We start from the raw sequence: 57,278 nt of genomic DNA on the forward strand, positions 1-57,278 counted from the left end.
GTGAGGTGTCGCCACCCTTGTAGGAGCCGGCTTGCCGGCGATGGGGCCTTCAGCCTGGTGTTGGCCTTGAGGACGCTATCGCTGGCAAGCCAGCTCCTACATAAGCCGGCTTGTGTAACGGGTTCAGGTCGCCGGGCGGGTGGCGCCTTGTTTTTCCTTGGCGTTGAGGATGGCGGTGTATTCGCCCGGGTCGATGCCGTTGAGGTAGTAGTTGCCCACGTGGTGCAGGCGCCAGCGGATCGGGTCGTGGGTGGTGTGCACCCGGGCGTTGCGCCAGAAGCGGTCGAGGTTCCATTTACTCAGGGACGAACTGGCTCCCAGTAGCGAGAAGATGTCGCTGGAAATCTTCAGCGAGGCCCCGTCGGAATGGGCCCGGGCGGTGGCCACCGAGAGGATCAGTTCGTCCTGCAGTTCCTTGTTGTCCGGGTCCAGTTCGTGCTGGTCGAACACCCGCGCGGCATCGCGCAGCAGGGATTCGGCGGCCCGCAGCGCCACCGCGTATTCGCCGATCTGCTTGATGATGTGCGGTTCTTCATTGGCATGGTCGACGCCGCTCTCCACCCAGGGCCGGGCGTTGTGCTTGAGGTAATCGACCGCCGCCGACAAGGCGCCGGCGGCAATCCCGGTGTCGATGGCCGCGTGCAGAATCTGTGGGAAGGTCAGGCCGGTGCGTTTCATCGGGCCCTTGCGCTGGGACACAAAACGCTCGTCGAGCTCAATGTTGTCGAAGATCACCGTGCCGCTCACCGAGTTCTTCTGGCCGAAGGCGTCCCAGTCGTCCACCAGGGTCAGGCCCGGGGTGTCGCGGTTGAGCAGGACCCCGGCGCCGCCGTCTTCGCTGGCGGCGGTCAGGGAAATCCATTCGGCGAGGTAAGAGCCGGTGGAGTAGAACTTGCTGCCGTTAAGGATCAGCTTGCCATCGGCCCGGCGCTCGACCCGGGTCTTGAGGGCGAACTTGTTCTTGCCGCCGATCTCCGCCAGGGCATTGCCGAAGCGCTTGCCGGCCAGCACGTCGCTGACCAGCCGATCGCGTACTTCATCGGGGTAACCGTTGAAGATCCCCCGCAGCATCACGTTGTGGATCTGCAGCAATTGGCCGACGCCGCCATCGGCCACGGAAATCAGGCGCACGGTTTCGACGATGGTTTCAACCGAGGCCCCCAGACCGCCGAATGACTTGGGCACGCCGATCGAGGTCAGGCCGCTCTCTGACAAGAGTTGCGCCTGGCGCCTGGGCAGCTGGCCGTTTTGCCGGCTGTCGGCGGCGATTTCGGCAATCTCCCGGGCAATCTCTTTGGCCACGGCAATGGCCTGGGCCTCGCTTTGCAACAGGCGGATCGGTGCTTGCTCGTGTAGCGGTGTCGCGGGGTTGCGTTCGACCGTAGTCATTGCTGTACCTCGGGTAATTAAAACGATGGCCGGGCGCCGTGTTGGCCTAAAGCCCTCGCAGGACTTAAGGCAGCCCGTGTTGAAACACCCTTGAGCAAGTTCTGCGCCAGAGCGTTTTTGTGCGTCTGAATATGCGCTGCAGGCCTTGAACGGCGTGGCTTGCACAGGTGCGGGCGAAACCCTGGAAACCTCCGGTTGTTGCTGGAGCAGCAGCGCCCTATGGCCTGCTGCTCCAACAGCAGCAGTCGCCGCGCAATGCTGCTGGCAGGCCAGCAATCGGCTGTTGCGATTTTTTGCGGGCAGGGCGCAAGGCCTTGTAAACCGGGGCTTTGCGCTTTTGGCACGGGCGCTGCAATAGCTCTCTCAACCGACGCTATTGCTCATCCATTCCAAGGAGCTTCCATGACGCTTGCCGCCACCCAGCCCAAGCCCGCTGTCCAGGCTGAACTGGACCAGATCTGGTTTACCCGCTGCCCGGTCCCGACCGCTTCGGGAATCGCCTACAAACTCGGCTGGCTCAGCGAGGAATTCGCGGCCGATGGCCTGCCGGTCTCGACCTTGCAAGAGGCCCGGCAGTTGGGTCATCACCATTACGATCACCAGTTGCCCGGGCTGTTTCGCGAAGGCGGCAACGTGCCGGCCCTGGCTGCCCGCGCCGCTGGTTCGCCAAGCCGCTTGATCGGCCTGACCTGGATCGAGGAGTGGCAGACTATTTTGGTTCGCCCGGATTCCGGTATCCGTCGCCCCCAAGACCTCAAGGGCAAGCGCCTGGCCCTGCCGGCCTGGGGCGACAGCCGTCCCGGCAGCATCGCCCGGGCCATGAGCTTGCACGGTTACAAGGGCGCGTTAAGCCTGGCGGGCCTGGGTTTTGACGACGTTGAGCTGGTGGAGGTGGCGCTGCAGAACCAGGAACTGGCGAGCAATCCCCAGGAAGGTTTGCAGCGCCTGTGGTCGGGCCTGGACTACCTGGTGCGCGGCGACGTGGACGCGGTGTATGTCAAGGGTGCGTCCGCTGCCGATGCCGCCCGCCGCCTGGGCCTGGTGGTGGGCATCGACCTGGACCTGATCGCCGAGCCGCGCCACCGCATCAACAACGGCACGCCGCGTCCGATCACCGTGCACCAGAGCCTGCTGGACAACCACTTTGACCTGGTGGTGCGTTTCCTCGCGCAAACCCTGCGCGCTGCGGATTGGGCGGCCAATAACCGCCAGGCCCTGAACGCCATTCTCGAAGAGGAAACCCGTGCCGGCAGCGCCGGTGTGGCCGAGGCCTACCGCGGCGAATTCCACACCACCCTGGCTCCGGACCTGTCGCCTCAGCGCCTGGAGTTCCTCGATATCCAAAAGAACTTTCTTTACCTGCACGGCTTCCTGGAAGGGGATTTCGCCATCGCCGACTGGGTCGATCCGCGTCCGTTGCAAGCTGCCCATGAACTGTTGGCCAAGCGCCGCGCCTGAATCCGGAGAACTGCCATGACCGTACTGATCAACGAACAACCCGTCAGCCAAGAGCTGCAGGGCTTTATCAACCAGGTGCTGGTGGAGGCCGAAGAGGCGTTTACCGTGTTCCGTGAAACCAACACCATCACCGCCAACGGCACCGTGGGCTTTATCGAGCGGGTGCCGGGCGAGGAGCTGCTGGTGTCGGTCAACTACGGCGGGCCCTGGAACTACCGCAAGCCGCTGACGGCCACCGTCACCGACTTCGCCGGCAAGGTGATTGTCGGCAAGGGCAAGGGCGGCTTTGGGCGTTACACCAAGCTGTTCCAGGAACACGCCGACATCACCACCGTGTCCCACGTGCACTCGCCGTACCTCGGCGCCTGGGCCCAAACCCAGCGCACGCTGCCGTTCCACTATGTGCCGGTGCAGCGTTACCAGTTGGCCCGTGAGCTGCCGGTGTACATCGACCGGCGTCAGCAGGAGGTGGATTTCATCCTCGACAAGATTGCCGAGAACCCCTTCAACCTGGCGATCCTTGAAGCCAACGGCGGCTCCACCGTGTGGGGCAAGCAAGGGTTGCGGGCCACGGCTGAATTCATCCTGTTGCTGGAGGAGGGCGCGCAATTGCAACTGCTGGCCGATGCCCTCGGCGGCTCCCGGCCCTACGGCCCCGGGGTGCTGACCCAGCAATGGAAGATGAGCGGCCTTTACGAGCGCGCCACCGAACTGGGCCTGGTCCCCGCCATCGACCGCCGGGACTGACCAGGCACCGAGGGGTATCCCCATCGCCGGCAAGCCGGCTCCTACAGGTGGGATGACGTCCGTGGGGCGAGTTGGGTTCGAGGGCACGTCTCTGCATAGGAGCTGGCTTGCCAGCGATAGCGGTCCTGAGCGCGACGCAAGGCTTGAGGCCTATCGCCGGCAAGCCGGCTCCTACAGGTGGGATGGCGGCCGTGGGGCGTGTTGGGTTCGAGGGCACGCTCCCTGTAGGAGCTGGCTTGCCAGCGATAGCGATCCTGAGCGCGACACAAGGCTTGAGCCCCATCGCCCGCAGGACCTGGCTTTTTCAGGGCATTTATTTATTCAAGGAACAGGCACATGGCAGTCAAGATTCTCTGGTACCTCACCACTCCGGACGGGCCCTATCCATGGGAGCCGGAGGGGCGTTGGAAGACCGATTTCGAACACCTCAAGCAGTTGGCCGTGGCCAGCGATCGCCTGGGGTATTACGGCTCGTTGCTGGGCTCGAGCCCCAATGAAAGCCTGGTGGTGGCCGCGTCGTTGATCGACGCTACCCAGCGCCTGCGTTTCCTGGTGGCGCAGCACCCTGGCGAACTGTCGCCGGCGGTCCTGGCCAAATGGGCGCTGACGTTCGACCAGTTCTCCAACGGCCGCCTGCTGTTCAACGTGGTCAACGGCAATGACGCCGGCCTGGCCACTTTGGGGGTGCATTACCCCCACGACGAACGTTATGACTTCAGCCTCGAATACTGGCGCGCCTTCCAGGGCTTCTACGCCGGCGATACCGCGGGTTATGACGGCCGCTACGTCAAGCTGGCCCCGCGTGCTGCGGGCGCCGCCAGCCATCCCCTGGGCGGTTGGCACCCGCCGAAGCAGAAGCCCGGCATCCCGCTGTGGGGCGCCGGCACCTCGGGCCCTGGCGTCGCTCACTCGGTGCAGTTGCTGGATGTGTACCTGAGCTTTGCCAACACCCCGCCGAAACTCGGCGAAAAATTCCGCAAGGTGGCCGCCGAAGCTGCCAAGGTCGGGCGCGAACTGACCTTCGGCACCCGCCTGCAAATCATCGTCCGCGAAACCGAGGAAGAAGCCTGGGCCCACGCCGAGAAGCTGCTGCAGCGCACTTCGTTGCAGACGGCACGCAACGCCATCGAGCGCCAGCTGCCGGCCGGTGAAACCCTGGACAGCTTCCACAGCGACGACCCGCAAACCCAGAGCAATGTCGAGGCCATCCGCGCCGGGCGCCTGCCCAAGGCCCGGGACCTGGAGATCTACCCCAATGTCTGGCTTGGCCCGAGCCTGTTCGGCTTCAACATTCTCGGTCCGGCCGCCGGCACCTACCTGGTGGGCAGCGCCGAGCAGGTCGCCGAGCGCATTCGCGAGTACGAAGCCCAGGGCACCTCGGCGTTCATCCTGTCCGGCTTCCCGCTGATCGATGAAGCCCACCGCGTGGCCGACTTGCTGTTCCCGTTGCTCGACCTGGACCACGGTTTCGACGTACCGCGCCTGGGCGTGACCACCAAGGTCGCGCACCGTGCAGACCGCCTTGAGCAGGCATGAGGAGAAGGGCATGAGCGAGGCATTTTCCCGTCGGATCTTCCTGGGCAACAGTCTGGCCGTCGGTGGCGGCCTGTTGCTTGGCAGCAGCCTGCTCAGCGGTTGCGACAGCGGTGCGGCGGTCAGTGGCGCGGCCGCCTTGTCCAGCACCCCGGTGCGTGGCGGGCGCTTGCGGGTGGGCATTATCGATGGCGACCAGTCCGGCAACCTCGACGCCCACAAACCCGTGGGCGGCGGGATCATTCGCGGCTGGGCGCTGTACAGCAAATTCTGGGAATGGAACCCGGACGTCAGCACCCGACTGGCCCTGGCCGAGTTCGCCGAGCCCAATGCCGATGCCAGCGCCTGGACCATCCGCATCAAACCGGGCCTGGAGTTTCACCACGGCAAGAGCATCGGTGCCGACGACATGCTGTTCTCGATCCTGCGCCTGACCGACCCGCAATTGGCCTCGCCCTTTGCTGGGCTGGTGGGGGCTATCGACCGCCAGGCCCTGCGCAAGCTGGACGAGCGCACCATCGAGATTCGCTTCAAGGAAGGCCAGAGCTTCTTCCCCCTGGATGAAACCCTGATCAGCTTCGGTGGCATCGTGCCCACCGATTACCACCCCGTCACCAACCCGGTGGGCGCCGGGCCCTACAAGCTCAAGAGCTTTATTCCCGGGCAGCGCTCGCTCTACACCCGTTTTGATAACTACTACAAGCCCGGCCAACCCTACGCCGATGAGCTGGAGATCATCGAGTTCAAGGACCAGGTGTCCCGTGCTGCGGCCCTGCGTGCCGGGCAGATCGATGTCGCCAGCGGGGTCCAGGCCGAGCACAGCGCGCTGCTCAAGGCCGACACTCGGCTGCGGGTCTATGCCTCGCCGAGCACCTCGTTTACCGGCTTCAACCTGAACCTGGCCAAGGCGCCGTTCCAGGACCTGCGGGTACGTCAGGCCTTTCGTTTGCTGGCTGACCGCCAGGAACTGGTGGACCGCGGCCTCAATGGTTTCGGGCGCATCGCCAACGACCTGTATTCGCCCAAAGACCCGACCTACAACCACAGCATTGCCCAGCGGCCCCATGACCTGGAGCAGGCGCGCTCGCTGTTGCGCCAGGCCGGGCAGAGCGATCTGCGGGTGGAGCTGACCACCCCCTCGGGGCCCGGGGTCAACGCGGCGCTGGTGTTTGCCCAGCAAGCGAAAAAGGCCGGGGTCGAGGTCAAGGTCACCCAGGTCGATGGCTCGGTGTTCAACGGACCCCAGCGGGAAAACTGGCTGCTGTCCCCCGGTTCGACGCCGGCCCGGGGCTTTCTCGCCTCGGCGCTGCACAACGACGCGCCCCAGGCGATCTACAACCGCAGCAATTTCCACGACCCGCGGTTCACCGAGCTCTACCAGCAAGCCCTGGCCCAGCCCGACCTGGAACGGCGCAAGCAACTGGTGCATGAAGCCCAGGGCATCCAGCATGAGCGCGGCGGCCTGCTGATCTGGGGCTTCAACGATGTGCTGGACGCGGCCTCGATCCGCGTAGGCGGTTTGCAGCCGGAACAGACCACCTTCGCCTCCTGGCGCTTTGACGAGTTGTGGTTGAACCATGTCTGAACCTTGTGCCAAACCGTCACGTACCCCAGCCTGGCTGTCGTGGTTTATCGGGCGCCTGGGCTACGGCCTGCTCACTGCCTGGGTCATCAGCCTGGTGGTGTTCGTCGCCACCCAGGCGCTGCCGTCGGACCCGGCCCGGGTGATCCTCGGCCCCGAAGCGCCCCTGGAGAGCATCCTCACCCTGCAACGCCAGTTGGGGCTGGACCGGCCGATTTTCGAGCAGTACCTGCGCTGGCTGGGCCATGCCCTGACCGGCGAGTTGGGGGTCTCCCTGGACTCCAATGCCCCCGTGAGTAGCATCCTCTTCGGGCGCTTCGGCTACACCCTGGCGCTGCTGGCCGGGGTCATCGCGCTGGTGGTGCCCCTGGCCTTGGTGCTGGGGGTGTTCCTGGCCCTGCGTCGCGACAGCCGCCTGGATCGCTGGAGCCTGTCGCTGCTGATCTTCCTCAAGGCGACGCCGGGGTTTCTCCTGGCCATCGGCCTGGTGCTGCTGTTTTCCATGCCGCACATGGACCTGCTGCCGGCGGTGTCGATCCTCGACCCGGACCAGTCGCTTTGGCGCCAGTTGAAGTTCCTGGTGTTGCCGGTGGTGGCCCTGAGCCTGTCGGCGTTGCCGTATCTGACGCGCATGGTGCGGGCGGCGATGATCGAGGCGCTGGAGTCCGACTACGTGATTGCCGCGCGCCTGCGGGGCATTCCCGAGTGGCGCATCGTTTGGCGCCACACCTTGCCCAATGCCCTGATCCCGGCGATCCAGGGTGTGGCCCTGACCCTGCGCACGCTGATCGGCGGCGCGCTGCTGGCCGAGGTGATTTTCAGCTACCCGGGTATCGGCACGTCGTTGAACTCGGCGATCCAGATGCGCGACCTGCCGATGATCCAGGGCATCGTGCTGGTGATTACCCTGGCGGTGGTGCTGATCAACCTGCTGGCGGACCTGCTGACCGTGCTGCTCACCCCGAAACTGCGTACTGCGCGCCGGGTGACCCTGATTCGCCGTAACCGCCGGGGCATCCAGCCCTGGTGGCGGCGCTCGCCATCCAAGGCGCCATGAGAGGCCATCCATGAGCATTTCCCGTTCTACTCGCTGGCGTCTGTGGCTGGCCGAACCGCAAACCCGCAAGGGCGCACTGATTACCCTGCTGGTGGTGGCGCTGGCGTTGTTCGGCCCGTGGCTGGCGCCCCATGCGCCCACCGACATGCTCGGCCCGGTGTACGGCGCGCCCTCGGCGGCGGCCTGGCTGGGCTACGACTTTCTCGGCCACGACGTGCTGTCGCGTTTGCTCAGTGGCGGCTTGTCGGTGCTGTGGATGTCGGTCGCTGCGGCGTCGATCGCCTTGCTGGTCGGCAGCAGCCTGGGCCTGTTGGCGGGGTTTTCCCGACGTCGCCTGGACCAGTTGATCACCTGGCTGGCGGACGTGTCCCTGGCCTTTCCCGACCTGATCCTGGTGCTGCTGATTGTCTCCATGCTCGGGCGTGCGCCCTGGCTGATCGTGCTCACCGTGGCCATTGCCTTTACCCCCGGGGTGATTCGCCTGGCCCGGGGCAGCGCGGTGGCGGTGGCGGGGCAGGAGTTTGTCGAGGCCGCGCAGATGATGGGCTACTCGCGGCGGCGGATTCTGTTTCGCGAGATCCTGCCGAACATCCTCACGCCGCTGCTGGTGCACTTCGGCAACATGCTGACCTGGGGCGTGGGCATGCTCTCGGGCTTGAGCTTCCTGGGCTACGGGGTGGCACCGCCCACCGCCGACTGGGGCTTGATGATCAATGAAAACCAGGCCGGCCTGCTGGTGCAGCCCTGGGCGGTGCTGGCGCCAGCGGTGCTGATCGGGATCTTTGCCTATGGCACCAATATTCTCGCTGAAGGCATTGGCCGCAGCAGTTCGCGGATCGGAGACAAACAACCATGAACGCCCTTGCCGGGATCGAGTCCCCAGCCCCAGTGAATGCCTGGGACTCCTATCAAGACCCTGATCAGGAGCACCAGCGGGTGCTGCAGGTCAGTGAATTGCGAGTGGAATTGCAGGGCCAGGTGGACGTGCTCTCGGGGGTGTCGTTCAGCCTCGACGCCGGGGAGATTCTTGGCCTGGTAGGGGAGTCCGGCTCGGGCAAGACCACCCTGGCCACGGCCTTGCTAGCCCATGCTCGACGCGGTGCGCGGATTGTTTCCGGGCGCATCGAAGTGGCCGGGCAGGCCTTGCTGGAATTGCAGGGTGAGGCCTTGCGCCGGGCCCGGGGCAGCCTGATCGGCTACGTCGCCCAGGACCCGGCCACCGCTTTGAACCCAGCGTTGCGCATTGGCGGGCTGCTGCGCGAAACCCTGGCGGTGCATCAGGTGCGCCTGGACCGCGCGGCGCAGCAGCAACGCATCCTCGACACCCTGCGCGATGTCGGCCTGCCGTCCGATCCGGACTTTCTGCGGCGCTTTCCCCACCAACTCTCCGGTGGCCAGCAACAGCGAGTGATGCTGGCCCTGGCATTTGTCCTGCGGCCACGGCTGATCGTTCTCGATGAGCCGACCACCGCCCTGGATGTGACCACCCAGGCGCATATCCTCGACACCCTGCGCAGGCTGTGCAAAAGCCTCGGGGTGGCGGCGGTGTATGTGTCCCACGACCTGGCGGTGATCAAGGACCTGGTGGACCGGGTGATGGTTATGTACGCCGGGCGCCTGGTGGAAACCGCGACCCGCGAGGTGCTGTTCCGGCAGCCGGGCCACCCTTACACCCGTGGCTTGCTGGCGGCGATTCCAGACGTGGCCCAGCGGCGCGACCTGCAGGCGATCCCCGGCCATGCACCGGCCCCGGGGCAGCGTCCGTCGGGCTGCGCCTTTGCGCCTCGTTGCCCGCGCAGCCGCGCTGAATGCTCCCAGGCCGAGCCGCCCTTGCGCGGGGTGCAAGCGGGGCAGCAGGTGGCCTGCATCGACCCCCATCACCAGGAACTGCAATGGGTGGCGCAGGCCCCCGTGGCCCTTGGCGAGGCACGGGATCAGGGCGCGCCGCTCCTGGAAATCAACGGCTTGAACGTGGCCTATGACCGACAGGTGCTGTTCGACATCTCGCTGCGCCTGGCCCCGGGAGAATGCCTGGCGCTGGTGGGCGAGTCCGGCTCCGGCAAGACCAGCCTGGCCCGGGCTGTGGCCGGGTTGGGGGAAAATACCGAGGGTGAGCTGCGCTACGCCGGGCAGGCCTTGCCACTGGCGGCGCGGCAACGGGAGGCCGGGTTGCGGCACCAGATCCAGTACATATTCCAGAACCCGTATCGCGCGTTGAACCCTCGGCAGACGGTGTTTCAAACCCTGAGCACGCCCTTGCAGCACTTCTTCGGAATCACGGGGGGCGCAGCCCGGGAGCGGGTCGTGGCGGTGCTCAAGCGCGTTTCGTTGCCAGCGTCGGTGGGCGATCTCTATCCCCATAGCCTGTCGGGCGGTGAGCGCCAGCGGGTAGCGATTGCCCGAGCCCTGGTGTGCGAGCCGAAGTTGTTGATCTGCGATGAAATCACCTCGGCCCTGGATGTGTCGGTCCAGGCTTCGATCCTGGGGTTGCTGCGGCAATTGCAGGGGGAGGGGCTGACCTTGCTGTTTGTCACCCATGACCTCGGGGTGGTGCGCGCCATTGCCGACCGGGTGCTGGTGCTCAAACACGGGCGGGTGGTGGAGCAGGGGGCCGTGGACAGGGTGCTCGACCAGCCCCAGGCGGCCTACACCCGCACCCTGCTGGAAAACTCACCGACCTTGGGTCGTTGATACGCCAGGCGTTACCAACGCTGATCGCCGGCAAGCCGGCTCCTAAAAAAGGCGACGTTGGTGCACGCCGTTTCACACCCAAATCGCATCCCATAACGGATAGTCCTGCACCCTGCTGACCAGGCCCGCACGAATCGGGTTGGCAATGATGTACCGGGCCACCGCCTGCACGTTTTCCTCCCGGCGGATGGCCCGGTCGTGAAAGCCTTTCTGCCACAGGCGACCGCTACGCCCCAAGCGGGCATTGATCTCCCGGGCGCTGCGGGATTTAGTGGCGAGCATCAACGCCGACAGGCTGCTGTGCCTGAGTTCGACCAACCAGTGAAAATGATCCGGCATCACCACCCAGGCGAGAGAATCCGCCAGACCCTGATCCTGAGCCTGCCGAAACTGCCCCACCAACAGCCGCCCGCAGCGCCAGTCCGCAAATAGAGGCTGGCGATCCAGGGTAACGGCGGTCAACAGGTAAAGCTGTCCCGATTGGGAATAGCGCCCGGCGCGCAAGCGCTTGGCGTGAGGCCAGGTGGTCATTCCATTGCCCTGTTGTGTCCATGACAAGAACAAGGCTAATGCGGGGAATGCACTGGCAGTGCTGAAGAGTTGTTCTGGAGGTGTCCAGGAGGACGTAATCGCTGGCAAGCCAGCTCCTACAACGACCACGCACGCCCTGTAGGAGCCGGCTTGCCGGCGATCAACGCCTGGACGAGCCCTCATTGCATCTGGATATGTACACCTGCGGCGGACGCCATCGCTGGCAAGCCAGCTCCTTGGGCCAGCCATCGGCATGAGCCCGCATTCACAAGGTTGAGGGTGCAGGACTACCCGTTATGGGACGCGATCTGGGTGTGAAACGGCGTGCACCAGCGTCGCCTTTTTGTAGGAGCCGGCTTGCCGGCGATTGGGGCCTTATGTCCTGCGCCCTGTTCGGCGGCGTTATCGCTGGCAAGCCAGCTCCTACAGGGGGTGGACGGTGGGTTCAGGCCACCCGGGCTTTGCGGCGACGGGCTTCTTCGCGGACGGCGGGGATGATCCAGCGGCCGTAGTCAACGGTGTCGTAGAACGGGTCGTAACCGCGGTTGAGGAAGGTGGTGACGCCCAAGTCAACGTAATCCAGTAGGGCTTGGGCCACGGTTTCCGGGGTGCCGACCAGGGCGGTGGTGTCGCCGTAGGCACCGACGGCGGTGGCGGTGGGCATCCATAGGGCGCGGTCGTGGCGGTCACCCTGGGCGGCAGCGGCCAACAGGCGTTCGGAGCCGGTGCCCTTGAGGCGTTTTTGCCAGGGGCTGCCGGCGGCGAACTGCGGGTTGGCCTTGATCTGCGCCAGGATCTGCTCCGCCCGTTGCCAGGCCAGCTCCTCGGTGGCGCCGAGGATCAGGCGCACCGACAGGCTGACCTTGGGCGCTGCCACGCCCGCCGCGCTGGCGGCTGCGCGCAGTTTGCCGATCTGCTCGGCGACGCCGCTCAGGGGCTCGCCCCATAAGGCGTAGAGGTCGGCGTGTTTCACCGCGATCTGGTAGGCGATGTCAGAAGAACCGCCGAAGGAAATCGGGATGTGCGGCTGCTGCAGGGGTTTGACCGGGGAGAAGGCGCCCTTGATGTTGAAGTACTGCCCCTCGAAGTCGAAGGGTTCTTCAGCGGTCCAGGTGCGGCGGACGATTTCCAGGTATTCGTCAGTGCGTTTGTAGCGTTCGGTCTTGTCCAGCAGGGTGTCGCCTTCCTGGGGTTCGGCGGTGATGCCGGTGATGGCGTGCAAGCGAATTCGCCCGCCGCCGGTGGTGTGGTCCAGGGTGGCGAAGGCCCGGGCCGCCACGGTGGGGGCGGTCAGCGCCGGGCGGTGGGCGATCATGAAACCCAGGCGCTCGGTGTGGGCAGCGGCGTAGGCGGCGATTTGCAGGCTGTCGGCGCTGCCGGGGCCGCTGGCGATCAGCACCCGGTCGAAGCCGGCGTGTTCGTGGCTACGGGCGTGGTGACGGATAAATTCCAGGTCGAAGTCCGGGCTACGGGCGCCACGGGTTTCCGACCATTGGCGGGGGAAGATCATGCCGACAAATTCAATGGACATGGGCGGTTCCTATAAAGGGCAGATAAGGGCAGGTCAACGCAGCGTGTGGCTCACGCACGGTCGTTGAGCCAGAGGTTTTCAAAGCGCCAGGTGCTGAACAGCGATTCTTCGGCCGCCGCGCCACCGACGCGGGTGGCCACGCTGTCCAGCAGGTCGGCGTACCCCCAGATCAACAGGCCGCCGCGCTGGTACTGGATCTGCTGGGCCTGGTGCACCAAGGCCTTGCGTTGCTCCAGGTCGGGCTGGGCCATGGCGGCCAGAAACAGCCGGCTGAACTCGGGGTCGTTGAAATGGGTTTTGTTCGACACGGCAAACGGTGCATCGGTGTGCATGGCGCTGGCCAGGAATGGCGCACCGATGCTGCCACCGGTGCTCAGGGTCCAGTCGTTGTGCTGCGGCCCGTCGAAGGTTGCCAGGTCCACCTGGCGAACCTTGAGGGTCACGCCAATGCGCTTGGCCTGTTCCGCCAGCACCAGGGCCGATGCCAGGCCCGGCCCCGGGGTGGTCACCAGTTCCACTTCGAGGTTTTCCTGGCCGGCCTCCTTGAGCAGTTGCGCCGCCCGCTGCGGGTCGTGGGCCCGGGGGCCAAGGCCGTGGTTGAAGGTGGGGTCGCTGGGGGCATACAGGTCGTTGGCCACCCGGCCCTGGCCATTGAGGGCGCGGCGCACCAGTTCCTCGCGGTCCGCCAGCAGGCGAAAGGCTTCCCGCACCCGGGGGTCGTTGAAGGGGGGCTTGTCCAGGTTCATGTCGAACGACAGCCAGTTGCCGGTCACCGATTTCAGCAGCCGTACCCGAGGGTCGCGACGCAGCACCTCCAGTTGTTCGGTGGGCATCACGTTGGCCATGTCGATCTGCCCAGAACGCAGGGCGGCCAGGCGCGATACCTGGTCCTTGAAGTCGATGATTTCCAGCTCGTCGGCGTAAGGCTTGCCATCCTTGTAGTAATTCTCGAAACGGGTGAACAGCGAGCGCTGGCCCGGGGTGAAACTCTTGAGCTTGTAGGGCCCGGCACCCACCGGGTTGGTCACGGGGTGGTAATCCACCGGGACGATGCCGCCGAAGTTGACCCAGGTTTCCGCCAGGGGCAGGTAGCTGCGACCCTCGCGAAAGCCCAGGCGCACGGTGCGATTGTCGAGCTTGACCAGGTTGTCGCGGTCCACCCAGTGCAGCAGCGCGGCATAGGGCGAGGCCAGTTGCGGGTCGGTCAGGCGGCGGATGGAGAAGATCAGGTCGTCGGCGTCGATGGTCTTGCCGTGGTGGAATTCCAGGCCCGGGCGCAGGCGCAAGGTCCAGCTGCTGGCGTCGGCATTGGGTTCGGCGAACTCGGCCAGGGCCAGGCGCGGCTGCATGTGCTCGTCCCATTCCCAGAGTTTGCTGTACAGGGCGAAACCGCGAATGATCCCGCTGCCGATGGGCTTGTGGGCATCCAGGTTGCCGCTCTGGTTGCCGTCGAGAATGCCCAGGCGCAGGCGCCCGCCGTACTGCGGCTGAGTGCTGGCGCCGAGGGTGGCGGCCGGTTGCTCGCCGTTCGGGCCACACCCGGCGAGCAGGCTGCTGCCCAACAGCAACCCGCCACCGAACAGGGCGCTGTGGCTGAGAAAGTCCCGGCGGCTGATCAAGGAACGAGGGTCCTGGCTCATGGCGTCAGGCTCCTGCCGGGCCGTTGGCGGAGCGCAGTTCCAGGGCAGGCTCCTCGGGGCGGCTCAGTTCGGCGCGCTCGGCGCGAAAGTGCGGGAGGATGTGTTCCCCGAGGCGGTAGGCCTCTTCCAGGTGAGGGTAGCCGGCGAGAAAGAACAGGTCGATGCCCAGGGCGTTGTATTCGCGAATCCGCTCGACCACGTTGGCGTAGCTGCCCACCAGGGCGCAGCCCGGCGGAATGCCGATGTAACCGAAGCCGGTCCAGACATTGGGGTGGATAAAAAAGTCCTCGAAGCCCTGGGCTTCGGTCTTTTCGGCGAACTGCTCCTCGTAGCTGAGCTTGCGCGCGGTGCGCAGCCCGGCATGGGCGGCCACGGCCTTGACCGCGCCCTTGGCGATGCCTTCGTCGAAGAAGCGCCGAGCCTCGGTGCGCGCCAGTTCCTCGGTTTCCCGGGTGATGACGTCGATCGACAGGCCAAAGCGGATCTGACTGCGCCCGTACTTCAAGGCGCGTTGGCGAATATCGGCAATCAGAGCGGCAATTTCGTCCGGGTGTTCGGCCCGCATCAGGTAGAAATCGGCGTGTTTGGCAGCGAACTCCCGGGCCGGGATCGATGAGCCAGCGGTGCAGATCAGCGGCAGCTCGGCTTTTTTCAGCGGCCCGCGCAGGCCACCGCCCTCAGCCTGGTAGAAGCGCCCGCTGTAGTGGAAGTTCTCGTTGTGCCAGTAGCCCTTGACCACGTCCATGAACTCGGTGGCCCGCTCGTAGCGTTCATCGTGGTCGCTGAAATCCCCGACCTGGCGCTGCATGGCGTCTGAGCCGCCGTTGATGATGTTCCACACCAGGCGGTTGCCGGTGGCGCGCTGGTAGGTGGCGGCCTGTTGCACCGCGACCCAGGGCGTGTAGTGATAGGGCTGGAACGCGGTGACGAACTTCAGGCTGCGGGTTTCCCGGGCCAGCAGCGAGCACACGGTCCAGGGCTCTTCGCCGGACGGCGCGTTGACCATCAGTGCGCCGCCGAAGCCGTTGATTTCCGCGGCCTTGGCAATCTGCCCCAGGTAGTCGATGTAGGTGAAATGATCACCGACGCTGAAGGCCGAGACCGCGCCGGTGCTGGGCCCGCCACGGTGCCAGTCGCCACGGTTGCGTGGGTCGCCGGGGAGGAATTGGGTTTCGCCGTGCAGGGGCAGGCGGGTGAAAAATTCAATGCTCATTCAAGGGGCTCCGGGTCACTGCACGCTAGGGCTGCAGATCGGGGTGATGGGTTGGCCGTTGATGACCTTGTGGGCGAAGGGCACGGAATCCTTGAGCGAGGCGTTGACCGTTTCGCTGTGGCCCAGGCCTTTGTAGAGGTGGCCCTCGACCACCGAGCCGGCTTTGCAGGCATCCTGCATCAGGGCCACTTGGGTGGTGGCGGCCGGGGTTTTGTCTTCGGCACCGGTGCCGATGAAGATCGGCTGTGGCGCCTTCAGGGTCGGGTAGGAAACCTGCTTCTGCCAGGCCGCGAGCTGGTTGCCCTGGTAGTCCTTCTTGGCGTTGGCCGGGGTCAGGCCGACCCCCACCACGTCGCTGACCAGGGCGGCCAGGCAGCTGGTGCGGGCCTGTTCGAATAGGGGCAGGGCCTTGTCGGTATAGAAGTCGCGAGGGTCGATGCTCGGGTCGTACTGCTGGGCCGCAAGCAGGGTGTAGAAACCGTAGGCCAGGGCCGCGTCGACTTTGTTCGGGTCCTGTTCGCCGACGTTTTTTGCGCCCACGGTGTAGATCACCCCGGTGCCGATGCTGCCCTTGAGCCCGAGGTCTGGGGCGTAGGTCGGTGCGTAGGCGGCCGAGGCGAAGGCCCCGGCACCGCCCTGGGACTGGCCGATCACCAGCACTTTGTTGGCCAGGCCCGGAACCCCGGCGACCACCGCCTTGGCCGCATCGAGGATGCCGTAGGCGGCCATACGGTTGTTCAGCAGCGGATGGCCGCCGGGCACGCCCAGGCCCTGGTAGTCGGTGGCGACAATGGCGAAACCTTCGTCCAGCCAACGGCTCAGGTACTGCACGTCACGGTAGGAACGACCTTGCCACGAGGGCGCGCAGACATCCGCCACGCCCACGGTGCCGTGGCCCCAGGTGGCTACTGGCCAACCGCCGGCCGGGGCCTTGCCTTTGGGCAGGAACAGGGTGCCGGAGACTACGATCGGGGTCTTGTTGTCGATGCCATCGGTGGAGCTGTAGAGAATCCGTTGGGCGCTGGCGGCGTTGGGCAGGCTCAGGGTCTTTTCCAGGGGCTCGCTGCGCAGCAGTTTGCCTGGGGTGGCGGGGATGGCGTCGGCCCAGGTGTAGAAGGCCGAGACGCGCCCGTCGCCCTGTTGCGGGTCGGGCTTGGGGGCATAGGTACCGGCGGCCAGGGCCGACATGGACAAGGCCAGTACACTCAGGCCGAAAACGAATTTAGCGGGCAGTTTCATCAAGAGGACTCGTGGTCAGGATTCAAGGATGGGCGGTGACTTGGCCACGCAGGGCGGGCCAGTAGTCGGTGAGTTGCAGGTCGATCAGCGCCTGGTTGGTGAAGCCGGTGGCCAGGGCCGGGCTGATGTCGTAGGGCGTGCGGATCAATTGGTTGGCCAGGGCGTAGGCGCTCAGGGCCTGGTAGTGGGCTTTGAGCTGCTGATCGCTCTTGGGCGCCCAGCGTTCTTTCCAGGCCACCGGGTCGCCTTGATCGTCGCGGCGCAGCACGCTTTCAGCGGTGCCGGCGCGGGACGAGAGTTGGTAATAGGCGTCCTGGTTCTGTTCCTGGGACAGCCACCACGCGGCCTTGACCCAGGCAGTGGCCAGCAGTTGGGTGAGCTCCGGGTGCTGGTCGATGAAGCGGTCAGTGCCCCAGAGGTCGGAGATCAGGCGCCAGTCATTGGCGCCTTGCTTGGTCGACCAGATGATCTTGCCCACGCCTTTGTCTTCCAGGGCGTAGGCCTCATTGAGCAACACGGCCGCGTCGACCTTGCCGGCGGACACCGCTGCGGCACCGACCTGTGGGTTGAGGTTGGCGATCTTGAAGTCATCGAGCGTCAGGCCCTTGCTGGCCAGGAAGTTACTGAAGGCGAACTCCCAGGGACGGCCACGGTGCAGGGCTACACGCTGGCCCTTGAGGTCCTCGATGCTCTTGGCCGTGGAGTTGGCGGGGACCACCAGGTAGATATTGTTGCCGCTGCCACCAGGCACGATCAGCTTGCCGGGCACGCCGCCGGCGCCAGCGATCACCGAGGGCAGGTCGCCGCGTACGGCGAAGTCGATGCTGTTGTTGCTGAAACCTTCGTTGATCTGCGGACCGCGCCGGCGTGGGGCAGGGCGATCCATTCCAGCTTGACCCCGCGCTGCTGGAGTTGCTGTTCCAGCCAGCCGTCCTCGATGACCCGCCCGGCAATGCCGCCGAACACGGGCTTGCCGCCCTGGGTAAAGGCGACGATGGCGATCTTTACCGAGGCCGGCGCCGATTCGGCCAGGGCCGTGACACTGAGCAACAGTGCGGCCAGTGCGGCCAGCGTATTGCGCCATAAAGCTTGCATTGCACTCTCCCTAAAAAAAATTACCCAACAACACCGACGTTCCCCTGTAGGAGCCGGCGTGCCGGCGAGGGGCCCATGAGCCTTGCATGGCCCTGGCGGACGCCATCGCTGGCGAGCCAGCTCCTACAACAGCGGGTGGGGCGGTGTTTCTGTGAAGGGTGTTGGCAGGGAGAGAGCAGATTGCATGCCATGGGCCAAAAAAAACGCTGCAGCCCTTGTAGGGCGTGGTGTTCAGCGTTTGTGCCTGAGACGCTTGCAGCCAGGGGCTGCTGATCTGCGAACAGCCGGGTGCTTACCCGTTGCTGCTCCAGCAGCAGGTCGGATGCAATAAAACTGCATATGCATTTAAGGAATATTTAAATATTAATTAATAATTTTTTAGTCTAAATATCTTCGTGCACTATTGAGCCCGCGCTTTTACTGCCAGGAATGCACCATGTCGCTGATCACCCATCCAAACGCTCGCGAGTTGACCAAGTCGGTGCGGGCCACCGTCCTGGTGTTCAAGGACCCGCGCTCCCAGGAATTGCTCAGCCGCATCGAGCGCCTGGCCCCCAGTGAGGCCAACACCTTGATCATTGGCGAAACCGGTACCGGCAAGGAGTTGGTGGCGCGGCATATCCATCACCTCAGTCGGCGTGGGCGCGAACCCTTTGTCGCCGTGAACTGCGGTGCCTTCGCTGAAACCCTGGTGGAAAGCGAGTTGTTCGGTCATGAAAAGGGCGCCTTCACCGGTGCCACCACCCACAAGGCCGGCTGGTTCGAGGCGGCCAATGGCGGCACCTTGTTCCTCGATGAAATCGGCGACTTGCCGTTGAACATGCAGGTCAAGTTGCTGCGGGTGTTGCAGGAGCGGGAAGTGGTGCGCCTGGGGTCGCGAACGCCGATCCCGATCAATGTGCGGCTGGTGGCGGCGACCAACGTCAACCTGGCGGACGCCGTGGTGGCCGGGCACTTTCGCGAAGACCTGTTCTACCGCCTGCATGTGGCCACCATTCGCCTGCCGCCCCTGCGCGAACGGCCGGGGGACATCCTGCCGCTGGCGGAATTTTTCCTGGAGGAACACTGCCAGCGCCTGGGCTACAACCGTGCCTCGCTGAGCATCGAGGCCGAGCGCAAGCTGCTGGAGCACAGCTGGCCCGGCAACATCCGCGAGCTGGAAAACGCCATTCACCACGCCTTGCTGGTGTGCCGCAATCAGCGGGTGGCCCCGGCCGACCTGCACCTGGTGGACATGCGCTCATCCGGCATTCGCCAGGACGAGGCGGCCCATGCCGGCCACGCGTCTGTGGGCGCTGCCCCGGCGGATCTGGAAAGCGCGCTCAACGCGTTGTTCGAACAGAACATCCCCGACCTCTACGAGCACATCGAAGAAACCATCTTTCGTGCGGCGTATCGCTACTGCCACGGCAACCAATTGCAGACCGGGCGCTTGCTGAACATCAGCCGCAACATCGTGCGTGCGCGCCTGGAAAAAATCGGCGAACTCAATCGCCCAGCCACCGTCGAGTAACGCGAGCCTGACCCTAGTGCCGTGCCCGGGTACGGGCGTTTTTTACCCAAGGTGATTGACGGATGGGCAGGCCTCCTTTAGCTTGTGGAACGATCATTCCAGTACAGGTGATTACCGTGCGCCCCAAGGAGTTCGACCCCGACCAGATTGCCGACGCCGCGATGCAGGTGTTCTGGCAACGCGGTTACGCCGCGACCTCGATCCAGGACCTGGTGGAAGGCACCGGCCTGAGCCGCAGCAGCCTGTACAACGCTTTCGACAGCAAGCACGGGTTGTACACCTGCGCCCTCAAGCGCTACCAGGAGCAGAGCAACGCCAACATCACCTTGCTGGCCCAGGACGCGCCGGCCAAGGCGCTGGTGCGCCAGTTGCTGCTGCGCATCGTCGACGATGAACTCGACGACACCCAGCGCCTGGGGTGCCTGGCGGCCAATGCCGCACTGGAGGTGGCGGGGCAGGACCCGGTGGTGGCCGAGCTTGTGGCGCAGAACTTTCGGCGGGTCGAAGCTGCATTGGCGCGGCTCTTGCGCCGGGGCCAGGCGGAAGGCGATATCGACCCCGACAAAAACCCAGCAGCCTTGGCCAGTTTTGTGGTCTGCACCGTCCAGGGTTTGCGCGTGCTGGGCAAAGGCAGTGCCCCCGGCGAGCGCCGCGAGCGTTTATTGAATGTGCTTGAGGTTGCGCTACAAAGCCTTTGATTTATAAAACAATCGACTTCGATACGGACTAAGGTTTGTGCGTCGTTGCGGGAAAAATTCGCCTAGTTTTGGAATGTTCATTCCAGTAATCAAAAGCCCATTGCTGGTGCTCATCGAGCCTGGCGAGTGGCCTTTTATCACCCAAGAGAAGGAGTGTTTTCGATGCCTGATTCGATACCCAACCCCACCCCCAAGGACCGCTTGCCGATCTGGCGTTTGCTGGCGTTCACCGTGGCCGGCTTCATGACCATCATGACCGAGACCCTGCCCGCCGGCCTGTTGCCCCAGATCAGCCAGGGTCTGGGTATCTCCCAGGCCATGGCCGGGCAGTTGATCAGCCTGTACGCCCTGGGATCGGTGGCGGCGGCGATTCCGCTGGTGGCCGCCACTCGCAGTTGGCGCAGAAGGCCGTTGCTGTTGCTGGCCATCGCTGGTTTGCTGGTGTTCAACAGCCTGACCGCACTGTCGACCTCGCTCCCGCTGACCCTGGCCGCACGTTTTGTTGCCGGCATGGCGGCCGGGTTGATCTGGGGCCTGTTGGCCGGCTATGCCCGGCGCATGGTGCCGGAGCACCTGCAAGGCCGGGCCCTGGCGGTGGTCGGGGTGGGCCAGCCCTTGGCGCTGTGCCTGGGGGTGCCGCTGGGCGCGTGGTTGGGCAGCTTGATCGAGTGGCGCAGCATCTTCTGGATCATGTCGGCGCTGGCGGCGCTGTTGTTGTTCTGGGTGCGCTTCGGGGTGCCGGATTATGCTGGCCAGACAGCGGACCAGCGCCAACCGGTAGCGCGAATCTTCCTGACCCGGGGCATTCCTGCGGCGCTGCTGGTGATCTTTGTCTGGATTCTCGCCCACAACATTTTGTACACCTACATCGCGCCGTTCCTGGCCACGGTGGGGCTGGGCGAGCGTCTGGACCTGGTGCTGTTGCTGTTCGGCCTGGCGTCGATTGTCGGCATCTGGTTCACCGGCCTGCTGGTCGACCGCTGGCTGCGGGGGCTGACCCTGTGCAGCCTGGCGGCCTTTGCTTTGGCGGCGTTGGTGCTGGGCATCGGTGCTGGCCAGCCACTGGTGATCTATGTCGGGGTGGCTGCCTGGGGCCTGACTTTCGGTGGCGCGCCGACCCTGCTGCAGACCGCCGTGGCCGACGCTGCGGGTGAGGGCGCGGATGTCGCGCAGTCGATGCTGGTGACCATCTTCAACCTGGCGATTGCCGGCGGCGGCCTGGTGGGCGGCCTGTTGTTGAGCAGTGCCGGCGCCCAGGCCTTCCCCTGGGCCATGGCCGCCTTGGCAATGGTCGGCCTGGCCACGGTGTGGGTCGCCAGCAGCCACGCCTTCAAGCCCGGGCAGCGCCTGGCAAACTGCGGCTGATACGCCACGCTGTTCAGCACTGGGGGCCAGCACCGACGGCTATTGGCCGCGGGCGCCGGCCTTGCTCAGGGCGATGGCGTCGACCAGGCCATCGATGCCCTGCAGCAGTTCGCGGTTGTCGTGGTCCCAGGGGTGAAAACCCGGCTTGAAGAACTGTAACCAGGGCAGGGCGATGTTCGGGAACACGCCGCGCCGGCCGTAGAGGTATTTGACCACCCGCCACAGGCCGCGCAGATGGCCGCCGTGCTTGCGGTCGGCGATCAGCAGGCGCACATGGAAGTCGAACACCACCAGCCAGAACATCAGGCTGGTGAACAGCATGCTTGAGGTGCGGATCAGGTAGCGCTTGGGCCCGGGCTTGAGCACGGCGTTCCAGACGTCGTAGGACACGGCTTTGTGTTCGGTTTCCTCCAGGGCATGCCACCTCCACATCTGCCGGTAGCCGGCCACCGAGTCGCCGAAACGGCTGGGGTCGCGCAGCAGCAGGTCGGCGAGGATCGCGGTGTAGTGCTCCAAGGCCACGGTAATGGCCAGGTTGAAGGCCGGCGGGAAGTGTTTTTTCTGGAACTCGAGGATCGCGCTCAGGCGTCGGTGCAGCAGGTGCGCCGGCAGCCCGGCCGCTTGCAGCAGGTCGTTGTAGCGCAGGTGCTCGCGGCTGTGCATGGCCTCCTGGCCGATAAACCCCTGGATCTGTTTTTTCAACTGCGGGTCGTCAACCCGGTCGCGGTAGTGCCGCACGCTGTCCATGAAGAACAGCTCGCCGGCGGGAAACAGCAGGGACAGGGCATTGAAGAAGTGGCTGACGTGGCGGCCTTGTTCGTGCCAGTCGCAGATGCGCTCGGCAGGCAGGTCGGGGCGGATGTCTCGGCGGATGGGCAGCATGGCTGGCGCTCCTCTAAGCAGTCGGTTGCAGGCTCACAGGCCGCGTTCGTTGTTGGCCTGGTACACCGGGGCCTTGTTTTTGTGCGCCCGCAGGCGGCGCGTGGCGAACACCACCAGGGCCTGGTAGACGCTGGGCAGCAGGCGCACGAACAGGTCCAGGGCGTGGGCGTCGCGGCCGATCAGCACCCGGCGCTTGTTCTTGCGCACGCCATGCAGGATCACCTTGCCGCTTGTTCGGCCGAGGTGATAAAGAGCTTTTCGAAGTCCTCGCGGGCCTGCTGCTCGCTGTCGATCAGCAAGCCTTTGAGGTTGTCGTCGATGCGGCTGGTGCGGGCGATGTCGGTGCGAATGCCGCCGGGGTGAACGCAGGTGGCGGACACACCGACCCCCAGCAAGTCGAGTTCCTGGCGCAGGGATTCGGTGTAGCCGCGCACGGCGAATTTGGTGGCGTTGTAGGCGCTCATGCCCGGTTGGGAGAACAGCCCGAACACACTGGAGGTGTTGATCACATGGCCGTCGCCGCTCAGTTTGAGGTACGGCAGGAAGGCTTGGGTACCGTGCACCACCCCCCAGAAATTCACGTCGACGATCCATTCCAGGTCGGCCAGGCTGGTGCCTTCGACTGTGCTCGACAGGGCCACTCCGGCGTTGTTGAAAATCAGGTTGACCTGGCCGTGCTCGTCCGCCGTGGCGGCGGCCCAGTCGAACACCGCCTCGCGGTCGCCGACGTCCAGTTCCCTAGAGGTGATACGCAGCGGCAGCAGGGTGGCGGCCTGGGCCAGCGCCACGGTCTGTTGCAGGCCCTGGAGGTTCTTGTCGGCCAGGGCCAGGTGGCAGCCTTCACGCGCCAGGGCGATGGCCAGGGCCCGGCCCATGCCGGAGGCGGCGCCGGTGATGGCCGCGACTTTTCCGTTAAAGCTGTTCATCGGTGGCGGCCTCGTGCGGTGTCAGGGAGGGCGTTGCAGCGGCAACCGGCGGGGCGTTAACGCTGGAGTTGGAGCGGGCGCCCAGGTAGTCCTGCAAGTCGAAACGTCGGGTCTGGCGGCGAAAGCTCCAGGTGGAGCCGGGCCACAGGGTGGTGTTCTTGCCGCTGCGCGGGTCCAGGTACCAACTGCGGCAGCCGCCGGTGGACCAGATGGCGCCGTCGAGGCGTCGTTGCAACTGGAGGTTGTAGTCGCGCTCGACCCGGGTCTTGACCTCCAGGCTGCCGAGGTCGTGGCGGCGCATCTGTTCCAGGGCCTTGAGGATGTAGTCCACCTGGGCCTCGATCATCAGGATCATCGAGTTGTGCCCCAGGCCGGTGTTGGGGCCGATGATCATGAACAGGTTGGGAAAGCCCGGCAGGCAAGTACCCAGGTAGGCGTGTGCGCCCTGGGCCCAGGCGTCGTGCAGGTCGCAACCGTTACGCCCCAGCAGCAGACCGCGGGGCAGGGGCTCGGTGGCCTGGAAACCGGTGCCGAAGATCAGGCAATCGGTGGGGTGCCGACGCCCGTCGACGGTGACCACGGCGTCGGCTTCTATGCGCAGGATGGCCTCGCTAACCACCTGCACCTGAGGGCGAGCCAGGGCCGGGTAATAGTCGTTGGAGATCAGGATGCGTTTGCAGCCGATGGTGTAGTCGGGGGTCAGGGTGCGGCGCAAGGCCGGGTCCGGCACTTGCCGATGCAGATGGCGCAGGGCAACCCGTTGCACCAGCTTCATCCATTGCGGCCGGTGGGCGAAGGCAATGACCCGGCTTTCCAGGGCCCAGTAAAGGGCCGAGCGCGCCAGCTTCTGGGTCAGCGGCAGGTGCTTGAACAACCAGCGCTCGACCCGGCTCACCGGCCGGTCGGGTTTGGGCAGAATCCACGGCGGCGTGCGCTGGAACAGGTCGAGGTGGGCCACCTGTTCGGCGATCTGCGGCACGAACTGAATGGCGCTGGCGCCAGTGCCGATCACCGCCACGCGTTTGCCTTGCAGGGGGTAATCGTGGTCCCAGTGCTGGGAGTGGAAGCGCTTGCCGGTGAAGCGCTCAAGCCCCGGCAGTGCCGGGATGGCCGGGCGCGACAGGCCGCCCATGCCTGACACCAGCACCCGGGCAGACACCTGCCGGCCATTGCTGAAACTCAGTTGCCAGCGTTGGCTGGCTTCATCGAAGCGCGCCTGCTCCAGGCCCATGCCGAAATGCAGGAAGGGCCCGAGGGCAAAACGCTGTGCGCAGTCTTCCAGGTAGGCACGGATTTCCGCCTGGGGCGCGAACTGGCGGCTCCAGTTCGGGTTGGGCGCAAAGGAAAACGAATACACGTGGGACTGCACATCGCAGGCGCAGCCCGGGTAATGGTTGTCGCGCCAGGTGCCGCCGAGGGCGTCGGCCTGTTCCGCGACGAAAAAATCCTGGAGCCCGGCCTGCTTGAGCTGGATGGCCATGCACAGCCCGGCGAAACCGGCGCCAATGATGGCGATGTCGATGCTGTCCTGCGGTCCGGGCGGCGAGTACGCATTCATGGTGTGTACCTCGATTGGGGGTGACGCGGGTGGATGACGTTGGTCAGTGAGTGAATATTCAGGATTGCACAATTTAAAAATATGTTTTAAAAAATTATTTAAATAAATTACCTGAAACAGTCATCCACGCCAGCACTCAGTGCCACCCAAGGCCCGCAAGACGACGAACGGGGCTCGCGGCACACCGGCAGGACGGCTCGCCGCAACCGGGATCAATCCCGATCCGGGAAGGTGGCGCAGGGATGGGGAGGGCAGCGATATGCAATGGATGGTGGTGATGGGAGGGTTGCTGGTGGGCTCGCTGGCCCTGGGGTTAGTGAGTTTTCGCCTGACCCGGCGGATTGAACAGGCGGTGCCGATCAACGGCCGCTTTATCGAGGTGGGCGGCGAGCGCATCCACTATGTGGATGAAGGCAAGGGCCCGGCCCTGGTGATGATTCACGGGTTGATGGGCAGCAGCCGCAACTTGACCCACTCCCTGGCGCCCGCGCTGCGCGAGCAGTTCCGGGTGATCACCCTGGACCGTCCGGGCTCCGGTTATTCCACCCGGGCTCGGGGCGCTGCCGCTGACTTGCCGGCCCAGGCCCGCTTGATCGCCCAGTTGATCCGCACCCTGGATCTGGGCCAGCCGCTGGTGCTCGGGCACTCCCTGGGCGGCGCGGTGGCCCTGACCCTGGCGGTGGAGCATCCGCAGTCGCTGTCCGGCCTGGTGCTGGTGGCGCCGCTGACCCATCCCCAGCGCATGCTGCCCCTGGTGTTTCTGTCATTGGCGGTGCGCCCCGGCTTTTTAAGGCGCTGGGTGGCCCTGACCCTGGCTACGCCCCTGGGCATGCTCAGCCGGCACCAGGCGGTCCGGCAGGTGTTCGCCCCGGACCCGCCACCAGCGGATTTTGCCGAGCGTGGCGGCGGGCTGCTGGGCATGCGTCCGAACAACTTTTATGCGGCCTCCACGGAGATCGCCCTGGTCAATCGCACCTTGCCCGACTTGGTCAAGCACTACCCCGGCCTCAAGCTGCCGGTGGGGTTGATCTATGGCGCCGAGGATCGAGTGCTCGACTACCGCAAGCACGGGCAGGCCATGGCCGGCAAGGTGCCGGGACTGATCCTGGAGGTGCTGGCAGGGCGCGGGCACATGTTGCCGATCACCGCCGTGGAACCGGTGGTGGCAATGGTGCAGCGCATCGCCGCCGAGGCTCGGCCGCAACCCAGTGCGACCCTGTTGTACCCGCCGTTCGCGGCGTCCAAGGCCTGCTAGGGCGGCCTGCAACGGCCGCTTCATGGCCGTTGCCGACGGCCCTGGCACACCCGGCAACACCCAGCAAAACCGCTTCATCGGTGACATTCAAAACCCCAAGAAAAATAGTTGACGAGCTAACGAAAGCGAGCTATTTATTTAAAAAAATGTTTTGAATGTTTTTTTTGAAAGTGCAATTGAGCGATTAAAATAATGAAAATAACGCCTTTTGACTTACCTGCTTGTTCTGCTGTTTCTGACCCTGCCCACCGCCTCGAAGCGCTGGCCGGCACCGTGATTTTGCGGAGGCTGCCATGAGCGTTTCTGTGGCAGTACCCAGCACCTGGGCCGACGGCAAGCGCCATCTGTGGTGGCTCGGCACCCTCCCCATGATTACCCCGATTCTCGCCGGGCTGTTCGCCCTCAGCGTTGGCATTCCGGCGCTCTGGTGGAGCGGGGTGGTGGTGATCTTCGGACTGATCCCGCTGATTGACGGCCTGCTCGGCGAAGACACCAGCAACCCACCGGAAACCGTGGTGCCCGACCTGGAAAAACAGACCTATTACCGCTGGATCGTCTACAGCTGTGCGGTGCTGGCCTGTGTGTCCATGGTGGTCACTGCGTGGATGGCGGTCAGCGGCGTTGACTGGCTGATCGGTGGCGGCCTGCTGCGACTGGTCGAACAAGGCTCCCTGCACGGCAGCCTGGGCCAAGTGGCCGTGTTCTTTACCGAACAGGCGCAGCATCACGGCCAGGTCGGCCCCTTCACTTACCTGGGCATGGCCATGTCCACCGGCGCGGCCACCGGCATCGCCATCAACATCGCCCACGAGCTGGGGCACAAACCACGGCCGCTGGAGCAATTCCTCGCCAAGCTGGCCCTGGCGCCCACCTTCTACGGGCACTTCTTTGTCGAGCACAACCGTGGGCACCACGTGCGCGTGGCCACCCCGGAAGACCCCGCCAGTTCGCGCCTGGGGGAGAGCTTCTGGCGTTTCCTGCCGCGTTCCACCTGGTTCAGTCTGCGCTCGGCCTGGCACCTGGAGCGCGAGCGCCTGCACAAACTCGGCCTGCCGACCCTGCATTGGAAGAACAGCGTGCTCGGCGCCTGGATGTTCAGTGTGGTGCTGTGGGGCGCGCTGATTCTCTGGCTGGGGGTGGCGGTGATTCCCTTCCTGCTGATCCAGGGCATCTACGGTTTCTCCCTGCTGGAGGTGGTGAACTACGTCGAGCACTACGGCCTGTTGCGCCAGAAGCTGCCCAATGGCCGTTATGAACGCTGCTCGCCGCGCCACTCCTGGAACAGCAACCGGATCGTCACCAACATCTTCCTGTTCCAGTTGCAGCGTCACTCCGATCACCACGCTTACCCGACCCGCAGCTACCAGGCCCTGCGCCATTTCGACGAGTCGCCACAACTGCCTTATGGCTACGCCAGCATGATCGTCTGGGCCTACGTGCCATTCCTCTGGCGGCGGCTGATGGACCATCGGGTGCTGGCGCATTACGCCGGTGATGTGCGCCTGGCCAATCTGCAACCGTCGCAACGCGCCGCTTTGCTCAAGCGTTACGGCGCCGGCGACGGCCACTGAAACAACACTGGTTTCCAGGCACGACGGCCACGGCCGGTTGACCCACAACAACAATAAGCACCTGCAAGGAAGTCAACGATGTCCATTTCCAGCAAGTTCGCGGTAGTGCTCACCGCCGCCCTGATTGGCGGCCTGGCGGCTGACTTCGCCCAGGCTGCGACGATCGAGCCGGCCAACACCGAGTTCACCGCCAAGGGCCCGATCAGCTTTGCCAAAAGCATCATCAACGCCGATTGCACCATCGAACTCAGCGGCAAGGTCAGCCCCGACGGCAGCTTTGCCAGCGTCGACAAGGTGGGCTTCAGCGGCGGCTTCAAATGCGGCCAGGTCGAAGCCACCCATCTGCCCTGGAAGCTGGTGGCCACCAACGAAAGCAGCGGCGCCATGTCGGGCATCCAGGTCACGGTGAACGCGCCCCTGGTGGGGGGCGATTGCGGGCCGACGACTGCCGAGGGCAGTTGGAACAACAGCACCGGCAAGCTGCAGGCGTCCCAAGTCGCCCTGGCGGGTGGCTGCACCATCAAGACCGTATCGATCCAGATGCCACCGAGCTTTCGCGTGGTGCCCTGATCTGACGTCACTTTTTCCATGGAGGGAAGCCGATGCAACGTCGTATCCGCGGTGACGGGACGCTGATGCCCGGGCGCTCTCCAGCCCTGAATTCGGTCGAGCTGGAGCACCGATGAGGTCATCGATTCGCTGGCAAGGCTGATAACCCCCTGGCAACTGTCGGTTGCCGAATCTTGAGGAAAACAACAATGCAAAGCATCAAGACTTTCGCTTCTGTAGCTTCCTTCGCCCTCTGCCTCGGCGCGGCCTCCCTGGCCAACGCCGCGACCATTGCCCCGGCCGGCACCGCGTTTTCGGCGCCGGGCACCATCTCGGTGTCGTCGCCGGCGTCGTTCGGCGTTCCGGTCAATTGCAACATCACCTTTACCGGCACCGTCGCCGCCGATGGCAGCAACGCCTCGATCACCGGTGCCACGGTCAGCGGCAGCAACGCCCTGTGCGGTGTGCCGGTGTTGCAGAACCTGCCTTGGACCCTGACCGCCACCAGCGCCACCACCGGCACGGTGTCGGGGGTCAGTTTCAAGATCGTTTCCAATTGCAGCAGCACCCCGACCACCATCAATGCGTCCTGGAGCAACTCGGCCAACACCCTGAGTGTGCCGTCCGCGCAGACCGTGGGCAGTTGCAAAATTACCGCGCTGAGCGTCAAGCCCAGCCCGGCCTTCACCGTTACACCCTGATCGTGTTGTGAATTCAGCCTGTTGATCACGCGCTGAAAAACAGGCGTCCCGGCAGGGGCGCCTGTTGCAGAAAGACCGTTCGGTGGTCACCGAACGGCCCCGATAATAATAAGGAGTGGGGCATGAACAATAAGAAACAACCCATACCCGCGTTGCTCGGCATGGTTTTGATCGGTGGTTTGATCGGCACGGGATCGGTGCAGGCGGGCGGCTTTTCCACGCCCACCTACGGTGCCCCGGGCTGGGGCCGCGCGTTTGGCGGCGGCTCGCTGTTCAAGAATGACCCCAGCGCTGCGTACAACAACCCTGCGGCCATGGCCTTTATCGACCAGAACGTGGCGCAGATGACCGTGGATTACGCGCGCATCAAGCTCAAGTACAAAGGCACGGCCACCGATTACCAGGGCAACCCGGCTTCGCAGACGCCGATCGGCCCCGACGGTTTGCCCAGCGGGCCGGCCACTCAACTCAACGGTGATGGCGGCGAGGGTGGTTTCACTGCCTGGCTGCCCACCGGCTTCCTGGTGATGCCGATCAATGATCGCTTTGCCTTCGGCCTCAGCCAGGTGGTGCCCCAGGGCATGCGCAGTACCTGGGATCAGGACTGGAAGGGGCGTGACTTTGCCGTGGACACCAAGATCGAAACCGTCGGCCTGACCGGTTCACTGTCGTTCAAAGTCAATGACCAGTTCGCCATCGGTGGCGGTGTGATCATCCAGAATAGCAAGGGCTTCGTCAGCCAGAACCTCAACCTGACCGGTGCGGCGGGCATGTCGGTGCTGCCCGGTGCCCCTTCGGGATACGGCGCCAACCTGATGCGGGTGAAGGTGGATAACACCTCGGTCGGCTGGTTCACCGGGATCGCCTGGAAACCCACCGAACGCGACACCCTGGGCCTGAGCTACCACGCCAAGATCAAGAACAAGATGGAGGGCAAGTACAACATCTACGCCGACGCCCTGGGCCGCAGCATGATGACCCAGCAGGTCGGGCCCAACGGCGAGACCCTGGTGGAGCTGGCGTACCCGGGCCTGAAGCTGTTTCCGGACGGCGCCAACGCCACCACCCAGCTGGACATTCCTGCCACCGCCGGCCTGGACTGGGTGCATGTGTTCAATGACCGTTTCACCCTGGGGGTCAGCGCTACCTGGACCCAGTGGTCGTCGTTCAAGGACCTGACCCTCAAGTCCGACGGCAACACCATTGTCGCCATCCCTTACAACTACAAGGATTCGATGATGTATTCGGTGGGCGGCGACTATCGCTTCACCGACAACCTGACCCTGCGTGCCGGCCTGGCCCTGGACAAGACCCCGACCCGCGACTCCACCCGTGACCCGCGGATCCCGGACAACGATCGGCTGTTCACCTCTATCGGCTTTGGTTACGACCTGCGCGCAGTGCCTGGCCTGACCATCGATGGCGCCTACTCGCGGCAGTTCGTCAAGGAAGCCAAGTTGAAAACCCAGAACCAGGACCGTCTCGGCGGCTCCAGCCTGGATGGCAAGGTCGATGCGAAGGGCGAGGTGGTCAGCCTCTCGGCGACCTATCACTTCTGACCCAGCGGGCATCGGCCTGGCGGTGGTGCAGGGTGCCTGCATTGCCGTCCGGCAGCCGGTGCGTCGGGCGAGGAAAAAGGAACAAGGCAGGGCAAAAAATTTTGCCCTGCAATTAAATAAATATTTGAAAATAAAATTTGAAGCATTCATTCGGGCTTGTAGGGTGGTGATCGAGGACCGGCATGATGCCCAGGGTCCCGGTGCTGATCTTCGGCGTCACAAGAGAGGTATTGCATGATGCTTTGGTTATTGATGGGACTCGCGGCGGCCCTGGTGCTGGCGTATCGGCAGGCCCCGGCGGCCTTGTGGCTTGGCGTGGGCCTGGGCTGGACGGCCCTGGGTCATGTGTTTGGTCTTTTGGGCCCGGTGGGGCTGGCCCTGGCGGCGGTGCTGGTGCTGTTGCCGGCGACGCTGCTGAGTATCAAGCCCCTACGCCGGGCCTTGCTCAGCGCCCGGGCCCTGGCGCTGTTCCGGCAGATCATGCCGGCCATGTCCGACACCGAGCGGGCGGCCATCGAGTCCGGCAGCGTGTGGTGGGACGCCGAGCTGTTCAGCGGCACGCCGCGCTGGTCGCGCTTGTTGCAGGCGGCACCGGCCAGCCTCAGCGCCGAGGAGCAAGCCTTTCTCGAGCAGGAGGTGGAACAGCTTTGCGACATGGCCAACGACTGGGAAACCACGCAGATCTGGCAGGACCTGTCGCCCAAGGCCTGGCAATTCACCAAGGACGCCGGTTTCCTGGGGATGATCATTCCCAAGCAATACGGCGGCAAAGGTTTCTCCCATTACGCCCACTCCCAAGTGGTGATGAAGCTGTCCACCCGCTGCTCGGCGGCGGCGATCTCGGTGATGGTCCCCAACTCCCTGGGCCCGGCCGAGTTGCTGCTGCACTACGGCACCGAAGCCCAGCGCGAGCATTACCTGCCGCGCCTGGCCCGGGGCGAAGACATTCCCTGTTTCGCCCTGACCAGCCCTTATGCCGGTTCCGACGCCGGGGCCATTCCCGATGTTGGGGTGGTCTGCAAGGGGCTGCATGAAGGCCGTGAAGTCTTGGGTTTCAGCGTCACCTGGGATAAGCGCTACATCACCTTGGGCCCTATTGCCACGGTGCTGGGCCTGGCCTTTCGCGCCGAGGATCCGGACGGCCTGCTGGGCGGTAACAAGGGCAGCCTGGGCATTACCTGTGCGTTGATCCCCACCAGCCATCCTGGGGTTCAGAGCGGGCGCCGGCACTGGCCGTTGAACGCGGTGTTCCAGAACGGCCCGACCACCGGCAAGGACGTGTTCATCCCCCTGGAATGGGTGATTGGCGGTGCCGAGCAGGTGGGCAATGGTTGGCGCATGCTGATGGAATGCCTGGCGGCCGGGCGGGCGATTTCCCTGCCGTCGGCCAACGTCGGCCTGGGCAAGGTCGCGGTGCGGGGCACCAGTGCCTACGCGGCGATGCGCAAGCAGTTCGGCCTGCCCATCGGCAAGTTCGAAGGCGTGCAGGCCCCCCTGGCGCGCATGGCCGGGCACCTTTACACCTGCGATGCGGTGCGCAAGGTTTCGGTGGCGTCCCTGGATGCCGGGGAAAAACCCTCGGTGATTTCGGCCATCGCCAAGTACCACGTCACCGAACGGGCCCGGGCCATCGTCAATGACGGCATGGACATCGTTGCCGGCAAGGGCATCTGCATGGGGCCCAACAACTTCCTGGCCCGGGCCTACCAGCAGAGCCCGATCGCCATCACCGTGGAAGGCGCGAACATCATGACCCGCTGCCTGATCATCTACGGCCAGGGGCTGATCCGTTGCCATCCTTATGTGTTCCGCGAAATGGAAGCCGCCCGGGACACTGGCCGCAAAGGCCTGGAGGCGTTCGACAGGGCCATGTTCGGCCATATCAGCTTCTTCCTGGCCAACAGCGTGCGCGCCACGGTGCACGGGCTGACCGGCGGCCGCCTGCTCAAGGCCCCGGCCAATACCGACAAGGCCCTGGCCCCTTACTACCGCCAGATCAATCGGCTGTCGGTGGTGCTGGCCCTGGTTTCGGACGTGTCCATGGGGGTATTGGGCGGCGCCCTCAAGCGCAAGGAAAGCATCACCGGGCGCCTGGGGGACATCCTGTCCCAGTTGTACATCCTGTCGTGCGTGCTCAAGCGTTTCGAGGATGACGGCCGGCCTCAGGCCGACTTGCCCCTGGTCCACTGGTCGGCCCAGGACGCCTTGCTGCGGGCCCATGAGGCCCTGGCCGAAGTGCTCGACAACTACCCCTCGACGCTCGCCGCGCGGGTCCTTCGTGGCCTCAGCTTTCCACTGGGTATCGCCTTGCGTAAACCTTCCGACCGGTTGCTGGCCGAGGTCGCCGACCTGGTACAGACCCCGGGCGCCAGCCGCGACCGGCTGCTGGGGGATTCCTACATCCCGCAGCCGCACATCGACAAGCTGGCCTACGGCGAACTGGCGTTTGGCCTGCAGCCCCAGGTGGAGCTGATCGAAGCCCGGCTGAAACCGGCGATCAGGCAGGGCTTGCTGGCAGCGTTGCCGATCTCCCGCACGGCCTTCGCCGCCTGGCGCACCCAGGCCCTGGAACAGCAGTTGATCAGCCACGAAGAGGACCAGTTGCTGGGGCGTTACGTCGAATACGCCGATCATGCGATCCAGGTCGACGACTTTCCCCAGGACTTCGGGCTGCTGGAGGCCCTGCAACAACGTCAGGCCCACATCGAGCAGGCGGGCAAAAACAGCGGCCGGCGGCGTGCCACCCATTCGGCGGACACCGCCGTGGCCAGCGATCCGGCCTATTGACCTCAGTGTGTTTGCCATCGGGAACTGTCTATGTCTGACGCTTATCTTGCCTTCGTCAATTCCCCCTGGGGCCGTCGCCTGGCCCATGGGGTCGGCTTGCCCCAACCCTTGCCCCTGCAACGTGGCGGGCAGGGCGCCCTGGTCAATCCGGTGATTCTCGGGGCCGGGCCCCAGGGCCGGCTGCTGGGGGAACTGCAACGCATCTTCGCCGCCACCGACACGGTGGCGGCCCAACCGGCGAGCATCGAGGCGCCGTCCACGGTCAAGGCCCAGGGCTTGGTGTTTGACGCCACGGGCCTGGCGGACATTGCCCAACTGGATGAGCTGTACCGGTTTTTCCACGCCAATGTGCGGCGCTTGGGCCAACACAGTCGGGTGCTGGTCTTGGGCACCGCGCCCGAACACTGCCCGGCCTTGGCCCAGGCGGTGGTGCAGCGGGCCCTGGAAGGGTTTGTGCGTTCCCTGGGCAAGGAGCTGCGGCGGGCCATCACCGTGCAGCTGATTTACGTCGAGCCCGGTGCCGAGACCGAGCTGGACAGCAGCCTGCGCTTCTTTCTGTCGCCCCGTTCGGCCTACGTCTCGGGCCAGGTGGTGCGCATCGCTGAATCGGTGGATGTGCCTAAAGACCTGCGCTGGCAGCAGCCGCTGACGGGGCGCCGAGCCCTGGTCACCGGCGCCTGCCGGGGCATCGGCCTGGCAATTGCCCAGGTCCTGGCCCGGGACGGCGCCCAGGTGGTGTGCCTGGATATTCCGCAGAACGCCCAGGCCCTGGAGCAGGCCGCCGCCTCTGTGGGCGGCAGTGCTTTCAGCCTGGACATCACCGCGGCCGACGCCGGGCAACGGTTGCTGGCGTTCGTCGGTGAGCACGGTGCCTTCGATATCGTGGTGCACAACGCCGGCATCACCCAGGACAAGACCTTGGCGAAAATGAGCGAAGCCGCTTGGCGCCAGGTCATGGCGGTCAACCTGGAAGCGCCGTTGCTGCTGAGCCAGGCGCTGCTGGAGGGCCAGGGCCTGAACCCGGGGGGGCGGATTGTCTGCGTCTCGTCGATTTCCGGGATTGCCGGCAACCTTGGGCAAAGCAACTACGCCACGTCCAAGGCCGGGGTCATCGGCCTGGTGCAGAGCCTCGCGCCCTTGGCGGCGCGCCAGCAGATCACGGTCAACGGCGTGGCCCCGGGCTTTATCGAGACCCAGATGACCGCGAAGATCCCGCTGATGATTCGTGAGGCCGGGCGCCGCATGAATTCCTTGTCCCAGGGCGGGCAGGCGGTGGACGTTGCACACACCATCGCCTGGCTGGCCCACCCGGCCTCCGGTGGCATCAACGGGCAGGTGGTCCGCGTCTGCGGGCAAAGCCTGCTGGGAGCCTGAACCATGACTGCCGATGCTTCGATTCGCATCATCGAGCCGCCACCGTCCCGTGGCCAATTGCTCTACGACGGTATTCGCAGCCTGCGCAAACCCGCGCCGGACGCACCGCCCACGCTGCCGACGGAGCGCCTGGTGCGCCCTGCGGTGGAATTGCAGGCCGGGGAGATCGCCCGTTACGCCCAGGCTTGCGGTTTTCGCCGGGAACACGGGGTGCCGCTGGCCTTTCCCCACGTTTTGGCATTCCCCCTGCACCTGTTGCTGCTCACCCGGCGCAGCTTTCCCTATCCGGCCAGCGGCATGGTCCATTTGGCCAATCGCATCCGCCAGTACCAACGCTTGGAAGAGGGCCAGGCCCTGCGCCTGGAAGTGTGCGCCGAACGTTGGCTGGCCCACCCCAAGGGCCAGGCCCTGTCGATTGCCACCCGGGCCCACAGCGGCGGCAGCCTGGTCTGGGAAAGCGCCAGCCTGTATTTGCGCCGTGGCGTGAGCCAGCCCATCGGTGAGCCGTGGCAAGGCTCGCTGCCGATGGACGAGCAGACGTTGGTGCGCACGCAGCGCTGGAGCCTGGGCAGCGATTTGGGGCGACGTTTTGCCCAAGTCAGTGGCGACTTCAACCCGATCCACACCTCGTGGCTCGGTGCGCGTTTGTTCGGTTTCCGCCGACCAATCGCCCACGGCATGTGGACCCTGGGCCGGGCCCTGGCGGCCCAGCAACCGCCCCATCCCTTGGCGGCGGCCGAGCTGGAGTGCGAGTTCAAGCTGCCGATTTTCCTGCCGGCAGCCGTGACCTTGTGGAACCGCTTGCCCGACGGCCCGCGCCATGAATTTGAAGTGCGCAACCACACCGGGGACCAACCCCATATGCGCGGCTTATTGATCTGGGGAGCTCGCTGATGACCGAGTACAGCTTCAATCCGGCGCCGGTGCGTCGGGTGGCGATCCTGGGCGGCAACCGGATTCCGTTTGCCCGTTCCAATACCCAGTACGCCCATGACAGCAACCAGGACCTGCTGGTGGCGGCGCTGCAAGGCCTGGTGGACCGTTTCGGCCTGTCGGGCCAGCGCCTGGGGGAGTTTGCCGCGGGGGCGGTGATCAAACATTCCCGGGATTTCAACCTGGCCCGGGAAAGCCTGCTGTCCACCACCCTGTCGCCGCAGACCCCAGCCTACGATGTGCAGCAGGCTTGCGGCACCGGGCTTGAGGCGGCGCTGCTGGTGGCCAACAAGATCGCCCTGGGGCAGATCGACGTCGGGATTGCCGGCGGGGCCGATACCACCTCCGACGCGCCCATCGGCATCAACGAGGGCCTGCGTCGCGCCTTGCTCCAGGCCAACCGCGCCAAGGGCACCGGCAACAAGCTGCGCAGCCTGCTCAAGGTGCGCCCGGGGATGTTGTTCAAACCCCTGTTGCCGCGCAATGGCGAACCGCGCACCGGCCTGTCCATGGGCGAGCACTGCGAAGCCATGGCCCAGCGCTGGCAGATCAAGCGCCTGGCCCAGGACGAGTTGGCCCTCAATAGCCATCGTCGCCTGGACGCGGCTTACCGGCGCGGGTTTTTCGACGACCTGATCAGCCCCTATCGCGGCCTCAGTCGCGACAACAATCTGCGCGCCGATGCCAGCCTGGAAAAACTCGCTGGCCTGGGTCCGGCCTACGACCGCCAGCACGGCACCCTGACCGCCGGCAATTCGACGCCGCTCACCGATGGTGCCTCGGTGGTGCTGCTGGCCAGCGAAGAGTGGGCAGCGGCCCACCAGTTGCCGGTGCTGGCGTACCTGCGCACCGGGGAAACCGCCGCAGTGAACTTTGTCGATGGCAGCGAAGGGCTGTTGATGGCCCCGGCCTATGCGGTGCCACGGATGCTTGCCCGGGAAGGCCTGGGCCTCAAGGATTTTGATTTCTACGAGATCCACGAAGCCTTTGCCGCCCAGGTGCTGTGCACCCTCAAGGCCTGGGAAGACCCCGATTACTGCCGCGAGCGCCTGGGCCTGGAGGGCGCGCTGGGCAGCCTCGACCGCGACAAACTCAACGTCAACGGCGGCTCCCTGGGCTGTGGGCACCCGTTTGCTGCCACCGGTGGGCGTTTGCTCGCAAGCCTGGCCAAGGCGATCCATGAGCGTGGCGGCGGGCGCGGGCTGATTTCAGTCTGTGCAGCCGGCGGGCTGGGCATCACCGCCATTGTCGAAAAATAAAAACCACAAGGAGACTGCCATGAGTGTCGTGAGCCTGCACCCCGCTGAGCGCATCTGGCTGAAGGCCTACCGGGCCGGCGTGCCCACGGATATTGAAGCCGATATCGATCGTTATCCGTCGCTGCGCGAGGTGTTTCTCGAACACGTGGACAAGTACCGCCAGCGCGTGGCTTACGTCAGCATTGGCACCGAGATGGGCTACGACCAGTGGCAGAGCCGGGCCTTCGCGTTCGCGGCCTGGCTGCAATCCAAAGGGGTGAAGAAGGGCGACCGGGTGGCGTTGATGATGCCCAACTGCTTGCAATACCCGATCTGCCTGTTCGGCACCCTGTTGATCGGCGCGGTGGTGGTCAACGTCAACCCGCTGTACACCGCCCACGAACTGCGGCACCTGCTCAAGGACAGCGGCGCGCAGACCGTGGTGATCTTCGAGAACTTCGCCCACACCCTGGAACAGGCACTGCCCGGCAGCGCCCTGAAGAACATCGTGGTGGCGGCCATTGGTGACCTGCTGGGGCCCTTCAAGGGCACGGCGCTGAATTTTGTGCTGCGCCATGTGCAGAAACAGGTGCCGCGTTTCAAACTGCCTGGGGCCATTCGTTTTCCGGCGATGCTCAAGCAGGCCGGGGTGCTGGAGTACCGCCAGGTCGAGTTGAAACACGACGACATCGCCTTCCTGCAATACACCGGCGGCACCACCGGCGACGCCAAGGGCGCCATGCTCACCCACCGCAACATCCTCGCCAACCTGATGCAGGCCAAGGCCTGGGTCGGCGATCAACTGGACGAGAACCGGCAGGAAACCAACGTCACCTTGTTGCCGCTGTACCACGTGCTGTCGCTGACGGTGAACTGCCTGATGTTTATGTGCCTGGGCGGACGCAACATCCTGATCGCCAACCCCCGGGACGTGAAGCGGGTGCAGATGATCCTGCGCAAGGAAAAATTCAGCGGCATTGTCGGGGTCAACACCCTGTTCAACGGCTTGCTGGAGAACGAGGCGTTTCGTAACCGGGATTTTTCCGACCTGAAACTGGCCATCGCTGGCGGCATGGCCACCCACACGGCGGTGGCCCGACGCTGGAAGGAGGTGACCGGGTTGCCGATCGTCGAGGGTTATGGCCTGACTGAATGCTCACCGGTGGTGAGCATCAGCCCGATCGACATTTCCCGCCTGCGGGACACGGACTTCACTGGCACCATCGGTGTGCCGCTGCCTTCGACCTGGGTGCGCTTTGTGCGTGAGGACGGCGAGCTGGCCGAGTTGGGGGAGGAAGGGGAGTTGCAGGTGCGCGGGCCCCAGGTAATGAAAGGCTACTGGCAGCGGCCGGATGAGACGGCGCAAGTGCTGGACCGCCACGGTTGGCTCTCCACCGGGGATATTGGGGTCATGAACGAACAGGGTTTCATTCGCTTGGTGGACCGCAAGAAAGACATGATCTTGGTCTCGGGTTTCAACGTGTACCCGAACGAGATCGAAGACGTGGTGGCCTTGCACCCTGGCGTGGCCGAAGTGGCGGCGATTGGCGTGGAAGATGGGGTCAGCGGCGAGAAAGTGAAGATTTTCGTGGTGCGCAAAGACCCCTCGCTGACCCAGGAGCAACTGCTGGCCCACTGCCGTGAATACCTCACGGGCTACAAGGTGCCGCGCTACGTGGAATTCCGCAGCGAAGAGCTGCCCAAGACCACCGTGGGCAAGGTCCTGCGCCGCGCCCTGCGTTGAACCGATGCCGCCGCCGGCCCGTGCCGGCGGCGTGTTGCGGTCACTCGGGGCGTTTCACCACCAGGGTCAGGATGTCGTAGCTGGCCACCAGCTCGCCCAATTGGTTGCTGACTTCCACGTCCCAGGCCACCACGCCCTGGGGAACCCCTTGTGGGCTCTTTTTGCCCTGGTCGATCTTGCGCTTGCAGGTCAGGCGCGCCTGGATGGTGTCGCCGATGCCCACCGGGTTGATAAAGCGCAGGGTGTCCAGGCCGTAGTTGGCCAGCACCGGGCCTGGCGCCGGGGAGACGAACAGCCCGGCCGCTGCCGACAGCACAAAGTAACCGTGAGCGATGCGCTTGCCGAATTGCGACTCCTTGGCGGCAATCTCGTCGAAGTGCATGTAGAAGTGGTCGCCGGACAGGCAGCCGAAGTTCACCAGGTCGGCCTCGGTCACGGTGCGCCGATGGGTCAGCAGGGACTCGCCGATCTGCAGGTCCTGGAAGTGCCGACGGAACGGGTGGACCTCGGTTTCAATCACCTGGGCGCCGCGTACGTATTCCCCGGTCACCGCCGCCAGCATGCTTGGCGAGCCCTGGACCGCGGCCCGTTGCAGGTAGTGCTTGACCGCCCGCAGGCCGCCCAGCTCTTCGCCGCCGCCGGCGCGGCCCGGGCGCCGTGTTTCAGTTGCGGCAGGGGCGAGCCGTGGCCGGTGGATTCGGCGGCGCACTCGCGGTCCAGCACCAGCAAGCGCCCGTGCCAGGCCGCCGCTTGCGGGATGGCGCGGGCGGCAATCCGTGGGTCCTTGGTCACCAGGCTCGCCACCAGGCTGCCTTTGCCGCGGGCGGCCAGGGCCAGGGCTTCGTCCAGGTCGCGGTAAGCCATCAGGGTGCTGACCGGGCCAAACGCCTCGATGTCGTGGGCACCGCCCTCGGCATGGGGATCACGGGCGAGGAGCAGGGTCGGGGCGAAGAAGGCGCCCTGGTCGACATGCTCACCACGGGGTTCGAAACCGTCCCGCGCCCCCAGCAGCAAGTCACTGCTGTGCAGCAGGCTTTCCAGGCGCTCGGCAACGTCGCGCTGTTGCTCGTGGGACGCCAGGGGGCCCATGCGCACGCCTTCAATCGATGGGTCGCCCACCACCACCTTGGCCAGGCGCGCACGCAGGCGTTCGGCCACGGTGTCGATGTGCTGGGCGGGGACGATGGCGCGGCGGATCGCGGTGCATTTCTGCCCGGCCTTGACCGTCATTTCCCGGGCCACTTCCTTGATGAACAGCTCGAACTCTTCGTCGTCCGGGGTCACGTCCGGGGCCAGGATCGCGCAGTTCAGCGAATCGGCCTCGGCGTTGAACGGCACCGAGTTGCGGATCAGGTTGGGGTTGACCCGCAGTTTGGCGGCGGTGTCGGCGGAGCCGGTAAAGGTCACCACGTCCTGGCCTTGCAGGCGATCCAGCAGGTCGCCGGTGCTGCCGATCACCAGTTGCAGGCTGCCGGCCGGCAGCAGGCCCGACTCATCCATCAGGCGCACCACGGCTTCGGTCAGGTAGCTGGTGGCGCTGGCCGGCTTGACGATGCACGGCATGCCAGCGAGGAAGCTGGGGGCGAACTTTTCCAACATGCCCCAGATCGGGAAGTTGAAGGCGTTGATGTGCACCGCCAGGCCGCCCCGGGGCACCAGGATATGGGTGCCGGCGAAGCTGCCGGCTTTGCTCAGGGGCAGTGCCGGGCCTTCGTGGACGATATTGCCCGACGGCAATTCCCGGGAGCCCAGGCTGGCGTAGGTGAACAGGGTGCTGTTGCCGCCTTCGATGTCGATCCAACTGTCAGCCCGGGTCGCGCCGCTGTGGTGGGACAGGGCGTAGAGCTGTTCCTTGCGTTCGCTCAGGTACAGGGCCAGGGCCTTGAGGCGCTGGGCCCGTTGCTGGAAGTCCAGGGCCATCAGCGCTGCGACGCCCTGGCGCCGGCCATGCTCGACGGCTTCGGCGAAGTCCGGGCGCTCTTCGTGGGTGCGGGCCAATGCATGGCCGTCAATGGCGCTGCGCAGGACCTGGGCACCGTGTTGGCCGATCCAGCGGCCGGCGATAAAGCTTTGCAGGGTAGGGGCTTGGGTCATCGGGGTACTCCGGAAAATAAGGGCGCGCCGCCCGACAGGCGACGCCGGTCGAGGGTTACCAAAGGGCCAGGGTGTAGCCGAGGATCAGGCGGTTTTCGTCAATCGCGGTGTTCAAACCGTTGCCGGAACGGAAGGTCAGGTTGCGCCAGCGGATGCTCACGTCCTTGAACACGCCGCTCTGGATCACGTAGGTGATGTCGGTGTCGCGTTCCCGTTCGCGGCCGTTGTCCACGGTGCCGGCCTTGACGTGGCGGCCGTCGGTGTAGCGGGTCATGAAGGTCAGGCCGGGAACGCCCTGGGCGGCGAAGTCGTAGTCGTAACGCAGTTGCCAGGAGTCTTCGTCGGTGCGGGTGTAGGTGTTGTAGGTCACCAGGTTGACCACGTACGGGTCGCCGCCGTTGAGGAATGGAAAGGCGCTGTCGCCTGACAGTTGTTGCCAGGTGGCGCTGACTTTGTGGGCGCCGTGGGCCAGGGTGAACAGGCTGTTGAAGTTGCGGTTGTCGATGCGCCCGGCGCGTTCGGCGCCGTCGCCCCGGCTGTCGAAGTAACGCAGGTCGCTGCGCAGGCTGAAGCCGTTGCCCAGGGGCTGGGTGTGCACCAGGCCGACAAATTGTTGGCGATAGATCTGGTCGAGCTTGCCGTAGTAGTAGCTCAGGCTCAGTTGCGGGGTGAAGGCGTAGCTGCCACCGGCGAAGTCGAAGTGATCGCTGCGGGCGGCGCCGTAGCCGATGTCGTCATTGCTGGAGGAGTCCCGCAGGTTGGCCTCGGTCAGGCGCCCGGCGTTCACGGTCAGGCCGCTGATGTCCTGGCTGGTCAGCAGGCCGCCCTGGAAGGTCGAGCCCAGCAGGCGGGTGTCGTTGTAGGTGGCCACCGGCAGCAGGGGTTGCAGGGTGCCGAGCTTGAGCACGCTCTTGCCGAGGCGGACTTTGCCGGTCAGGCCCAGTTCGCTGAATTCGTCCGCCGGCTCATGGCTGTTGGGGCCGTAGGGCAGCAGGCCGGTGCCGCGCCGGTCCGGGCTGGAGTCGAGCTTGAGGCCCAGTTCGCCGAGGGCGTCCAGGCCGAAGCCCAGGGTGCCATCGGTGAAGCCGGAAGTGAGGCGGGCGGTAAAGCCCTGGGCCCATTCTTCGGCCTTGGACTGGGGGGCGTTGTCTTGGCGAAAATCGCGATTGAGGTAGTGGTTGCGCAGTTCCAAGCGCGCGCTGCTGTCGCTGATGAAGTCGGCCTGGGCACTGCCGGCCAGCAACGGCAGGCCGGAGGCGGTGAGCAGCGAAAGCAGTGTTTTACAGGTGGTCGGGCTCATTGTTGTTATTCCCTGTCTTGCAATCAGTGTTTGCTGGCGCTGGAAGCGCCGATGCCGGTCATCGAACGGATGAACTGCGCCAGGTAGCGTCCGCGCTCCAGGGCGGCCCGGGGCGAGGTGTCGGTGACCGAGAACAGCCAGGCACAGAAAAACGCCAGGCTCATGGAGAACAGCGCTGGGTTGGAGTAGGGGAACAGGGCTTTATCGTGGTGCAGCACGTTGACCCAGACCGCCGGGCTCAGCACCAGCAAGACAATGGCCGAGACCAGCCCGGCCATGCTGCCGCCGACCGCGCCACGGGTGGTCAGGCCTTTCCAGAACATCGACAGGAACAGCACCGGGAAGTTGACCGAGGCGGCAATCGCCAGCACCAGCCCGGAGAGGAAGGCGATGTTCTGCGACTCGAACAGCAAGCCGAGGATGATCGCCAGTACGCCGATGCACAGGGTGGCGATCCGCGACACGCGCATTTCCTGTTGCTCGCTGGCCTGGCCTTTGCGGATCACGCAGGCATACAGGTCGTGGGACACCGCCGAGGCGCCGGACAGCGCCAGCCCGGCCACCACTGCAAGGATGGTGGCGAAGGCCACTGCCGAGATAAAGCCGAGGAACAGGTTGCCGCCCACGGCCTGGGCCAGGTGCACGGCGATCATGTTGCCGCCGCCGATGATCGCGCCGCTGGCATCGCGGAAGCTCGGGTCGGTGCCGACCATGACGATGGCGCCAAAGCCGACGATGATCAGCAGCAGGTAGAAGTAGCCGATAAAGCCAGTGGCGTAGAACACGCTTTTACGGGCTTCCTTGGCGTCGCTGACGGTGAAGAAACGCATCAGGATATGGGGCAGGCCGGCGGTACCGAACATCATGCCCAATCCCAGGGAAATGGCGTCGATGGGGTTCGACAGCAAACCGCCGGGGGCCATGATCGCGTTGCCTTTGGCGTGCACGGCAGCGGCCCCGGCGAACATCGCCTCGGTGCTGAAACCGAAATGCTTGAGCACCATGAACGCCATGAAGCTGGTGCCGAACAGCAGCATCACCGCCTTGATGATCTGCACCCAGGTGGTGGCGAGCATGCCGCCGAAGGTCACGTAAAACACCATCAGCACGCCCACCAGCATCACGGCGTAGAGGTAGCTGATGCCGAACAGCAGCTCGATCAGCTTGCCGGCGCCGACCATCTGCGCCACCAGGTACATCAGGGCCACGGTCAAGGTGCCGAAGGCCGAGGTGAGGCGCACCGGGGTCTGTTCCAGGCGGTAGGACACCACGTCGGCAAAGGTGTACTTACCCAGGTTGCGCAGGCGCTCGGCGATCAGGAACAGAATGATCGGCCAGCCGGCCAGCACCCCCAGTGCATACAGCAGGCCGTCGTAGCCGTTGAGGAACATCATCGCCGAGATGCCGAGGAAGGACGCCGCGGAAATCATGTCGCCGGCAATCGCCAGGCCGTTCTGGAAGCCGGTCATGCCGCCGCCGGCGGTATAGAAATCACTGGCCGAGCGGGTGCGCAAGGCGGCCCAGCGGGTGACGCCGAGGGTAAACAGCACGAACACCAGGAACATGCCGATGGCGTTCCAGTTCAAGGGTCGGCTGCTGCCTTCGGCGGCCATGGCCAGGTCGGTGGCCAACAGGCCGGGCAGTAGGAACCACGCGCTCAGGGCTTTCATTGGGCGCACTCCTGCTTGAGCTTTTCGTTCAGCGGGTCGATCACGTGGTTGGCGCGGTACACATAGAAGCCGGTGAGAGCAAAGGCCAGCAGCACGATCACCACGCCCACCAGCATGCCGACCGTGGTCACGCCACCACTGAGGGACTGGCCCAGGGTGCTGGGGGAGAAGGCCACCAGCAGCACAAAGCCGTAGTAGATCACCAGCATGGCCAGGGTCAGGGACCAATAGAGGTTCTGTTTGCGGCGCACCAGCTGGACGAAGTCCGGGTGCTGACTGATCTGTTGTATGTCTTGTGGGGTCATGGCGGCGCTCTCTGGGTGTTGTTTTTGTTGTGGGGCGTAGAACGTTGCAGGTGTTGCTGCGGTGCACGTGGGCGTTGAGTGACGGGTAAAACGCTGGCAAGCCAGCGCCTACGCAGGGCTTAGAGTTGGTCGAAGTCGAGGACGACTTTGTCGCTCACCGGGTAGGCCTGGCACGACAGCACATAGCCGGCGGCCACTTCGTAGTCTTCCAGGGCGTGGTTGCTGTCCATGTCCACTTCGCCCTCGATGACTTTGCATTTGCAGGTGGAACAGACCCCGGCCTTGCACGAGTAGGGCAGCTCGGCGCCCTGGGCATTGCCGGCATCGAGGATGCTGCTGGTGTTGCGCGGCAGGTCGAAGGCCAGGGCCCGACCGTCGCTGATCACGGTGATCTGGCTGACCGCTGCGTCCAGTTGCCGTGCGGCTTCCCGGGCCTCGCGCTTGTGTTCGCTGCCAGCGGCGGCAAACAGCTCGAAGTGGATGCGTTCGGCGGGCATGCCGCTGGCCTTGAGGCTGTCGCGCACGCTTTCGGTCATCGCCTGCGGCCCGCAGATAAAGGCCGCGTCCAGGGCCTTGACGTCGAGCCAGCGGGAGAACAGCTGCTGGCATTTCTCGGCGTTGATCCGGCCGTTGTAGAGGTCGATGTCCTGTTGCTCGCGGCTGAACACAAAGATCAGGTTGAGGCGTTGCAGGTAGCGGTTCTTCAGGTCTTCCAGCTGTTCGCGAAACAGCGCGCTGGAGCTGGAGCGGTTGCCGTAAAGCAGGGTCACGCGGCTGTTGGGCTCGGTTTGCAGGGTGGTCTTGATGATCGACAGGATCGGCGTGATGCCGCTGCCCGCGGCCACGGCCAGGTAGTGGCCGTGACGGCTCGGGTCCAGCTCGACATGGAAGTGCCCGGCAGGGGGCATCACCTCCAGTTGGTGGCCAGGCTTGAGCTGTTCGTTGGCAAAGGCCGAGAAACGCCCACCGGCCACGCGCTTGATCGCGATGCGCAATTCGCCGTCGTTGACCCCGGTGCAGATGGAATAGGAGCGACGCACTTCTTCGCCGTCCATCAGAGTGCGCATCACCAGGTGCTGGCCCTGGGTGAAATGAAAGCGTTGTTGCAGGTGCTCGGGAATCTCGAAGGCGATCGATACCGCATCACGGGTTTCGCTGCGCACATCCTTGATGGTCAGGCTGTGGAATTGGCTCATTGTGGTTCTCCCTCCAACACGGCAGATGGCCGGTCAGATGCACTTGAAATAGTCGAACGGTTCCAGGCAGTCGCGGCAGCGGTACAGGGCCTTGCAGGCGGTGGAACCAAACTCACTGAGGCGCTCGGTGTGGGCGCTGCCGCACTGCGGGCACAGCACCTGTGGGCTTTCGCCCAACAGGCTGCGCTTGCTGCTACTGGCGGCCGGCGGCGCGATGCCAAAGGCCCGCAGGCGTTCACGGCCGGTGTCGGTGATCCAGTCGGTGCTCCAGGCCGGGGTGAGGGTGCGCTGCAGGTGCGGCGCGCAGAACCCGGCCAGCTCCAGGGCGGCGCGAATGTCGCTTTCGATCACCTCGGTGGCCGGGCAGCCGGAATAGGTCGGGGTCACCACCACGTGCAGGTGGCCGTCGCGCCAGTCGAGGTCGCGGACGATGCCCAAGTCGACCACGCTGACCACCGGCACTTCCGGGTCCATGACCTGGTTCAGGGTCGCCCAGGCGGCGTCCAGGTCGCCGGGCTGTGGGGCCCGGGCGCCCTGGTCGCTGGCGATCAGCTCACCAGGTCGCATCGGGGTAGGCTCGCGACAGGGACTGCATTTCCGCCAGCACGATGCCCAGGTGTTCACTGTGCAGGCCGCGCCGGGCATCCAGGTAGAAGTACTCCGCGGCTGCCGGCACCGGCAGCGTGGCGCTGGCAAACACCTCGGCCACCCGGGCTTGCCAGCCCTGGGCAACGCTGGCGATGTCCGGCACCAGGCCAGCGTGGTGCAGGCGCGCCTCGCTGTCGTCGGCACGGTTCAGCTCCACGGTAAAGCGCCACAGCAACGGGATGGCGTCGAGCATGCGCTGGTGGCTTTCCTCGGTGCCGTCGCCCAGGCGTTCGACCCATTCGCTGGAGCGGCGCAGGTGGTAGGTGACTTCCTTGACCGCCTTGGCGGCCACCCCGGCGATGCGTTCGTCGCTGGACTGGCTGAGCCCCTTGAGGGTTTCCAGATGCCAGGCGTCGTACAGGAATTGCTTGAGCATGGTCACTGCGAAGTCGCCGTTGGGCTGCTCCACCAGCAACAGGTTGCGGTAGGCGCGCTCGTCACGGCGGAAAGCCAGGTGGTCGGCGTCGCGGCCGTCGTCCAGCAGCTCGGCGGCGTAGTCCAGCCAGTTGCGCGCCTGGCCCACCAGGTCGAGGCCGACGTTCATCAGCCCCAGTTCTTCTTCCAGGGCCGGTGCGCGGCCGCACCATTGGCACAGGCGCTGGCCCTGGATCAGGGCGCTGTCGCCCAGGCGCAGCAGGTATTGGATCAGATCGTCTTGAGTGGTCATGGTCAGCCTCACATGTGCCCGACTTCAGGGGGCAGTTGGTAGAAGCTGGCGTGGCGATAGACCTTGTCGTCGGCCGGGTCGAACAGCGGGTCTTTTTCATCCGGCGACGAGGCGACGATCAGCGCCGACGGCACCACCCACAGGCTGACGCCTTCGCTGCGCCGGGTGTAGAGGTCACGGGCATTCTCGATGGCCATGGTGCTGTCGGCGGCGTGCACGCTGCCCACGTGTTTGTGGTTGAGGCCGTGCTTGCTGCGCACGAAGACTTCGAAGAGGGTCCATTCAGACATCAGGGTGACTCCACATCAGGCGTTGGGTCGCGGGTTAGGCGAATCAAGCGGCGTTTTTATTGGCTTTCTTGTGGGCGTGAGCAACAGCGGCGGCCCGTACCCAGGCGCCGTCTTCAATGGCTTTGCGGCGGGTGGCGACCCGTTCCTGGTTGCACGGGCCGTTGCCCTTGAGGACTTCGTAGAACTCGTCCCACTGGATGTCGCCGAAGTCGTAGTGACCGCGCTCGGCGTTCCACTTCAGGTCAGGGTCCGGGCAGGTGCAGCCCAGCAGTTCCAGTTGCGGGATGGTCTGGTCGATAAAACGCTGGCGCAGCTCGTCGTTGCTCTGGCGCTTGATCTTCCAGGCCATGGACTGGGCGCTGTTGGGGGAGTGTTCGTCGCTTGGGCCGAACATCATCAGGGCTGGCCACCACAGGCGGTTGATGGCGTCCTGGACCATGTCTTTTTGCGCCTGGTTGCCCTCGCGCATCATGGTCAGGAGGATTTCGTAGCCCTGGCGCTGGTGGAAGCTCTCTTCCTTGCAGATGCGCACCATGGCCCGGGAGTAGGGGCCGTAGGAGGTGCGCTGCAGCACCACCTGGTTGACGATGGCCGCGCCGTCCACCAGCCAGCCCACGGCGCCCATGTCGGCCCAGTTCAGGGTCGGGTAGTTGAAGATGCTCGAATACTTGGCGCGGCCGCTGTGCAGCTTGGCGATCTCTTCGTCGCGGTCGGCGCCCAGGGTTTCCATGGCGCTGTACAGGTACAGGCCGTGGCCGGCTTCGTCCTGGATCTTGGCCATCAGTTGCAGTTTGCGTTTGAGGGTCGGCGCGCGGGTGACCCAGTTGCCTTCGGGCAGCATGCCGACGATTTCCGAGTGGGCGTGCTGGGAGATCTGCCGGATCAGCGTTTGCCGGTAGGCATCGGGCATCCAGTTCTTGGCCTCGATTTTGATTTCCCCATCGATCTTTTCCTGGAAGGCGCGCTCCTGCTCGGACATCTCCGAAAGGCTCTTGAGGCGCTTGACCCCGGTTTCAACCAGCTGTGCGTACATGATGTGTCTCCCGCCGTGAGGGTGTGCGTGGGCATGGAGACTTTATAAGTGATACAAAATAAAATATCAAACACAAAACAACGTGTCGTATTTGTTTTTGTATCGCTTGATGGCTTTCACTTTTCGGTTGCCCATAAAAAAAGCCCCGCTGGGGCGGGGCTTGTTGGCTTTAAGTAGGGGTTATTGGCGTTTGTCGAGCACGTGACAGGCTTTGCCTTCGGAACGCTTGATGCTGAAGGCTGGCTGTAAAACGATACGCGAACTGATTCCTATGTGGTTCTTGATGTGTTTACTTAGTTCGCCGCAGATGGCTTTCTGCTGCTCGTCGCCCAGGTGCTGGTACTCGGCCTTGAGTTCGACGTGCACATCCACGCTGTCGAGGTTGCCGTGGCGGTACAGGTGGATCTCGTAGCATTCGCACAGTTGCTTGACCTTGAGCACCTGCTCTTCGACCTGGGTCGGGAACACGTTGACCCCGCGGATGATCAGCATGTCGTCGCTGCGCCCGGTGATCTTGTCGATGCGTCGCATGGGCCGCGCCGTACCCGGCAGCAGGCGGGTCAGGTCGCGGGTGCGGTAGCGGATCATCGGCAGCGCCTCCTTGCTCAGGGAGGTGAACACCAGCTCGCCCATCTGCCCGTCGGGCAGCACCGCGCCGGTCACCGGGTCGATGATCTCGGGGTAGAAGTGGTCTTCCCAGATGGTCGGCCCGTCCTTGGTCTCCGCGCATTCCATGGCGACCCCAGGCCCCATGATTTCCGAGAGGCCGTAGATGTCCAGGGCGGTGATCCCCAGGCGTTGCTCGATGGCACTGCGCAGCTCGGCGGTCCAGGGTTCGGCGCCGAAGATCCCCAGGCGCAGGGCGAGTTTTTGCGGGTCCAGGCCCTGGCGCTCGATTTCGTCAGCGATGTTGAGCATGTAGGAGGGCGTGACCATGATGATGTCCGGCTGGAAATCCTTGATCAGTTGCACCTGCTTCTCGGTCTGGCCGCCGGACATGGGGATTACTGTGCAGCCCAGGCGCTCGGCACCGTAATGGGCACCCAGGCCGCCGGTGAACAGCCCGTAGCCATAGGAAATGTGCACCTTGTCGCCGCGTCGGCCGCCGGCGGCGCGGATCGAGCGCGCCACCACATTGGCCCAGGTGTCGATGTCGTTTTGGGTGTAGCCGACCACGGTCGGTTTGCCGGTGGTGCCGCTGGAGGCGTGCAGGCGTACCACCTGGTCCATGGGCACGGCGAACAGGCCGTAGGGGTAGTTGTCGCGCAGGTCGGACTTGGTGGTGAACGGTAGCTTGGCCAGGTCCGCCAGGTCGCGGATGTCGTCGGGGTGCACGCCTGCCGCATCGAAGCGCTGACGGTACAGCGGCACGTTGTTGTAGGCGTGTTTCAGGCTCCAGCGCAGGCGTTCCAGCTGATGCTGGCGCAGGTGGTCGATGCTGGCGGTTTCCATCGGGTCCAGCAGGCTGTTGGGCACGGCTTTGGCTAAGGGCATGTTCATGACTTCACTCGAATTGTTTTTATGTTGCGACCCGCTGGCTGGCGGGCCTTGAGTGCAGATGCCAAGAATACCTGGCGGCTCCGCAGGCATTGTTTTTTTATCGGTTACTCAAGCCGCTCGATGATCAGGGCGATGCCCTGGCCGACGCCGATGCACATGGTGCACAGGGCGTAGCGCCCCTGGCGCGCTTCCAGTTCGTGCAGGGCGGTGGTTACCAGGCGCGCGCCGCTCATGCCCAGGGGGTGGCCCAGGGCGATGGCGCCGCCGTTGGGGTTGACCCGTGGGTCGTCATCGGCCAGCCCCAGTTCCCGCAGCACCGCCAGGCCCTGGGCCGCGAAGGCTTCGTTGAGCTCGATAACGTCCATGTCCGCCAGCTCGAGCCGGGCCAGCGCCAGCACCTTGCGAGTGGCGGGTACCGGGCCGATGCCCATGATTCGCGGTTCGACCCCGGCGCTGGCCATGGCCAGTACCCGGCCCCGGGCTTTGAGGCCGTGGCGCTGGGCCTGGGCCGGGCTGGCCAGGAGCAGGGCGCAGGCGCCGTCGTTGACCCCGGACGCATTGCCGGCCGTGACACTGCCGCCCTGGCGAAACGGCGTGCCGAGCTTTTGCAACTGCGCCAAGGTGGTGTCGCCCCGCGGGTGTTCGTCGTGTTCCACCACCCGGTCCGGGCCTTTGCGCTGGGGCAGGTGCACCGGGACGATTTCTTCGGCCAGGCGCCCACGGGCCTGGGCTGCCGCGGCGCGCTGTTGGCTGCGCAGGGCAAAGGCGTCCTGGTCTTCCCGGGAAATATTGAACTGCTCGGCGACGTTTTCGGCGGTTTCCGGCATCGAGTCGATGCCGTATTGCCGCGCCATCAACGGGTTGACGAAGCGCCAGCCGATGGTGGTGTCGAACAGTTGCGCCTCACGGGAGAACGCGGTCTGCGCCTTGGGCATCACCAGCGGGGCGCGGGACATGGATTCAACCCCGCCCACCAGCATCAGCCCGGCTTCACCACAGCGGATGGCCCGGGCCGCGCTGCCGATGGCGTCGAGCCCGGAGCCGCAGAGGCGGTTGAGGGTGGTGCCGGGCACGCTGACCGGCAGCCCGGCCAATAGCGCTGACATGCGGGCAACGTTGCGGTTGTCTTCGCCGGCCTGGTTGGCGCAGCCGTAGATCACATCGTCCACCTGGTTCCAGTCGACCTGGGGGTGGCGCGCCATCAGGGCACGCAGTGGCACGGCGCCGAGGTCGTCGGCGCGCACCGCACTCAGGGCGCCGGCGTAGCGGCCGATGGGCGTGCGGATCGCATCGATGATCAATGCGTCAGTCATGGGAAGCCTCCTGCGCCAGCACCGGGCCGCGCACTTTGTAGGATTTGCCTTGGAACAGGGCAATCAACTGCCCCTGTTGGTTTTCGATGCGAACGTGGTAGTTGCCGGTGCGGCCACTGCGGCTTTGCTCCGTGCAATCGGCGGTCAGGGTGTCCCCCAGTCGCGCCGGGGCGACGTAGTCGATGCTGCAGCCCATGGCCACGGTGGCCTCGTTGTAGCTGTTGCAGGCCAGGGCGAACGCTGAGTCGGCCAGGGCGAACAGGAATCCGCCGTGGCAGGTGCCGTGGCCCTGAAGCATGTCGGCGCGCACGCTCATGCCCAGGCGTGCGCTGCCGGGGCCGGCCGAGAGCAGGCGCAGGCCCATGCCCTGGCTGGCGGCGTCGCGCTCGAACAGGGCCCGGGCGCATTGGCTGGCGAGGTTGATGGCGTCGGAATCAGTCATGCAGCGTCCTCCCTTCGGCCACCCGGCGCCGTAGTAGCAGCGAGGGGCGATAACGTTCTTCGCCATAGGCGGCCTGGAGGTTGTCCAGCACCTTGAGCAAGTAGCCCAGCCCCAGGCGGTCGGCCCAGGCCAGGGGGCCTTGGGGGTAATTGACCCCGGCACGCATCGCCAGGTCGATGTCGGCCGCCGAGGCCACGCCGTGCAGCAGGGCGTCGGCGGCTTCGTTGGCGAGCATGGCCACGGTGCGCAGCACCACCAGTGCCGGGGTGTCGCTGAGCCGGCTGACCTTGAGGCCGGCGCGCTGCAACAGGGCCACGGCCTGATCCAGGGCGAGCGACGTGGTGTCGGTGGAGCAACTGATGGCGATGCGCGTGGCTTGGCGGTAATCGGCCGCCAGGTCCAACAACACCAGGTTGCGCAGGCCGTCGTCTTGCGCCCGCTGGCTGGCCAGGCGCCCGTCGCTCAAGGCCAGCACCGCGTCGCCGACCCGCAGCAGGCCGCTGCCGTCCCGGGCGATGACCTGGACCCCGGCGTTGCGCAGGCGTTGCACCAGGCCATCGAGCGCTGCCAGGTCACCCTCGATGATGCAGTGCTCGACGTCTTGCTCGCTGCTTATCTGTTGCGCGGGCGGGCGTTCGGCGCCAGGGGGGTAGTGATAGAAGCCCTGGCCGCTCTTGCGCCCCAGGCGCCCGGCGTCCACCAGTTCCTGCTGGATCAGCGAGGGCAGGAAGCGAGTGTCTTGGTAATAGGCGTCGAACACCGAGCAGGTCACCGCGTAGTTGACGTCGTGGCCGATCAGGTCGGTGAGTTCGAAGGCGCCCATGGCAAAACCGCCGGCCTCGCGCAGCAGGGCGTCCAGGGTGGGGCTGTCGGCGGCACCTTCTTGCAGCAGGCGCAGGCTCTCGGCATAAAACGGCCGGGCCACGCGGTTGACGATAAAACCGGGGGTGGAACGGGTATGCACCGGCTGTTTGCCCCAGTTGCGCGCGGTGGCGTACAGGCATTCGGCCAGGGCCGGGTCGCTGGCCAGCCCGGAGACCACTTCCACCAGGGGCATGACCGGCGCCGGGTTGAAGAAGTGCAGGCCCAGCAGCCGCTCCGGGTGTTGCAGGCCGGCGGCGAGGCGGGTGATCGACAGCGACGAGGTGTTGCTGGCCAGCAGGCAATCGCTGCGACACAGGCCTTCGAGTTGCTGGAACAGTTGCTGCTTGACCTCCAGGTTCTCGACGATGGCTTCGATGATCAGGTCGCTGTCGGCCAGGCTGTCCAGGGCTTCGGCCGGCTGCAGGCGGGCCAGGGTGGCCTGGTGCGCCTGGGCGTCGAGCTTGCCGTTCTGTACTCGCTTGGCCAATTGCTGGTCGATGCCGGCAATGGCCTGGGCGGCCGCGCCGGGACGCTTGTCCAGCAGGCACACCGCGTGGCCGGCCTGGGCGGCGACTTGGGCAATGCCCGCGCCCATGGCGCCGGCGCCGATCACCGCGATACGCGCGTGTTTATCCAGGGCCTGCATATCAGCGTCCTTTAAAGGTAGGGGTGCGTTTTTCCATAAAGGCGGCGACGCCTTCGCGGTAGTCCTCGCTGCGCCCGGCCAGGCGTTGCAGGTCGCGCTCCAGTTCCAGCTGTTCATCGAAGCGGTTGTGCAGGCTGGCGTTCAGGGCACGCTTGATCAGGGCCAGGCCGTAGGTGGGCTGGGTGGCCAGGTGGCGGGCAAGTTTGAGGGCTTCATCCCGCAGTTGGGCGTCGTCCACGCATTGGTAGATCAGCCCCCAGTGCTCGGCCTGTTCCGCGCTCAAGCGGTTGCCCAATAGGGCCAGGGCCTTGGCGCGGGCCATGCCCACCAGGCGCGGCAGGGTCCAGGTGCCGCCAGAATCGGGGATCAGGCCAATCTTGCAGAACGCCTGGATAAAACTCGCGGAACGGGCCGCCAGCACCAAATCGCAGGCCAGGGGAATGTTGGCGCCGGCGCCGGCGGCCACGCCATTCACCGCGCAGATCACCGGCAGCGGCAGGTCGCGCAGGGTGCGGATCAGCGGGTTGTAGAAGCGCTCGATGGAGTCGCCCAGGTCGGGAACGGCGCTGCCGGGCGCCACGTTGCGGTCGCTGAGGTCCTGGCCGGCACAGAAGCCTCGGCCTTCGCCGGTCAGCAGCAGCACCCGCACCTCGGGGTTGCTGCGTACCTGTTTCAGGGCTTCTTTGACTTCGCCGTGCATCTGGGTGTTGAAGCTGTTGAGTTGCTCGGGGCGGTTGAGGCTGAGCAGGGCAACCCCTGCCTCGACGGAAAACAGAATGTGTTCGAAGTTCATGGTCTTGGCGCTCTCTGGGCGGTCGTTCGAATGCAGGGGGGGCGGGCTCAGCGCCCGGTGAAACTGGGGCTGCGTTTGTCCTGGAAGGCGCGAATGCCTTCGTCCCGGTCCCGGGTGCCGGCCAGCACGGTGAAGGCCTGGCGCTCGAAACGCAGGCCGCTGGCCAGGTCGGTGTCCATTGCCTTGAGCAGGGCTTCCTTGGCCAGGCGCACGGCCAGCGGGGCTTTGCCGGCGATCAACCGGGCCAGGTGCAGGGCGCGCTCAACGGTGAATTCCGGCGCGGTGATTTCGCTGACCAGGCCCGCGCGCAGGGCGTGGCGGGCATCGATGGCTTCGCCGGTGAGGACCATCTGCATCGCCAGGGACTTGCCCACGGCGCGCAGCAGGCGTTGGGTGCCGCCGGCGCCGGGCATGATCCCGAGGTTGATTTCCGGCTGGCCGAAACGTGCGTCTTCACCGGCGATGATGATGTCGGCGTGCATGGCCAGTTCGCAGCCGCCGCCCAGGGCAAAGCCGTTGACGGCGGCCAGCAGCGGTTTGTTGAAGGCGGTGATGCGCTGCCAGGAGGCCTGGCGCGGGTCATTGAGGATGCCCACCAGGTCGCGCTCCGCCATCTCCTTGATATCCGCGCCGGCGGCAAAAGCCCTGGCACTGCCGGTCAGGACCACCGCGCCGGTGTCGGGGTCTTCCTGGGCCTCGCTCAAGGCGCTGGCCAGCTCCTCAAGGAGTTGGGTGGTGAGGGCATTGAGCGCCTGGGGGCGCTGCAAGGTGATCAGGCGAACGCCGCCGGGCAGGCATTCGACGGCAAGGTGTTGAGGCATGGCGGATGCCCTCGGAGTGCACGCTCGGCCAGGGGCCGGCTCATTATTGGATCGGCTGGGTGCCGGTTTTCGCCGAGTATATCGCCAACGTGATACGTAAATGCAACATCAAAGTTGATTTAATGTGTCCTTTTTATCGTTGATTGGTCTGACTGAAGACCTGGATGCTGGCCGGTGTTCCGCAGATTGATCCTGGTTCCATTGGGATTTAAGCGTCTTTTCAACGGTGTTCGATTTTTTGTGTTGAATTTTCAAGTGATACCGTTTGTTGTCTTTGCTGTGGATTAATCATGTGATACACAATGTGCGCTCGGCGGCATCGCTTTGTCCTGCTTCAGTTACCGCCATCCACAAGGAGCGCATTCATGACCTGTTACAGCCTCGATGGGCTGACCCCGGTGGTCGACCCCAGTGCCTATGTCCACCCCTCGGCGGTGCTGATCGGTGATGTGATCATCGGCCCTCATTGCTACGTCGGGCCGCTGGCCAGTCTGCGCGGGGATTTCGGGCGGATCATCCTGGAGGAGGGCGCCAACCTGCAGGACACTTGCGTCATGCATGGCTTTCCCGAGAGCGACACGGTGGTCGAGCGCAATGGCCACATTGGCCACGGCGCGGTGCTGCATGGCTGCCGTATCGGCGCCGATGCCCTGGTGGGCATGAACGCGGTGGTGATGGACAACGCGCACATTGCCCCGCGTTCATTCGTCTCGGCGGCGGCCTTTGTCAAAGCCGGCTTCGAGTGCCCGGCTCAATCCCTGGTGATGGGCGCACCGGCCAGCGTCAAACGGGTCTTGAGTGATGAAGAGGTGGCCTGGAAACTGGCCGGCACCCGGGAGTACCAGGCGCTTACGCTGCGTTGCTTGAACCAGATGCAGGAGTGCCAGCCCTTGAGTGCCCCGCAAGCCGATCGCCCACGGATCAGCGCCAGCACTTTGCGCCCCAAGGGCACCTTATAAGCAGCGGGGCTGGGTACGGCTTGATGAAACCCGGTATATTTCTTCCTTTTTTCTCGGTACGTCCATGTCGTCCCTAGCGCCGTTGAACCTTCTTATCAAACGCTTCCAGGAGCAGACACCGATTCGCGCCAGTTCGCTGATCATCACCCTCTACGGTGATGCCATCGAACCCCATGGCGGCACGGTCTGGCTGGGCAGCCTGATTCAGTTGCTGGAGCCCATCGGCATCAACGAACGGCTGATCCGTACCTCGATCTTCCGTTTGAGCAAAGAGGGTTGGCTGACCGCTGAGAAGGTCGGACGTCGCAGCTACTACAGCCTTACCGGCACCGGTCGGCGACGTTTCGACAAGGCCTTCAAGCGCGTCTACAACGCCAGCGTGCCAGCCTGGGACGGTTCCTGGTGCCTGGTGATGCTCTCGCAAGTCAGCCAGGACCAGCGCAAGCAGGTGCGTGAGGAGCTGGAGTGGCAGGGCTTTGGCGCGATCTCTCCGGTGTTGCTGGCGTGCCCACGCAGCGATCGGGCAGACGTCAACGCCACCCTGACCGATCTGGGCGTGCAGGAAGAAACCATCGTCTTTGAAACCACCGCCCAGGATGTGCTCGGCTCCAAGGCCTTGCGCCTGCAAGTGCGCGAAAGCTGGAACATCGACGAGCTGGCCGCGCATTACAGCGAATTCATCCAGCTGTTCCGCCCGCTGTGGCAAGCCTTGCGCGAGCAGGAGCACTTGCAGCCGGAGGATTGCTTCCTGGCGCGCTTGCTGCTGATTCATGAGTATCGGAAATTGCTGCTGCGGGACCCGCAGTTGCCGGACGAGTTGCTGCCCGGTGATTGGGAAGGGCGCGCGGCGCGCCAGTTGTGCCGCAACATCTACCGCTTGATTCACGCCAAGGCCGAAGAATGGCTGGGCAGCGCCCTGGAAAATGCCGATGGCCCGTTGCCGGACGTGGGCGAGAGTTTCTACCGGCGTTTTGGCGGCTTGCGTTAAGCCGCCACGGCTGCTTGTCGCGACGAGCAACTTAGGTTGTTAAAGCCAGGGCTGTAGTAGAACTAAGAGTGCAATAACCCAGTGCTGCACCCGGCAACTAAAAGTGCCCGGCACGGGCACTTTAGTGACAACGGATCACCTTGCAACACGGCGATCTTTGGATAAATAACTTACTTGGGCATGGCCCAGGATTGCAGCAGGTAACCGTCCTGGCTCAGTTCGGCGCGGGCCTGTTTCAGCACGTTCTCCAACTGGGCGGGATCGCTGTAGGCGCTGCAGGAAATCTGAGTCTTGCCAATGCGGGTACTGGTCCGGTCGATAACGGTCAGGCTCAGCTCGCCATTGCCATCTTGAGGGGCCCAGGCCACACACTGGAAGGGCTGGAAGGCGCGGTCGGCGATCAAAAGTGCTTCGTTGATACGGAGCGGGGCGTTCATGGGGTCTTCTCTCTATGTGCCCAATCAGATGATGCGCCGTCGGTTGGGCAGACCGTTCGGCGGTTACTTGTACTGATGCCTGCAGAGGGGGGTTAGGTCACATTGAAAAATAACTTTTTACAAACTCGACGTGGAACACTGGTGTCAGGCCCGTTAGTTGAACCTTGGCGGTCTGGGGTTGTCGCGCCTGCCACTCGTTGATGAGGGAATCGCTGGTTTCTTAGTTCCATTGGTAATGAGCGCTATAAGCAAACGATACAAGTGGGCGTCAAGTTCTTGCTAATGTTACAGCCAGGCTCGCCAAACGACTGTTTCTAATAACTTTTCTACTATTTGGCGCCAAGGAACAGTCATGCTTGAAGCGCCTGTGCAACGTCGCCTGCTGGTGGTCGATCCCTGTGATGACTGCCACCGTCTATTACCCGGGTTACGCACCGTCGGTTGGAGCGTCGACAGTTGTGACCTGGAGTCCGCGCTGGACCGCTCCTGTGACATTGGGTTGTTGCGTTTACAGCCCTTTCACCTGGAACGCCCCGAGGCGGTCAAGGAGTTGATCAGCCGCAGCGGCACCGAGTGGATTGCCGTGCTCAGCCCGGAAGTGCTGAGGATGCAGAAGGTTGGCGACTTCGTTTGTGAATGGTTTTTCGATTTTCATACCCTGCCGTTCGATGTGTCCCGGGTCCAGGTGACCCTGGGGCGGGCCTTCGGCATGGCGCGCCTGCGGGGCCAGGGCTCGGTGCATGTCGACCAGCCTGAACACGAACTGCTGGGCGACAGCCGACCGATCCGTGACCTGCGCAAGCTGCTGAGCAAGCTGGCGCCCACCGAATCGCCGGTGTTGATCCGCGGGGAAAGCGGCACCGGCAAGGAGCTGGTGGCCAGGACCCTGCATCGCCAGTCCCAGCGCCACAGCAAGCCGTTCGTGGCCATCAACTGCGGGGCGATCCCTGAAC

Annotated in this window: 46 protein-coding genes and 3 pseudogenes (1 of these 49 running past the window's edge); 23 read left to right on the forward strand and 26 right to left on the reverse strand. The window is 64.9% G+C overall.

Annotation, left to right across the window (positions count from 1 at the left end):
* Positions 1-123: 123 nt before the first annotated feature.
* Complete coding sequence (locus M1B35_RS05795) at positions 124-1,389, reverse strand: acyl-CoA dehydrogenase family protein (protein ID WP_268261447.1); 1,266 nt, start codon at positions 1,387-1,389, stop codon at positions 124-126.
* Between the two features lie 402 nt (positions 1,390-1,791).
* On the opposite strand from M1B35_RS05795, the gene M1B35_RS05800 reads away from it, so the two are divergent.
* From M1B35_RS05800 to M1B35_RS05830, 7 genes are all read left to right on the forward strand, one after another.
* On the forward strand, positions 1,792-2,847 hold the full coding sequence (locus M1B35_RS05800) for an ABC transporter substrate-binding protein (RefSeq protein WP_268261448.1): 1,056 nt from the start codon (positions 1,792-1,794) through the stop codon (positions 2,845-2,847).
* A gap of 15 nt (positions 2,848-2,862) precedes the next feature.
* Entirely contained in the window at positions 2,863-3,594 is a 732-nt protein-coding gene (locus M1B35_RS05805; RefSeq protein WP_123332769.1) for a class II aldolase/adducin family protein, read from the forward strand.
* A 336-nt stretch (positions 3,595-3,930) separates the two neighbouring features.
* Entirely contained in the window at positions 3,931-5,130 is a 1,200-nt protein-coding gene (locus M1B35_RS05810) for an LLM class flavin-dependent oxidoreductase (RefSeq protein ID WP_268261449.1), read from the forward strand.
* Positions 5,131-5,140: 10 nt separating this feature from the next.
* Positions 5,141-6,712: an ABC transporter substrate-binding protein gene (locus M1B35_RS05815; protein ID WP_268261450.1), complete on the forward strand. Its 1,572-nt coding sequence runs from the start codon at positions 5,141-5,143 to the stop codon at positions 6,710-6,712.
* A complete protein-coding gene (locus tag M1B35_RS05820; RefSeq protein WP_268261451.1) occupies positions 6,705-7,766 on the forward strand; it encodes an ABC transporter permease in 1,062 nt (353 codons plus the stop codon). The genes M1B35_RS05815 and M1B35_RS05820 overlap by 8 nt, the downstream gene beginning before the upstream one ends.
* Positions 7,767-7,776: 10 nt before the next feature.
* Positions 7,777-8,622 (forward strand): ABC transporter permease, encoded by an 846-nt coding sequence (locus M1B35_RS05825; protein WP_123332777.1) that lies wholly within the window; start codon positions 7,777-7,779, stop codon positions 8,620-8,622.
* Entirely contained in the window at positions 8,619-10,457 is a 1,839-nt protein-coding gene (locus M1B35_RS05830) for a dipeptide ABC transporter ATP-binding protein (protein ID WP_268261452.1), read from the forward strand. Before M1B35_RS05825 ends, M1B35_RS05830 begins: the two co-directional genes overlap by 4 nt.
* A gap of 72 nt (positions 10,458-10,529) precedes the next feature.
* On the opposite strand, the gene M1B35_RS05835 is transcribed toward M1B35_RS05830, so the two are convergent.
* The 6 genes and pseudogenes from M1B35_RS05835 to M1B35_RS05860 all read right to left on the reverse strand — a co-directional run bounded on the left by M1B35_RS05835 (position 10,530) and on the right by M1B35_RS05860 (position 17,706).
* Entirely contained in the window at positions 10,530-10,988 is a 459-nt protein-coding gene (locus M1B35_RS05835) for an REP-associated tyrosine transposase (protein ID WP_268261453.1), read from the reverse strand.
* 445 nt (positions 10,989-11,433) lie between these two features.
* Complete coding sequence (locus M1B35_RS05840; protein ID WP_123332783.1) at positions 11,434-12,519, reverse strand: LLM class flavin-dependent oxidoreductase; 1,086 nt, start codon at positions 12,517-12,519, stop codon at positions 11,434-11,436.
* 50 nt (positions 12,520-12,569) lie between these two features.
* Positions 12,570-14,159, reverse strand: coding sequence for an ABC transporter substrate-binding protein (locus M1B35_RS05845; protein WP_268261454.1), 1,590 nt, complete (start codon positions 14,157-14,159; stop codon positions 12,570-12,572).
* 4 nt (positions 14,160-14,163) lie between these two features.
* Positions 14,164-15,372 (reverse strand): LLM class flavin-dependent oxidoreductase, encoded by a 1,209-nt coding sequence (locus M1B35_RS05850; protein ID WP_123332787.1) that lies wholly within the window; start codon positions 15,370-15,372, stop codon positions 14,164-14,166.
* A gap of 15 nt (positions 15,373-15,387) precedes the next feature.
* Positions 15,388-16,611, reverse strand: a complete 1,224-nt coding sequence (locus M1B35_RS05855) for a lipase family protein (RefSeq protein WP_268261455.1) — start codon at positions 16,609-16,611, stop codon at positions 15,388-15,390.
* 22 nt (positions 16,612-16,633) lie between these two features.
* A pseudogene (locus M1B35_RS05860) lies at positions 16,634-17,706 on the reverse strand (ABC transporter substrate-binding protein).
* A gap of 436 nt (positions 17,707-18,142) precedes the next feature.
* Between M1B35_RS05860 and M1B35_RS05865 the strand changes: the two are divergent.
* The 3 genes from M1B35_RS05865 to M1B35_RS05875 all read left to right on the forward strand — a co-directional run bounded on the left by M1B35_RS05865 (position 18,143) and on the right by M1B35_RS05875 (position 21,282).
* A complete protein-coding gene (locus M1B35_RS05865; RefSeq protein WP_268261456.1) occupies positions 18,143-19,219 on the forward strand; it encodes a sigma-54 interaction domain-containing protein in 1,077 nt (358 codons plus the stop codon).
* A gap of 116 nt (positions 19,220-19,335) precedes the next feature.
* The gene (locus M1B35_RS05870; protein WP_268261457.1) at positions 19,336-19,917 is read left to right on the forward strand and encodes a TetR/AcrR family transcriptional regulator; all 582 of its coding nucleotides are present in this window, start codon (positions 19,336-19,338) and stop codon (positions 19,915-19,917) included.
* Between the two features lie 162 nt (positions 19,918-20,079).
* Complete coding sequence (locus M1B35_RS05875) at positions 20,080-21,282, forward strand: MFS transporter (RefSeq protein WP_268261458.1); 1,203 nt, start codon at positions 20,080-20,082, stop codon at positions 21,280-21,282.
* 39 nt (positions 21,283-21,321) lie between these two features.
* Here the strand turns inward: M1B35_RS05875 and M1B35_RS05880 are convergent, their stop codons facing one another.
* The 3 genes and pseudogenes from M1B35_RS05880 to M1B35_RS05890 form a co-directional block, all read right to left on the reverse strand.
* The gene (locus M1B35_RS05880) at positions 21,322-22,164 is read right to left on the reverse strand and encodes a metal-dependent hydrolase (protein WP_123332797.1); all 843 of its coding nucleotides are present in this window, start codon (positions 22,162-22,164) and stop codon (positions 21,322-21,324) included.
* A gap of 33 nt (positions 22,165-22,197) precedes the next feature.
* Positions 22,198-23,090, reverse strand: a pseudogene (locus M1B35_RS05885) (SDR family NAD(P)-dependent oxidoreductase).
* Positions 23,077-24,648, reverse strand: a complete 1,572-nt coding sequence (locus tag M1B35_RS05890) for a flavin-containing monooxygenase (RefSeq protein ID WP_268261459.1) — start codon at positions 24,646-24,648, stop codon at positions 23,077-23,079. Before M1B35_RS05890 ends, M1B35_RS05885 begins: the two are co-directional and overlap by 14 nt.
* A gap of 268 nt (positions 24,649-24,916) precedes the next feature.
* On the opposite strand from M1B35_RS05890, the gene M1B35_RS05895 reads away from it, so the two are divergent.
* The 10 genes from M1B35_RS05895 to M1B35_RS05940 all read left to right on the forward strand — a co-directional run bounded on the left by M1B35_RS05895 (position 24,917) and on the right by M1B35_RS05940 (position 38,359).
* Positions 24,917-25,903 (forward strand): alpha/beta fold hydrolase, encoded by a 987-nt coding sequence (locus tag M1B35_RS05895; protein WP_259740420.1) that lies wholly within the window; start codon positions 24,917-24,919, stop codon positions 25,901-25,903.
* Positions 25,904-26,196: 293 nt separating this feature from the next.
* Positions 26,197-27,474: an alkane 1-monooxygenase gene (locus M1B35_RS05900; RefSeq protein ID WP_268261460.1), complete on the forward strand. Its 1,278-nt coding sequence runs from the start codon at positions 26,197-26,199 to the stop codon at positions 27,472-27,474.
* A 78-nt stretch (positions 27,475-27,552) separates the two neighbouring features.
* A complete protein-coding gene (gene praA, locus M1B35_RS05905) occupies positions 27,553-28,044 on the forward strand; it encodes an alkane oxidation protein activator PraA (RefSeq protein ID WP_123332806.1) in 492 nt (163 codons plus the stop codon).
* A gap of 188 nt (positions 28,045-28,232) precedes the next feature.
* Positions 28,233-28,724, forward strand: coding sequence for an alkane oxidation protein activator PraB (praB, locus tag M1B35_RS05910; protein ID WP_123332808.1), 492 nt, complete (start codon positions 28,233-28,235; stop codon positions 28,722-28,724).
* Positions 28,725-28,846: 122 nt separating this feature from the next.
* Positions 28,847-30,283: an outer membrane protein transport protein gene (locus M1B35_RS05915; protein WP_123332810.1), complete on the forward strand. Its 1,437-nt coding sequence runs from the start codon at positions 28,847-28,849 to the stop codon at positions 30,281-30,283.
* A 234-nt stretch (positions 30,284-30,517) separates the two neighbouring features.
* Positions 30,518-33,070 carry an acyl-CoA dehydrogenase gene (locus tag M1B35_RS05920; RefSeq protein WP_268261461.1) on the forward strand — a complete coding sequence of 851 codons (2,553 nt, stop codon included), beginning with the start codon at positions 30,518-30,520 and terminating at the stop codon, positions 33,068-33,070.
* A gap of 30 nt (positions 33,071-33,100) precedes the next feature.
* Positions 33,101-34,444, forward strand: a complete 1,344-nt coding sequence (locus M1B35_RS05925) for a 3-oxoacyl-ACP reductase (RefSeq protein ID WP_268261462.1) — start codon at positions 33,101-33,103, stop codon at positions 34,442-34,444.
* 3 nt (positions 34,445-34,447) lie between these two features.
* Positions 34,448-35,338, forward strand: coding sequence for a MaoC family dehydratase (locus M1B35_RS05930; protein ID WP_268261463.1), 891 nt, complete (start codon positions 34,448-34,450; stop codon positions 35,336-35,338).
* A complete protein-coding gene (locus M1B35_RS05935; RefSeq protein WP_268261464.1) occupies positions 35,338-36,636 on the forward strand; it encodes an acetyl-CoA C-acetyltransferase in 1,299 nt (432 codons plus the stop codon). Before M1B35_RS05930 ends, M1B35_RS05935 begins: the two co-directional genes overlap by 1 nt.
* Positions 36,637-36,655: 19 nt before the next feature.
* Complete coding sequence (locus M1B35_RS05940; RefSeq protein WP_268261465.1) at positions 36,656-38,359, forward strand: AMP-binding protein; 1,704 nt, start codon at positions 36,656-36,658, stop codon at positions 38,357-38,359.
* Positions 38,360-38,399: 40 nt separating this feature from the next.
* On the opposite strand, the pseudogene paaZ reads toward M1B35_RS05940, so the two are convergent.
* The 15 genes and pseudogenes from paaZ to paaF all read right to left on the reverse strand — a co-directional run bounded on the left by paaZ (position 38,400) and on the right by paaF (position 53,941).
* Positions 38,400-40,453, reverse strand: a pseudogene (gene paaZ, locus M1B35_RS05945) (phenylacetic acid degradation bifunctional protein PaaZ).
* A gap of 55 nt (positions 40,454-40,508) precedes the next feature.
* Complete coding sequence (locus M1B35_RS05950; RefSeq protein ID WP_268261466.1) at positions 40,509-41,753, reverse strand: OprD family porin; 1,245 nt, start codon at positions 41,751-41,753, stop codon at positions 40,509-40,511.
* Positions 41,754-41,776: 23 nt separating this feature from the next.
* Positions 41,777-43,423 carry a cation acetate symporter gene (locus M1B35_RS05955; protein WP_268261467.1) on the reverse strand — a complete coding sequence of 549 codons (1,647 nt, stop codon included), beginning with the start codon at positions 43,421-43,423 and terminating at the stop codon, positions 41,777-41,779.
* Positions 43,420-43,728, reverse strand: a complete 309-nt coding sequence (locus tag M1B35_RS05960) for a DUF485 domain-containing protein (RefSeq protein ID WP_123332830.1) — start codon at positions 43,726-43,728, stop codon at positions 43,420-43,422. Before M1B35_RS05960 ends, M1B35_RS05955 begins: the two co-directional genes overlap by 4 nt.
* Positions 43,729-43,847: 119 nt before the next feature.
* Complete coding sequence (gene paaE, locus M1B35_RS05965; protein ID WP_123332832.1) at positions 43,848-44,924, reverse strand: 1,2-phenylacetyl-CoA epoxidase subunit PaaE; 1,077 nt, start codon at positions 44,922-44,924, stop codon at positions 43,848-43,850.
* 33 nt (positions 44,925-44,957) lie between these two features.
* Positions 44,958-45,491 (reverse strand): 1,2-phenylacetyl-CoA epoxidase subunit PaaD, encoded by a 534-nt coding sequence (gene paaD, locus M1B35_RS05970; RefSeq protein ID WP_268261468.1) that lies wholly within the window; start codon positions 45,489-45,491, stop codon positions 44,958-44,960.
* Positions 45,478-46,239, reverse strand: coding sequence for a 1,2-phenylacetyl-CoA epoxidase subunit PaaC (gene paaC, locus M1B35_RS05975; RefSeq protein WP_123332836.1), 762 nt, complete (start codon positions 46,237-46,239; stop codon positions 45,478-45,480). Before paaC ends, paaD begins: the two co-directional genes overlap by 14 nt.
* 8 nt (positions 46,240-46,247) lie before the next feature.
* A complete protein-coding gene (gene paaB / locus M1B35_RS05980; protein ID WP_123332838.1) occupies positions 46,248-46,529 on the reverse strand; it encodes a 1,2-phenylacetyl-CoA epoxidase subunit PaaB in 282 nt (93 codons plus the stop codon).
* Positions 46,530-46,572: 43 nt separating this feature from the next.
* A complete protein-coding gene (paaA, locus tag M1B35_RS05985) occupies positions 46,573-47,562 on the reverse strand; it encodes a 1,2-phenylacetyl-CoA epoxidase subunit PaaA (protein WP_123332840.1) in 990 nt (329 codons plus the stop codon).
* A 180-nt stretch (positions 47,563-47,742) separates the two neighbouring features.
* Positions 47,743-49,062 (reverse strand): phenylacetate--CoA ligase PaaK, encoded by a 1,320-nt coding sequence (paaK, locus tag M1B35_RS05990; protein ID WP_268261469.1) that lies wholly within the window; start codon positions 49,060-49,062, stop codon positions 47,743-47,745.
* Between the two features lie 104 nt (positions 49,063-49,166).
* Positions 49,167-50,375, reverse strand: coding sequence for a 3-oxoadipyl-CoA thiolase (pcaF, locus tag M1B35_RS05995; RefSeq protein ID WP_123332844.1), 1,209 nt, complete (start codon positions 50,373-50,375; stop codon positions 49,167-49,169).
* The gene (paaI, locus tag M1B35_RS06000) at positions 50,368-50,817 is read right to left on the reverse strand and encodes a hydroxyphenylacetyl-CoA thioesterase PaaI (protein WP_123332846.1); all 450 of its coding nucleotides are present in this window, start codon (positions 50,815-50,817) and stop codon (positions 50,368-50,370) included. The genes pcaF and paaI overlap by 8 nt, the downstream gene beginning before the upstream one ends.
* Positions 50,810-52,327, reverse strand: coding sequence for a 3-hydroxyacyl-CoA dehydrogenase PaaH (gene paaH / locus M1B35_RS06005; RefSeq protein WP_268261470.1), 1,518 nt, complete (start codon positions 52,325-52,327; stop codon positions 50,810-50,812). Before paaH ends, paaI begins: the two co-directional genes overlap by 8 nt.
* Position 52,328: 1 nt before the next feature.
* Positions 52,329-53,120: a 2-(1,2-epoxy-1,2-dihydrophenyl)acetyl-CoA isomerase PaaG gene (gene paaG, locus M1B35_RS06010; protein WP_268261471.1), complete on the reverse strand. Its 792-nt coding sequence runs from the start codon at positions 53,118-53,120 to the stop codon at positions 52,329-52,331.
* A gap of 47 nt (positions 53,121-53,167) precedes the next feature.
* A complete protein-coding gene (gene paaF / locus M1B35_RS06015) occupies positions 53,168-53,941 on the reverse strand; it encodes a 2,3-dehydroadipyl-CoA hydratase PaaF (protein ID WP_268261472.1) in 774 nt (257 codons plus the stop codon).
* A 365-nt stretch (positions 53,942-54,306) separates the two neighbouring features.
* Between paaF and paaY the strand changes: the two genes are divergently transcribed.
* Together paaY and paaX are read left to right on the forward strand one after the other, a co-directional pair.
* Positions 54,307-54,900, forward strand: coding sequence for a phenylacetic acid degradation protein PaaY (paaY, locus tag M1B35_RS06020; RefSeq protein ID WP_123332854.1), 594 nt, complete (start codon positions 54,307-54,309; stop codon positions 54,898-54,900).
* Positions 54,901-54,964: 64 nt separating this feature from the next.
* Positions 54,965-55,888 carry a phenylacetic acid degradation operon negative regulatory protein PaaX gene (paaX, locus tag M1B35_RS06025; protein ID WP_123332856.1) on the forward strand — a complete coding sequence of 308 codons (924 nt, stop codon included), beginning with the start codon at positions 54,965-54,967 and terminating at the stop codon, positions 55,886-55,888.
* A 170-nt stretch (positions 55,889-56,058) separates the two neighbouring features.
* Here paaX and M1B35_RS06030 read toward each other — a convergent pair whose 3' ends face one another.
* Positions 56,059-56,325, reverse strand: a complete 267-nt coding sequence (locus tag M1B35_RS06030; RefSeq protein ID WP_123332857.1) for a hypothetical protein — start codon at positions 56,323-56,325, stop codon at positions 56,059-56,061.
* A 352-nt stretch (positions 56,326-56,677) separates the two neighbouring features.
* Here M1B35_RS06030 and M1B35_RS06035 point away from each other — a divergent pair, with 352 nt between their 5' ends.
* On the forward strand, positions 56,678-57,278 hold the 5' end (the start) of the coding sequence (locus tag M1B35_RS06035) for a sigma-54 dependent transcriptional regulator (protein ID WP_268261473.1). 725 nt of this gene lie beyond the right edge of the window; only the first 601 of its 1,326 coding nucleotides appear in the window; the start codon lies at positions 56,678-56,680; the stop codon falls past the right edge of the window.

The sequence above is a fragment of the Pseudomonas morbosilactucae genome (genome assembly GCF_023241665.1).
GTDB classification, from domain to species: Bacteria; Pseudomonadota; Gammaproteobacteria; order Pseudomonadales; family Pseudomonadaceae; genus Aquipseudomonas; species Aquipseudomonas morbosilactucae.

Bases quoted from the DNA above. Each gene is read 5' to 3' on its own strand.
- M1B35_RS05795 (WP_268261447.1), bottom strand. From the start codon at position 1,389: ATGACTACGGTCGAACGCAACCCCGCGACACCGCTACACGAGCAAGCA.
- paaB (WP_123332838.1), bottom strand. From the start codon at position 46,529: ATGTCTGAATGGACCCTCTTCGAAGTCTTCGTGCGCAGCAAGCACGGC.
- M1B35_RS05840 (WP_123332783.1), bottom strand. From the start codon at position 12,519: ATGTCCATTGAATTTGTCGGCATGATCTTCCCCCGCCAATGGTCGGAA.
- M1B35_RS05900 (WP_268261460.1), top strand. From the start codon at position 26,197: ATGAGCGTTTCTGTGGCAGTACCCAGCACCTGGGCCGACGGCAAGCGC.
- paaG (WP_268261471.1), bottom strand. From the start codon at position 53,120: ATGAACTTCGAACACATTCTGTTTTCCGTCGAGGCAGGGGTTGCCCTG.
- M1B35_RS05930 (WP_268261463.1), top strand. From the start codon at position 34,448: ATGACTGCCGATGCTTCGATTCGCATCATCGAGCCGCCACCGTCCCGT.
- paaI (WP_123332846.1), bottom strand. From the start codon at position 50,817: ATGACTGATTCCGACGCCATCAACCTCGCCAGCCAATGCGCCCGGGCC.
- M1B35_RS05935 (WP_268261464.1), top strand. From the start codon at position 35,338: ATGACCGAGTACAGCTTCAATCCGGCGCCGGTGCGTCGGGTGGCGATC.
- M1B35_RS05835 (WP_268261453.1), bottom strand. From the start codon at position 10,988: ATGACCACCTGGCCTCACGCCAAGCGCTTGCGCGCCGGGCGCTATTCC.
- paaC (WP_123332836.1), bottom strand. From the start codon at position 46,239: ATGACCACTCAAGACGATCTGATCCAATACCTGCTGCGCCTGGGCGAC.
- M1B35_RS05925 (WP_268261462.1), top strand. From the start codon at position 33,101: ATGTCTGACGCTTATCTTGCCTTCGTCAATTCCCCCTGGGGCCGTCGC.
- M1B35_RS05865 (WP_268261456.1), top strand. From the start codon at position 18,143: ATGTCGCTGATCACCCATCCAAACGCTCGCGAGTTGACCAAGTCGGTG.
- M1B35_RS05950 (WP_268261466.1), bottom strand. From the start codon at position 41,753: ATGAGCCCGACCACCTGTAAAACACTGCTTTCGCTGCTCACCGCCTCC.
- M1B35_RS05875 (WP_268261458.1), top strand. From the start codon at position 20,080: ATGCCTGATTCGATACCCAACCCCACCCCCAAGGACCGCTTGCCGATC.
- paaD (WP_268261468.1), bottom strand. From the start codon at position 45,491: ATGCGACCTGGTGAGCTGATCGCCAGCGACCAGGGCGCCCGGGCCCCA.
- M1B35_RS05800 (WP_268261448.1), top strand. From the start codon at position 1,792: ATGACGCTTGCCGCCACCCAGCCCAAGCCCGCTGTCCAGGCTGAACTG.
- M1B35_RS05850 (WP_123332787.1), bottom strand. From the start codon at position 15,372: ATGAGCATTGAATTTTTCACCCGCCTGCCCCTGCACGGCGAAACCCAA.
- praA (WP_123332806.1), top strand. From the start codon at position 27,553: ATGTCCATTTCCAGCAAGTTCGCGGTAGTGCTCACCGCCGCCCTGATT.
- M1B35_RS05955 (WP_268261467.1), bottom strand. From the start codon at position 43,423: ATGAAAGCCCTGAGCGCGTGGTTCCTACTGCCCGGCCTGTTGGCCACC.
- M1B35_RS05880 (WP_123332797.1), bottom strand. From the start codon at position 22,164: ATGCTGCCCATCCGCCGAGACATCCGCCCCGACCTGCCTGCCGAGCGC.
- M1B35_RS06030 (WP_123332857.1), bottom strand. From the start codon at position 56,325: ATGAACGCCCCGCTCCGTATCAACGAAGCACTTTTGATCGCCGACCGC.
- M1B35_RS05815 (WP_268261450.1), top strand. From the start codon at position 5,141: ATGAGCGAGGCATTTTCCCGTCGGATCTTCCTGGGCAACAGTCTGGCC.
- M1B35_RS05920 (WP_268261461.1), top strand. From the start codon at position 30,518: ATGATGCTTTGGTTATTGATGGGACTCGCGGCGGCCCTGGTGCTGGCG.
- paaY (WP_123332854.1), top strand. From the start codon at position 54,307: ATGACCTGTTACAGCCTCGATGGGCTGACCCCGGTGGTCGACCCCAGT.
- M1B35_RS05915 (WP_123332810.1), top strand. From the start codon at position 28,847: ATGAACAATAAGAAACAACCCATACCCGCGTTGCTCGGCATGGTTTTG.
- M1B35_RS05895 (WP_259740420.1), top strand. From the start codon at position 24,917: ATGGTGGTGATGGGAGGGTTGCTGGTGGGCTCGCTGGCCCTGGGGTTA.
- M1B35_RS05855 (WP_268261455.1), bottom strand. From the start codon at position 16,611: ATGAAACTGCCCGCTAAATTCGTTTTCGGCCTGAGTGTACTGGCCTTG.
- M1B35_RS05805 (WP_123332769.1), top strand. From the start codon at position 2,863: ATGACCGTACTGATCAACGAACAACCCGTCAGCCAAGAGCTGCAGGGC.
- M1B35_RS05960 (WP_123332830.1), bottom strand. From the start codon at position 43,728: ATGACCCCACAAGACATACAACAGATCAGTCAGCACCCGGACTTCGTC.
- pcaF (WP_123332844.1), bottom strand. From the start codon at position 50,375: ATGACTGACGCATTGATCATCGATGCGATCCGCACGCCCATCGGCCGC.
- paaK (WP_268261469.1), bottom strand. From the start codon at position 49,062: ATGAACATGCCCTTAGCCAAAGCCGTGCCCAACAGCCTGCTGGACCCG.
- praB (WP_123332808.1), top strand. From the start codon at position 28,233: ATGCAAAGCATCAAGACTTTCGCTTCTGTAGCTTCCTTCGCCCTCTGC.
- M1B35_RS05830 (WP_268261452.1), top strand. From the start codon at position 8,619: ATGAACGCCCTTGCCGGGATCGAGTCCCCAGCCCCAGTGAATGCCTGG.
- M1B35_RS05825 (WP_123332777.1), top strand. From the start codon at position 7,777: ATGAGCATTTCCCGTTCTACTCGCTGGCGTCTGTGGCTGGCCGAACCG.
- M1B35_RS05810 (WP_268261449.1), top strand. From the start codon at position 3,931: ATGGCAGTCAAGATTCTCTGGTACCTCACCACTCCGGACGGGCCCTAT.
- paaX (WP_123332856.1), top strand. From the start codon at position 54,965: ATGTCGTCCCTAGCGCCGTTGAACCTTCTTATCAAACGCTTCCAGGAG.
- M1B35_RS05940 (WP_268261465.1), top strand. From the start codon at position 36,656: ATGAGTGTCGTGAGCCTGCACCCCGCTGAGCGCATCTGGCTGAAGGCC.
- paaF (WP_268261472.1), bottom strand. From the start codon at position 53,941: ATGCCTCAACACCTTGCCGTCGAATGCCTGCCCGGCGGCGTTCGCCTG.
- M1B35_RS05845 (WP_268261454.1), bottom strand. From the start codon at position 14,159: ATGAGCCAGGACCCTCGTTCCTTGATCAGCCGCCGGGACTTTCTCAGC.
- paaH (WP_268261470.1), bottom strand. From the start codon at position 52,327: ATGCAGGCCCTGGATAAACACGCGCGTATCGCGGTGATCGGCGCCGGC.
- M1B35_RS05820 (WP_268261451.1), top strand. From the start codon at position 6,705: ATGTCTGAACCTTGTGCCAAACCGTCACGTACCCCAGCCTGGCTGTCG.
- paaA (WP_123332840.1), bottom strand. From the start codon at position 47,562: ATGTACGCACAGCTGGTTGAAACCGGGGTCAAGCGCCTCAAGAGCCTT.
- M1B35_RS05890 (WP_268261459.1), bottom strand. From the start codon at position 24,648: ATGAATGCGTACTCGCCGCCCGGACCGCAGGACAGCATCGACATCGCC.
- paaE (WP_123332832.1), bottom strand. From the start codon at position 44,924: ATGAGCCAATTCCACAGCCTGACCATCAAGGATGTGCGCAGCGAAACC.